The sequence below is a fragment of the Tangfeifania sp. genome (assembly GCF_055108615.1).
Genome location: NZ_JBSQIC010000020.1, coordinates 1 through 57,671 on the forward strand (window position 1 = coordinate 1; position 57,671 = coordinate 57,671).

The 57,671-nt window shown below is 42.5% G+C and carries 54 protein-coding genes and 1 pseudogene (1 of these 55 running past the window's edge); 12 read left to right on the top strand and 43 right to left on the bottom strand.

The annotated features are described in order from the left end of the window. The 4 genes from ACTCNA_RS06380 to ACTCNA_RS06395 all read right to left on the bottom strand — a co-directional run. Positions 1 to 588 (bottom strand): DNA methyltransferase (locus ACTCNA_RS06380; RefSeq protein ID WP_462947069.1); only part of this gene is annotated, 588 nt, incomplete at its 3' end. A gap of 25 nt (positions 589 to 613) precedes the next feature. Then, complete coding sequence (locus tag ACTCNA_RS06385) at positions 614 to 3,523, bottom strand: SNF2-related protein (RefSeq protein ID WP_462947070.1); 2,910 nt, start codon at positions 3,521 to 3,523, stop codon at positions 614 to 616. 151 nt (positions 3,524 to 3,674) lie between these two features. Beyond that, complete coding sequence (locus tag ACTCNA_RS06390) at positions 3,675 to 3,992, bottom strand: hypothetical protein (protein ID WP_462947071.1); 318 nt, start codon at positions 3,990 to 3,992, stop codon at positions 3,675 to 3,677. Positions 3,993 to 4,067: 75 nt separating this feature from the next. After that, positions 4,068 to 4,709 (bottom strand): hypothetical protein, encoded by a 642-nt coding sequence (locus ACTCNA_RS06395; protein ID WP_462947072.1) that lies wholly within the window; start codon positions 4,707 to 4,709, stop codon positions 4,068 to 4,070. A 562-nt stretch (positions 4,710 to 5,271) separates the two neighbouring features. Between ACTCNA_RS06395 and ACTCNA_RS06400 the strand changes: the two genes are divergently transcribed. The 4 genes from ACTCNA_RS06400 (at position 5,272) to ACTCNA_RS06415 (ending at position 8,081) form a co-directional block, all read left to right on the top strand. Continuing rightward, entirely contained in the window at positions 5,272 to 5,691 is a 420-nt protein-coding gene (locus tag ACTCNA_RS06400) for a MerR family transcriptional regulator (RefSeq protein WP_462947073.1), read from the top strand. A gap of 25 nt (positions 5,692 to 5,716) precedes the next feature. Further along, positions 5,717 to 6,814, top strand: coding sequence for a Nif3-like dinuclear metal center hexameric protein (locus ACTCNA_RS06405; RefSeq protein ID WP_462947074.1), 1,098 nt, complete (start codon positions 5,717 to 5,719; stop codon positions 6,812 to 6,814). Positions 6,815 to 6,846: 32 nt separating this feature from the next. Next, positions 6,847 to 7,617: a zinc ribbon domain-containing protein gene (locus ACTCNA_RS06410; protein WP_462947075.1), complete on the top strand. Its 771-nt coding sequence runs from the start codon at positions 6,847 to 6,849 to the stop codon at positions 7,615 to 7,617. Between the two features lie 167 nt (positions 7,618 to 7,784). Next, entirely contained in the window at positions 7,785 to 8,081 is a 297-nt protein-coding gene (locus ACTCNA_RS06415) for a hypothetical protein (protein WP_462947076.1), read from the top strand. A gap of 1 nt (position 8,082) precedes the next feature. Here the strand turns inward: ACTCNA_RS06415 and ACTCNA_RS06420 are convergent, their stop codons facing one another. The 3 genes from ACTCNA_RS06420 to ACTCNA_RS06430 form a co-directional block, all read right to left on the bottom strand. Continuing rightward, positions 8,083 to 8,877 carry a TPM domain-containing protein gene (locus tag ACTCNA_RS06420; RefSeq protein WP_462947077.1) on the bottom strand — a complete coding sequence of 265 codons (795 nt, stop codon included), beginning with the start codon at positions 8,875 to 8,877 and terminating at the stop codon, positions 8,083 to 8,085. Between the two features lie 172 nt (positions 8,878 to 9,049). Next, positions 9,050 to 9,484, bottom strand: coding sequence for a TPM domain-containing protein (locus tag ACTCNA_RS06425; protein ID WP_462947078.1), 435 nt, complete (start codon positions 9,482 to 9,484; stop codon positions 9,050 to 9,052). 12 nt (positions 9,485 to 9,496) lie between these two features. Then, complete coding sequence (locus tag ACTCNA_RS06430; protein ID WP_462947079.1) at positions 9,497 to 10,075, bottom strand: LemA family protein; 579 nt, start codon at positions 10,073 to 10,075, stop codon at positions 9,497 to 9,499. A gap of 129 nt (positions 10,076 to 10,204) precedes the next feature. On the opposite strand from ACTCNA_RS06430, the gene ACTCNA_RS06435 reads away from it, so the two are divergent. Next, positions 10,205 to 12,205: a urocanate hydratase gene (locus ACTCNA_RS06435; RefSeq protein ID WP_462947080.1), complete on the top strand. Its 2,001-nt coding sequence runs from the start codon at positions 10,205 to 10,207 to the stop codon at positions 12,203 to 12,205. A gap of 545 nt (positions 12,206 to 12,750) precedes the next feature. Here ACTCNA_RS06435 and ACTCNA_RS06440 read toward each other — a convergent pair. From ACTCNA_RS06440 to porU, 5 genes are all read right to left on the bottom strand, one after another. Then, positions 12,751 to 13,104 carry a thioredoxin family protein gene (locus ACTCNA_RS06440; protein WP_462947081.1) on the bottom strand — a complete coding sequence of 118 codons (354 nt, stop codon included), beginning with the start codon at positions 13,102 to 13,104 and terminating at the stop codon, positions 12,751 to 12,753. Between the two features lie 10 nt (positions 13,105 to 13,114). Beyond that, entirely contained in the window at positions 13,115 to 13,486 is a 372-nt protein-coding gene (locus ACTCNA_RS06445; RefSeq protein WP_462947082.1) for a CoA-binding protein, read from the bottom strand. Positions 13,487 to 13,494: 8 nt separating this feature from the next. Further along, a complete protein-coding gene (gene ispF, locus ACTCNA_RS06450; protein ID WP_462947083.1) occupies positions 13,495 to 13,974 on the bottom strand; it encodes a 2-C-methyl-D-erythritol 2,4-cyclodiphosphate synthase in 480 nt (159 codons plus the stop codon). Continuing rightward, the gene (gene porV, locus ACTCNA_RS06455) at positions 13,974 to 15,116 is read right to left on the bottom strand and encodes a type IX secretion system outer membrane channel protein PorV (protein ID WP_462947084.1); all 1,143 of its coding nucleotides are present in this window, start codon (positions 15,114 to 15,116) and stop codon (positions 13,974 to 13,976) included. Before porV ends, ispF begins: the two co-directional genes overlap by 1 nt. A gap of 158 nt (positions 15,117 to 15,274) precedes the next feature. Beyond that, a complete protein-coding gene (gene porU / locus ACTCNA_RS06460; protein WP_462947085.1) occupies positions 15,275 to 19,027 on the bottom strand; it encodes a type IX secretion system sortase PorU in 3,753 nt (1,250 codons plus the stop codon). A gap of 213 nt (positions 19,028 to 19,240) precedes the next feature. Between porU and ACTCNA_RS06465 the strand changes: the two genes are divergently transcribed. Both ACTCNA_RS06465 and ACTCNA_RS06470 read left to right on the top strand, forming a co-directional pair. After that, entirely contained in the window at positions 19,241 to 20,680 is a 1,440-nt protein-coding gene (locus tag ACTCNA_RS06465) for an SUMF1/EgtB/PvdO family nonheme iron enzyme (protein ID WP_462947086.1), read from the top strand. 66 nt (positions 20,681 to 20,746) lie between these two features. After that, complete coding sequence (locus ACTCNA_RS06470) at positions 20,747 to 22,036, top strand: UDP-N-acetylmuramoyl-tripeptide--D-alanyl-D-alanine ligase (RefSeq protein ID WP_462947087.1); 1,290 nt, start codon at positions 20,747 to 20,749, stop codon at positions 22,034 to 22,036. On the opposite strand, the gene trxA is transcribed toward ACTCNA_RS06470, so the two are convergent. Next, positions 22,033 to 22,401 carry a thioredoxin gene (gene trxA / locus ACTCNA_RS06475; RefSeq protein ID WP_462947088.1) on the bottom strand — a complete coding sequence of 123 codons (369 nt, stop codon included), beginning with the start codon at positions 22,399 to 22,401 and terminating at the stop codon, positions 22,033 to 22,035. The genes ACTCNA_RS06470 and trxA overlap by 4 nt on opposite strands. Before the next feature lie 185 nt (positions 22,402 to 22,586). Between trxA and ACTCNA_RS06480 the strand changes: the two genes are divergently transcribed. Next, entirely contained in the window at positions 22,587 to 23,996 is a 1,410-nt protein-coding gene (locus ACTCNA_RS06480; RefSeq protein ID WP_462947089.1) for a CCA tRNA nucleotidyltransferase, read from the top strand. Here the strand turns inward: ACTCNA_RS06480 and ACTCNA_RS06485 are convergent. From ACTCNA_RS06485 to amrS, 10 genes are all read right to left on the bottom strand, one after another. Further along, the gene (locus tag ACTCNA_RS06485) at positions 23,993 to 25,027 is read right to left on the bottom strand and encodes an endonuclease/exonuclease/phosphatase family protein (RefSeq protein ID WP_462947090.1); all 1,035 of its coding nucleotides are present in this window, start codon (positions 25,025 to 25,027) and stop codon (positions 23,993 to 23,995) included. The genes ACTCNA_RS06480 and ACTCNA_RS06485 overlap by 4 nt on opposite strands. Further along, the gene (locus tag ACTCNA_RS06490) at positions 25,017 to 26,468 is read right to left on the bottom strand and encodes a hypothetical protein (RefSeq protein WP_462947091.1); all 1,452 of its coding nucleotides are present in this window, start codon (positions 26,466 to 26,468) and stop codon (positions 25,017 to 25,019) included. The genes ACTCNA_RS06485 and ACTCNA_RS06490 overlap by 11 nt, the downstream gene beginning before the upstream one ends. A 107-nt stretch (positions 26,469 to 26,575) precedes the next feature. Further along, complete coding sequence (locus ACTCNA_RS06495) at positions 26,576 to 28,018, bottom strand: sodium:solute symporter (protein WP_462947092.1); 1,443 nt, start codon at positions 28,016 to 28,018, stop codon at positions 26,576 to 26,578. A gap of 8 nt (positions 28,019 to 28,026) precedes the next feature. Next, positions 28,027 to 29,196, bottom strand: a complete 1,170-nt coding sequence (locus tag ACTCNA_RS06500) for an exo-beta-N-acetylmuramidase NamZ family protein (protein WP_462947093.1) — start codon at positions 29,194 to 29,196, stop codon at positions 28,027 to 28,029. 118 nt (positions 29,197 to 29,314) lie between these two features. Continuing rightward, positions 29,315 to 29,458 carry a hypothetical protein gene (locus ACTCNA_RS06505; protein WP_462947094.1) on the bottom strand — a complete coding sequence of 48 codons (144 nt, stop codon included), beginning with the start codon at positions 29,456 to 29,458 and terminating at the stop codon, positions 29,315 to 29,317. Positions 29,459 to 29,481: 23 nt separating this feature from the next. Then, entirely contained in the window at positions 29,482 to 29,652 is a 171-nt protein-coding gene (locus tag ACTCNA_RS06510) for a hypothetical protein (RefSeq protein ID WP_462947095.1), read from the bottom strand. A gap of 92 nt (positions 29,653 to 29,744) precedes the next feature. Beyond that, a complete protein-coding gene (locus ACTCNA_RS06515) occupies positions 29,745 to 31,019 on the bottom strand; it encodes a DEAD/DEAH box helicase (protein ID WP_462947096.1) in 1,275 nt (424 codons plus the stop codon). Between the two features lie 105 nt (positions 31,020 to 31,124). Then, on the bottom strand, positions 31,125 to 31,427 hold the full coding sequence (locus ACTCNA_RS06520; RefSeq protein WP_462947097.1) for a hypothetical protein: 303 nt from the start codon (positions 31,425 to 31,427) through the stop codon (positions 31,125 to 31,127). A 106-nt stretch (positions 31,428 to 31,533) separates the two neighbouring features. Further along, positions 31,534 to 31,884, bottom strand: coding sequence for a hypothetical protein (locus ACTCNA_RS06525; protein ID WP_462947098.1), 351 nt, complete (start codon positions 31,882 to 31,884; stop codon positions 31,534 to 31,536). 130 nt (positions 31,885 to 32,014) lie between these two features. Next, positions 32,015 to 33,019 carry an AmmeMemoRadiSam system radical SAM enzyme gene (gene amrS / locus ACTCNA_RS06530; protein WP_462947099.1) on the bottom strand — a complete coding sequence of 335 codons (1,005 nt, stop codon included), beginning with the start codon at positions 33,017 to 33,019 and terminating at the stop codon, positions 32,015 to 32,017. 68 nt (positions 33,020 to 33,087) lie between these two features. Here amrS and ACTCNA_RS06535 point away from each other — a divergent pair, with 68 nt between their 5' ends. Further along, positions 33,088 to 33,288, top strand: coding sequence for a hypothetical protein (locus ACTCNA_RS06535; protein ID WP_462947100.1), 201 nt, complete (start codon positions 33,088 to 33,090; stop codon positions 33,286 to 33,288). A gap of 56 nt (positions 33,289 to 33,344) precedes the next feature. On the opposite strand, the gene ACTCNA_RS06540 is transcribed toward ACTCNA_RS06535, so the two are convergent. The 17 genes from ACTCNA_RS06540 to ACTCNA_RS06620 form a co-directional block, all read right to left on the bottom strand. Beyond that, on the bottom strand, positions 33,345 to 34,670 hold the full coding sequence (locus ACTCNA_RS06540; protein ID WP_462947101.1) for a glycosyltransferase: 1,326 nt from the start codon (positions 34,668 to 34,670) through the stop codon (positions 33,345 to 33,347). Between the two features lie 238 nt (positions 34,671 to 34,908). Continuing rightward, positions 34,909 to 35,526: a bifunctional phosphoribosyl-AMP cyclohydrolase/phosphoribosyl-ATP diphosphatase HisIE gene (gene hisIE / locus ACTCNA_RS06545; protein WP_462947102.1), complete on the bottom strand. Its 618-nt coding sequence runs from the start codon at positions 35,524 to 35,526 to the stop codon at positions 34,909 to 34,911. 37 nt (positions 35,527 to 35,563) lie between these two features. Then, on the bottom strand, positions 35,564 to 36,319 hold the full coding sequence (hisF, locus tag ACTCNA_RS06550; RefSeq protein WP_462947103.1) for an imidazole glycerol phosphate synthase subunit HisF: 756 nt from the start codon (positions 36,317 to 36,319) through the stop codon (positions 35,564 to 35,566). An 88-nt stretch (positions 36,320 to 36,407) separates the two neighbouring features. Further along, on the bottom strand, positions 36,408 to 37,172 hold the full coding sequence (gene hisA, locus ACTCNA_RS06555; protein ID WP_462947104.1) for a 1-(5-phosphoribosyl)-5-[(5-phosphoribosylamino)methylideneamino]imidazole-4-carboxamide isomerase: 765 nt from the start codon (positions 37,170 to 37,172) through the stop codon (positions 36,408 to 36,410). Positions 37,173 to 37,227: 55 nt separating this feature from the next. Beyond that, the gene (locus ACTCNA_RS06560) at positions 37,228 to 37,539 is read right to left on the bottom strand and encodes a nucleotidyltransferase domain-containing protein (RefSeq protein ID WP_462947105.1); all 312 of its coding nucleotides are present in this window, start codon (positions 37,537 to 37,539) and stop codon (positions 37,228 to 37,230) included. After that, the gene (locus ACTCNA_RS06565) at positions 37,518 to 37,916 is read right to left on the bottom strand and encodes a HEPN domain-containing protein (RefSeq protein WP_462947106.1); all 399 of its coding nucleotides are present in this window, start codon (positions 37,914 to 37,916) and stop codon (positions 37,518 to 37,520) included. Before ACTCNA_RS06565 ends, ACTCNA_RS06560 begins: the two co-directional genes overlap by 22 nt. A gap of 39 nt (positions 37,917 to 37,955) precedes the next feature. Then, positions 37,956 to 38,903: an N-acetylornithine carbamoyltransferase gene (locus ACTCNA_RS06570; protein WP_462947107.1), complete on the bottom strand. Its 948-nt coding sequence runs from the start codon at positions 38,901 to 38,903 to the stop codon at positions 37,956 to 37,958. 15 nt (positions 38,904 to 38,918) lie between these two features. Then, positions 38,919 to 39,308, bottom strand: coding sequence for a type II toxin-antitoxin system VapC family toxin (locus ACTCNA_RS06575; RefSeq protein ID WP_462947108.1), 390 nt, complete (start codon positions 39,306 to 39,308; stop codon positions 38,919 to 38,921). Next, on the bottom strand, positions 39,293 to 39,508 hold the full coding sequence (locus ACTCNA_RS06580; RefSeq protein ID WP_462947109.1) for a DUF2281 domain-containing protein: 216 nt from the start codon (positions 39,506 to 39,508) through the stop codon (positions 39,293 to 39,295). The genes ACTCNA_RS06575 and ACTCNA_RS06580 overlap by 16 nt, the downstream gene beginning before the upstream one ends. 38 nt (positions 39,509 to 39,546) lie before the next feature. Beyond that, a complete protein-coding gene (locus ACTCNA_RS06585; protein ID WP_462947110.1) occupies positions 39,547 to 40,797 on the bottom strand; it encodes a glutamate-5-semialdehyde dehydrogenase in 1,251 nt (416 codons plus the stop codon). A gap of 1 nt (position 40,798) precedes the next feature. Next, positions 40,799 to 41,896: a glutamate 5-kinase gene (gene proB, locus ACTCNA_RS06590; protein WP_462947111.1), complete on the bottom strand. Its 1,098-nt coding sequence runs from the start codon at positions 41,894 to 41,896 to the stop codon at positions 40,799 to 40,801. Positions 41,897 to 41,901: 5 nt separating this feature from the next. Continuing rightward, positions 41,902 to 42,705, bottom strand: coding sequence for a pyrroline-5-carboxylate reductase (gene proC, locus ACTCNA_RS06595; protein WP_462947112.1), 804 nt, complete (start codon positions 42,703 to 42,705; stop codon positions 41,902 to 41,904). A 1-nt stretch (position 42,706) separates the two neighbouring features. After that, positions 42,707 to 43,876, bottom strand: a complete 1,170-nt coding sequence (locus tag ACTCNA_RS06600) for an aspartate aminotransferase family protein (protein WP_462947113.1) — start codon at positions 43,874 to 43,876, stop codon at positions 42,707 to 42,709. A 130-nt stretch (positions 43,877 to 44,006) separates the two neighbouring features. Further along, complete coding sequence (gene argC / locus ACTCNA_RS06605) at positions 44,007 to 44,975, bottom strand: N-acetyl-gamma-glutamyl-phosphate reductase (protein ID WP_462947114.1); 969 nt, start codon at positions 44,973 to 44,975, stop codon at positions 44,007 to 44,009. Positions 44,976 to 44,978: 3 nt separating this feature from the next. Continuing rightward, complete coding sequence (locus ACTCNA_RS06610; protein ID WP_462947115.1) at positions 44,979 to 46,172, bottom strand: argininosuccinate synthase; 1,194 nt, start codon at positions 46,170 to 46,172, stop codon at positions 44,979 to 44,981. A 105-nt stretch (positions 46,173 to 46,277) separates the two neighbouring features. After that, positions 46,278 to 46,949: a GNAT family N-acetyltransferase gene (locus tag ACTCNA_RS06615; RefSeq protein ID WP_462947116.1), complete on the bottom strand. Its 672-nt coding sequence runs from the start codon at positions 46,947 to 46,949 to the stop codon at positions 46,278 to 46,280. Positions 46,950 to 46,951: 2 nt separating this feature from the next. After that, a complete protein-coding gene (locus ACTCNA_RS06620; RefSeq protein WP_462947117.1) occupies positions 46,952 to 47,431 on the bottom strand; it encodes an arginine repressor in 480 nt (159 codons plus the stop codon). 330 nt (positions 47,432 to 47,761) lie between these two features. Here ACTCNA_RS06620 and carA point away from each other — a divergent pair, with 330 nt between their 5' ends. Continuing rightward, positions 47,762 to 48,838: a glutamine-hydrolyzing carbamoyl-phosphate synthase small subunit gene (gene carA / locus ACTCNA_RS06625; protein ID WP_462947118.1), complete on the top strand. Its 1,077-nt coding sequence runs from the start codon at positions 47,762 to 47,764 to the stop codon at positions 48,836 to 48,838. A gap of 27 nt (positions 48,839 to 48,865) precedes the next feature. Beyond that, positions 48,866 to 52,052, top strand: a pseudogene (carB, locus tag ACTCNA_RS06630) (carbamoyl-phosphate synthase (glutamine-hydrolyzing) large subunit). A 488-nt stretch (positions 52,053 to 52,540) separates the two neighbouring features. Here carB and serA read toward each other — a convergent pair. Beyond that, on the bottom strand, positions 52,541 to 53,773 hold the full coding sequence (gene serA / locus ACTCNA_RS06635; RefSeq protein ID WP_462947119.1) for a phosphoglycerate dehydrogenase: 1,233 nt from the start codon (positions 53,771 to 53,773) through the stop codon (positions 52,541 to 52,543). A gap of 148 nt (positions 53,774 to 53,921) precedes the next feature. Here serA and ACTCNA_RS06640 point away from each other — a divergent pair, with 148 nt between their 5' ends. Further along, positions 53,922 to 54,566, top strand: coding sequence for a transposase (locus tag ACTCNA_RS06640; protein WP_462947120.1), 645 nt, complete (start codon positions 53,922 to 53,924; stop codon positions 54,564 to 54,566). 103 nt (positions 54,567 to 54,669) lie between these two features. Here the strand turns inward: ACTCNA_RS06640 and ACTCNA_RS06645 are convergent, their stop codons facing one another. After that, a complete protein-coding gene (locus ACTCNA_RS06645) occupies positions 54,670 to 54,963 on the bottom strand; it encodes a PG0541 family transporter-associated protein (RefSeq protein ID WP_462947121.1) in 294 nt (97 codons plus the stop codon). Positions 54,964 to 55,004: 41 nt separating this feature from the next. After that, positions 55,005 to 57,671 carry the 3' portion of an efflux RND transporter permease subunit gene (locus ACTCNA_RS06650; RefSeq protein ID WP_462947122.1) on the bottom strand. It continues 456 nt past the right edge of the window, so only the last 2,667 of its 3,123 coding nucleotides appear in the window; its start codon lies off the right edge, out of view; its stop codon occupies positions 55,005 to 55,007.

Below are 57,671 nucleotides of genomic sequence, written 5' to 3' on the forward strand. Positions count from 1 at the left end.
TTCAAGTTTTTTAACCGATAAAATAAATTTATCAAAATTTGCTGCAGATTGCTTCAGGTTAGGTTTTGCACCAAATTGTTTTCTGTAAATATGAATATGTTCAATTTCCTTATGAAAATTCATATCCTGTTTCAAAGTTTTATCTGGATATCTTACTCTAACATAAAATGTAGTTAAGTAATTTGAACGACCAAATACTTCATCCATAAGTACTTTTAAATAATGACCTTCACTATCATCTATATGAGCACATATAAACCCATCTTTGGCTAAAAGCCTATGTAAGAGAGTTAACCTTTGCTTCATTAAATCCAACCAGATAGAATGTTCTAAATTATCTTCGTAATGCTCAAATGCGGCTCCAGTATTGTAAGGTGGGTCGATATAAATACATTTCACTTTTCCTGCATATTCATGCTCCAACGCTTTTAATGCAAGTAAATTATCGCCATGTATCAGCATGTTTTCACTATTGGGGTCGCCGTAGCTGTATTCAGGATTTTCAATAAGGATTCGGGGTTCGAGTTTTGGTTCTTCGCCCTTACCAATCCAGGTGAGTTCTAATTTTTGCAGTTTATTTTTTGCCATTGTTTATATGCTGTTTGCGTGTAAATTAAATCATTCTCCATCGAATAGTAAATAGTTCAGAGATTCGAATATTTTGTTTTAAGCGTTGTTCTATTTCTGTTAACAGTACTTCCATTTTCTCGTCGATTGCGTCCTGAGCTTCAAAAAGATGCTGCCTTTTTTCGCTTCGCCTTTTTTCCAGTTCTTTGATTTCACGTTGTGCTTTTACTTTAGCTTCAAGGTTAAGCATTTTTTTTGCTTCCGACTTGCGTAATTTTATTTCAGCATCGAGGTCTTTTATTTCTTTATCGAGGCTTATTTTCATATCATCAGCCCACTGGTCGAGTTTGTCCATTTCGGTATCAAAAAATTCTTTGTTCCGGTCGGCATTGTTTTCTGTTACAGTTTGTTTTTCTGCAAAAAGAACTTCTTCGAGCCTTGAGGATAGTTCTTCCGGCACGTAACAGCTTTTTTCTTCATAAGCATTCAAAGAAAAAAAACGGTGTGCCAGTTCGTTCTCAATTTGTTGCCCATTATCTGTAAAACATGCTGCAATCAAATAATCTTCGTATTCAAAAGAATCAATTTCTAAATGGTTCACCTGCATCCATCCGGTTTTCCCAATGAATGGCTCTAATGCTGTAATTTTAGTAGGAGTATTGGTGTAATCAAAAACCAGTTCTTTGCAAGGTGTTTCAATTGTTTTACACGCTTCAAGTATGCGTTTTGCCAATTTATGTCCAACACGGTAAATGTTTGTATCTTCGGGAACATGTACATCAGATTTCCGTTGACCTTCTTCCGGTTTTAAAATCATGTAGGGTCCCTTGTGAATGATTTCTTTTGAGAAGGGATTTTTTTTCAGGTAGAACGAATAGCTTTTGTCATCGAATTGTGCGGTACTGTTCAGATAAAATTTTGTTGTTTTCCACAGGCGTTCTTCAAACCGGGTTAAATATTCCCGGCTGGTTTTTAGATTATTTCGTAATTTTTCGCGTACTTCTTCATCGAAATTTTCTAATAATACCTTTCGGGTGCCCTGCACTTTTTCAGAAATATCCGGTTTTAGTTCCTCCTGTAATTGGTCGAATGCTGTTTGTATTTCTTCAGTAGTACGGCAATTGTTGTAAATTCCAGCAATGCGCTTTTCAAAATCAACCCCGTTGCCAATACTGCCCAGCACTTCGTCGGAAGCCCCAAATACACCATCAAACAAACGGAATTTTTCATCTAACAATTGATAAACCCTGCGGTCGGCTGCATTTTTTTTATTTAAGAAATTAATAACTACCACGTCAAAATTTTGGCCATAGCGGTGGCAACGCCCAATTCGCTGTTCAATTCGTTGGGGGTTCCACGGTAAATCAAAATTAATAACTAACGAGCAGAATTGCAGGTTAATACCCTCGGCAGCTGCCTCGGTAGCAATCATTATCGTAGCCGAATCTTTAAAATATTCAACAATCGCAGCCCGTTTATCGGCAGTTAAAGAGCCGGTAAGCACATCCTTGTTTTTGTGTTTTTTCACGTATGCCTTGTATAATTCTTTCGATTTTGGGTCGTTGTTGCTGCCATTAAAACGAACTACATTGTTTTTATATCCACGCTGTTCCAGTAATTCAAAAAGAAAATCCTGAGTTCTTCTTGATTCAGTAAAAATTAACGCTTTTTGATTGGCACCCAGTTTGTTCAAGGCATCAAATCCCCGTTCGAGGGCAGTGAAAAGTTGTTCTGCTTTTGAGTTTTTACGTATGCCTCCTGCTAAATTCCGAAATATTTCTAAGTCTTCTTTCTCTTGTTTTATTAGTTCTATTTCTTCATCTGTGAATTCATCTTCATCAGTAAATTCTTCTTCCTCCTCATCATCACCAGCCCATTCTTCCTGGGTTTCTTCATAGGTCTCAAAATCCAAAGCAAGCTGATTGTCGTTATCGTAATGATGATTTTCAATAATGTTTTCAAGCTTTTTTACCAAGGCATCCAGCGTGCCATAAATTGCATAAGTTGATGAAGCCAACAATTTACGTAAAATGAGCGTCATCAATTGGCGCTGACTAAACGGGAGTGCATACAACCGGGGACGTTGAAGATATTCAGAAACCCAGCTATATAATGTCATTTCGTCTTCATTCGGAAAATACTCCTGAACCAATGGTATGCGTTGGGTATATCTTATATATTCCAAAACCTGCCGGCGTAAAGTTCTGCGACATATTGGCTGCAAACGTTGGCGAAGTATAGTAAAGTTTTCTTCTTCTATCAAACGACTGTACTGACTCTTAAAACTTTTTAAGTCGCCAAAAGTATAAGGGTCTATTAAACTAACCAATCCATATAATTCAAGAATTGAGTTTTGGAGAGGTGTTGCTGTTAACAAAACCTTCTTGCAATGTTCCAAAGCCTCCTTAATTGCATTTCCAATTTTATTACTCGGTTTGTAAACATTGCGAAGCCGGTGAGCTTCATCAATGATAACCAAATCCCAGTTTATATTCTGTAAATATGATGCTTTGTTTTTTGCAAAATGAAATGAGCAAATAACAATATTGTCTTGCTGCCTGAAAGGGTTAAGATTACCTTCTTTAATCAGATTATTAAACGACTTGCTTTCAAGAATTGAGGAAGGTAAATAAAACTTGTCGGCTAACTCGCTATTCCATTGTTTACGTAAGTTAGAGGGGCAAATTATTAACAGGTTTCTTTTGCGTTCAGCCCATTGTTGTGATAGTATTATCCCGGCTTCGATTGTTTTTCCTAATCCCACTTCATCTGCAAGAACGGCCCCTTTAGATAAAGGAGATTTAAATGCAAATAAAGCAGCCTCCACCTGGTGCGGATTTAAATCAACTTGTGCATCCTGCAACGATGCCGTTAATTTACCCACATCGTTTGCCGGGAGTTGCCGTGTTAACTCGTGTGCAAAAAATTTGGCATGGTATGGTGTAATTTCTTTCAAATCTTTGATTCATTTTTGTTAAATGATTTCTCGCTAAATTATAAATGAATCCCAAATAATAAGATAAAAATATGAAGTTATTATAGGGTGGGTTAGCGTTTTGTTGTTTCTTACTTTTATTCTTTTCCATTCTCATAAATGTATTCAAAAATCAAAGAATTTCACCGGGCAAATTTTTAAAATTAAAATTATTGCTGTAACTCCCTGATTGGATGTTATTTGAATTGCACACGGAGTGCTTTTCACGCCATCCGGAGTTGTTTTCATTACTGCCGGACTTAATTTCAGACCTGCCCGGCATCTTTTCACTACCCGTGAGGTTCTTTTCAATCGTTGCCGGGTTGTTTTCATTACTCCCGGAGATGTTTTCACTGCCCGCCCGGTTCATTTCACTGGCTGTCAACTGCTTTTCAGGGTTCATCATTCTAAATTCAGCACTTTTCAACTGGTTTTCACGGTTCGCCGCCATTGTTTAACAACTTTTGGAATAAATTACCCATTGCCGGGCAAAATTCCGGCAATGGGTAAAATGAAAGGCATCAGGTTAATCTACGATTGTCCGGGCCCGCTCGTATTTGCTGTAGAATTCGGTGTCGGAATACTTAAAACGGATCATCAGCGGGTCGAGCCGGTTTTTGAGCAGGTCGTTGGCCGTATCGAACAGTTCCTCGAGCAGGTTCATTGCGGCAAATGCCTGGTTGCGGATGGTGCGCGGCTGGCCAATGAGCGCCTTAAAGTCGTCGAGCGAGGTTTCCACTTCGGTAATCATCGCTTCGGCAACCCCGTAATCGGCCAGGTTCTCCAGCTCTGCGCGGGCATGGCGGATAACCGGTGCCACCAGCGCTTCTACATCGGTTTCGCGGGCCCGGTCGAAATCCGATTTCACCAGTTTTACTTCCCCGGCCAGTTTCGCGTTCCCGGTAATTGCCGCATAAGCCTGCAATGCGCCAGCCAGCGATACCGCCTTTTGCGCCAAGGCTTTCAGCACCGTGGCCTTGCTGGCGGTTACGGCCTTGCTTGCCGGCTGCGTTTTTTCATTGGTCTCTTCAATGCGCTGAATCAGCTCATCAAAATTGTTTTTTACATCCAGTAAAACGGGAATTCCGTTCCACAATGTAGTGTTCTCATCCAGGATTTCCTGAGTGTTCAGGAACATCCGCATGTGATTTGTCTGCGTTTTGTTCATGATAAATTGATTTTAATGAATAATGTGCCCCGGGTTTGGGACGTGAATTTTTGCAGGGTTATTTTTATTGTTTGCACTGTCTGGTTTGCCGGGGGCATGGTTTGCAATTGCGGCGAAGGAACAATGTATCTGAAGCATTTTCACTGTTTTGATAAAAGATTAAAAATTTAATGGTAAGCAAGTTACGAAAACATAAATAAAAATACCAGTAAAATGCTGAAAAACATAAAGTGAGTGCTGTAAGATATTTTACCCCCTGGCCGGGTAAATCCGTCCTCGTCCCACTCGGACCTCTCTGTCCAATCCTCCCACATTCCTTACGCAGGACATCTCTCCTGAAGGAGAGAAGAAATGGTATAAATTGGTTAATGGGACAATCGCTCTGATGAACGTTGCTGAGTCCACTTGAATTATCCGTCGAAAGCTGGTGAGCCGCATGCATTTCCCTGCCAGTCGGCGGGGAAAGAATAAGGTATAAATGGATTTAACAGTCCAAAAAATCTTCCGTAGCATTATCGGGTATCTGAAAATCTCTTTATCTTGGCGGGAATAAAAACGAGCAATGCCAGCTAAAAAATCCAACATAGAAAAAGTGTATTACACCATTGGCGAAGTGGCCGAAATGATTGATGTCACCCCCTCGTCAATTCGTTACTGGGAAAGCAATTTCAAGGAACTTGCCCCGCGAACAAATGCCAAAGGCACCCGTTATTTCACCAAAGAGGATATTGAAACGGTCAAGCTGATAAACTACCTGGTGAAAGAACGCGGCCTGACCATTAAAGGCGCGCAGCAAAAACTGGCCGACAACAAAGCGGAAACCCAAAACAACTGGGAAATTGTGAAACGGCTGCAGGAGCTAAAAAAAGAACTGACCAGCATACGCGATGAGATGGAAGAAAAGGGCCCCTCTCGGTCTCCCCAAGGGGGAAGCCCCTCTCAATCTCCCCAAAGGGGAGAGGTTAAGAAGGAGGAAGAATAAATTCTTTAACGGAAAAAATAATTGAATGGTTAAGATAAAAGAGATAACAAATTACCTTGAAAGTTTTGCCCCACCGGCACTGCAGGAATCGTACGACAATGCCGGCCTGATTGTGGGCAATCCGGATGCTGAAGTTTCCAAAGCACTGGTAACTGTTGATGTAACTGAAGAAGTGGTAGAAGAAGCCATTCAGCAAAATGCCGGCTTGATTGTGGCGCATCATCCCATCATATTTTCGGGGTTGAAAAAAATTACCGGGAAAAACTACGTGGAACGCACGGTGCTGAAAGCCATTAAAAACGACATCGCCCTATTTGCAGCCCACACCAACCTCGATGCCGTTCGGGGCGGGGTGAATTCCAAAATTTGTGAACTATTGGGCCTGGAAAACTGCCGTGTGTTGCAACCCGCAACCGGTCAACTCAAAAAGCTGGTGACTTTTATACCACACGAAGCAGCCGACAAGGTGCGCGAAGCTATTTTTACAGCCGGTGCCGGAAATATTGGCGAATACGACTTTTGCGGGTACAACCTCGAAGGCACCGGGAGTTTCAGGGCAGGCGAGGAAACCAACCCTTATGTGGGCGAAAAAGGCGAAATTCACTACGAAAAAGAAATTCGTTTTGAAACCATCTTCCCGGCGTGGCTGCAGGGAAATATTTTAAGCGCGCTGTTTAACGCCCATCCTTACGAAGAAGTGGCTTACGATATTTACCCGCTCGACAACACATACGAAAAAGCGGGAATGGGAATGACAGGAACGTTGCCCCAACCGGTGGAAGAAAAAGAGTTCCTCGCAACGCTGAAAAAAACATTCGGTGCCGGAGTGATAAAACACACCGCCCTTAAAGGAAAACCAGTGCAGAAAGTGGCAGTTTGCGGGGGTGCCGGCTCCTTTCTGCTGGGCAAAGCCATTGCGGCCGGAGCCGACTTTTTCGTTTCAGGAGATTTTAAATACCACCAGTTTTTTGATGCCGATAAAAAAATCGTAATTGCCGATGTGGGGCACTACGAAAGTGAGCAGTTCACTAAAGAACTTTTTTATGAACTACTTACAAAAAAATTCCCTAAATTTGCAGTCCGGTTTTCGGAAATAAAAACCAACCCGGTATTTTATTTTTGACAAGTAATTTTGAATTTAAAGATTGACAAACGATGAATGCATCAATTCCAAAGCAAGAAGAAAAAGATATTTCAATTGAAGAAAAACTACGCGCGCTGTATGAATTGCAAAGTGTAGTTTCAGAAATCGATAAAATTAAAACACTGCGCGGCGAACTTCCGCTCGAGGTTCAGGATTTGGAAGACGAAATAGCCGGTTTGAAAACCAGGCTCACCAACCTTGAGGATGAGATTAAAAACCTCGACACGGCTATTAACAACAAAAAAATTGCCATAAAGGATTCTCAGGCGCTTATTGAAAAATATACCGAACAGCAAAACAACGTCAGGAACAACCGCGAATTTGATTCGCTCTCGAAAGAGATAGAATTCCAGACCCTCGAAATTGAGCTTTCGGAAAAAAGAATCAAGGAATTCAGCACTGAAATGGCTGAGAAAAAAGAGGCTGTTGAAACTTCGAAAACACTGCTAAAAGAACGTGAAGAAGACCTCGAAAGGAAGAAAAACGAGCTGAACGAAATTACCGAAGAAACCAAAATTGAAGAGGAAAAACTGAAAGCCAAGGCTGAAAAAATTGAATCATTTATTGAGCCACGGCTGCTCACAGCATTTAAACGCATTCGCAAAAATGCACGCAATGGCCTCTCTGTTGTTACCATTCAGCGCGATGCCTGCGGTGGTTGCTTCAACAAAATCCCGCCACAGCGGCAAATGGACATCGCCAACCATAAAAAAATTATCGTGTGCGAATATTGCGGTCGCATTTTGGTTGACAAAGACATTAACAAAGTAGCAGCGGAATAAATCCAACGCTTAAAATATTCTCAAAAGCGCGGCAATTTTTGCAGCGCTTTTTTGTTTTATCCACAAACAAATGATTATCCGCCGGCTGGCGGATGCGAGCCCGCCTGACCAGCAAGTCGGGCAGGTTCCCACATAGTGATACCTTATAAATAAACAATTCTAATAGTATGAAGACAACATCAATATTTATTCTCCTAATTATCCTGGCGACGGGGATTTTTGCCCAGGAACCACAAGACACAACCTACTGGGATGTTTCAAATTACCTGGACCAGCCCGAAAATATTGATGTGAACTGGGACCTGGCTTTAAACATGAAAATCAACGATTTCCTTTCTGCTAATTTTCAATCCACATTAATTTACGATCATGACATTCTGGTTCCGGTTGACAACGAAGGAACCAAAGGCCGCAGGATTCAGCTAAAACAGCTGCTGGGGATAGGCCTGAGCTATAACTTTTAATCTACCAGCTGCCGCCGGCACCTCCGCCACCGAAGCTGCCGCCGCCAAAACCACCAAATCCGCCGCCGCCGAAGCCTCCCCCACCAGAGGAGAAATTACTGAACGATCCACCGTGTGATCTTCCGCCTCCCGACAAGAGGCCGAGGGCGAGCCAAAACGGAAGACTTTTCCCCGGTGAATAAACACCTCTTCTTCGCCTGCTTAAAATAGGAGCGATTACAAAGAAAATGAAGAAAATAATAATCACAGGAAGAATACCACCACCCTGGTTGGCATAATTTTCACGGTAATATTCTGCAGTGTATTCTCCTTGTGTGATATCCATAATAACACTTATGCCACTGGCCAATCCCTGGTAATAATTATTTTCCCTGAAATGGGGAATCATTTCGGTATCGATAATATCGCCGTTAACAATGGCATCAGGCAATACGCCTTCCAGCCCGTAGCCGGTGGCAATAAAAACCTGACCGCGCTCATTTCCCTTTTTGGGCTTTACCAAAATAACCAGCCCGTTGTCTTTGCCCTGCTGGCCAATTCCCCACTGTTCACCCAACCGGAAAGCATAATCGCCAGGGTCGTATCCCTGAAGGTCGTCAACAGTTACCACCACAATCCGGGTAGAAGTTTCCCGGGCAAACTGTTCGAGGGTAGCTTCCAGGTTGTTGTTCTCACCGGGTTGCAAAACACCTGCAAAATCGTTCACCAACCGTGGTGGAGAAGGTCGCTCGGGAATTTGAGCATTACTAATTACGAATCCAAACAATAAAACTGTTAAAACAAAAAACTTCCTCATTTTTACTCCTTTTCTCCAAATGAAACGAGCCCCGGTTTACCCGGACGAGTTACATATGGGGCATTATAAATAAACAATTTTAACCATATGAAACGAGCATGTAAAATATTTACACCAAAATGAATGATTGAAGTATATGCGAGTTCCATATGATACCTTAAAAACAAACAATTTAATCATATGAAATTTCATCTGATAGTTCATTCACGTCATCTTCCTGGTACGGGAAATGGGCTTTTAATTGTTCGCCGGCCATCCGTATTCCCTGTGAAAGTCCTTCGGCAAACAAGCCTTCTTTAAATTTTTCGGCCATCTTTTCCTTAATTTCTTCCCAAAAATCATCAGGAACTTCCTGGTTAATTCCGGCATCGCCCAAAATTGCGAATTTACGATCATCTACTGCGAGATAAAACAGAACGCCGTTGCGCAGTTCCGTTTTATGCATTTCCAGCTTTTTGAAAATATAAGCTGCCCGATCGAGCACATCCTCGCGGCAATGTTTTTCGATGTGTACCCTCACTTCGCCCGAAGTATTCAGTTCGGCAGCCCGAATCGCGTTCTTAATCTGTAATTTATCCTTTTCTGAAAAATACTTTCGTACACTCATGCTTCCTCCTCTTTAAAACTCTACTTCAGGTGCCTGGTCTGCTCCCTGCTGCGACTCGAAATAATCTTTTTTCTCAAAACCGAACCACCCGGAATAAATCACCTGCGGAAATTTTCGGATATACGCATTGTATGCCTGGGTAGTTTGGTTAAACTTTCTTCGCTCCACAGCAATCCGGTTTTCAGTGCCTTCCAGCTGCGCCTGTAAATCGAGGAAATTCTGGTTGGCTTTCAAATCGGGGTAGCGTTCCACTACCACCATCAACCGGCTGAGTGCCGAGGTCAATCCTTCCTGCGCCTGGTTAAATTGCTCGATGGATTGTTCCGACAGGTTTTCCGGATTTACATTTACAGAAGTTGCTTTCGAACGGGCTTCAATTACGCCTTCGAGAGTTTCCTGTTCATGTGCAGCATAACCTTTCACGGTGTTAACAAGATTGGGAATGAGGTCGGCACGACGCTGGTACACATTTTCCACCTGCGACCACTGCGAGGTGACCTGTTCTTCCAGGTCAACCATTTTATTATAGCCACAACCGGTAAATAAAAACCCGGCAACCACAGCCATTGTTATAACAATTAATTTTCTCATAATTCCTTCATTTTTTTTATAATCTGACAAATATCCTCAAAATGTGTGAAAAATCATCTCAAAATTCGGGGAAAGACGCTAATTTGCCGCTGTATTCCATCTATCAAAAGATAAACCAAAATAAGTATTATGAATCAGGAAGAATTCAAAAAAGCAATACTGGAAGGAATACCCGATCAACTTCCTTCGGCCAAACCTTACGAAACCGGTGTCAGTCACGCCCCAAAAAGAAAAGATGTACTTACCCGGGAAGAAAAAAAGCTGGCAATAAAAAATGCACTTCGCTATTTCCCTGAAAAATTTCACGCCATTTTGGCACCCGAATTTCTTGAAGAGCTGGAAAAATACGGGCGGATTTACATGTACCGGTTCCGGCCCGATTATGAAATGGTTGCACGCCCCATTGATGAATATCCCTCCAAATCGAAACAGGCGGCATCCATCATGTTAATGATTCAGAACAATTTGGATCATGCAGTGGCACAACACCCACATGAGCTGATAACTTACGGCGGAAACGGCGCTGTTTTTCAAAACTGGGCGCAGTACCGGCTCACCATGAAATACCTGGCCGAAATGACCGACAACCAAACGTTGGTGATGTATTCGGGCCATCCACTGGGGTTGTTCCCCTCCCACCCCGATGCGCCGAGAGTTGTTGTTACCAACGGGATGATGGTTCCCAACTATTCATCGCGCGACGAATACGAAAAATTCAACGCGCTGGGCGTGACGCAATACGGGCAAATGACTGCCGGTTCGTACATGTACATCGGGCCGCAGGGAATCGTGCACGGCACCACTATTACATTGCTGAACGCCGCACGGCTCCACTCCCAGGGCGGAATCGCGGGTCAACTTTTCGTTTCGAGCGGAATGGGCGGCATGTCGGGCGCGCAAACCAAAGCGGCCGTGATTGCCGGGCTGGTGGCCGTGGTGGCCGAAATCAATCCCCAGGCACTTAAAAAACGCCACCAACAAGGTTGGGTGGACGAAGTGTATTCCGATTTGAATGAACTAATTCAACGAATTCAGCAGGCACAAAAAAACAAGGAAGCCGTTTCGATGGGTTACCAGGGAAACATTGTGGATTTGTGGGAAAAGCTGGCCCAGGAAAATATAAAAGTCGATTTGGGGTCCGACCAGACCTCGCTGCACAATCCGTTTGCCGGTGGGTATTACCCGGCAGGATTATCGCTGGAAGAATCGAACAAGTTGATGGCAACAAATCCTGAACTTTTCAAGAAAAAAGTGCATGAATCGCTGAAACGCCAGGTAGCTGCCATCAACCAACTCACCAAAAAAGGCATGTATTTCTGGGATTATGGCAATGCCTTTTTACTGGAAGCGAGCCGGGCCGGTGCCGAAATTTTAGCACCCGGTGGAGAATTCCGTTATCCGTCGTATGTGCAGGATATTATGGGACCGCTCTTTTTCGATTACGGCTTTGGGCCTTTCCGGTGGGTGTGCACATCCGGGAAAGCCGAGGATTTGCAAAAGACAGACGAAATTGCAGCTATGGTTTTGAAAGAATTGGCCGACGCTGCACCGGCAGAAATTCAGCAGCAAATGAACGACAATGTGCACTGGATTCGCGAAGCCGAAAAAAATAAACTGGTGGTAGGCTCGCAGGCACGCATCCTGTATGCCGACTGCAACGGACGGACGCTGATTGCCAAAGCATTTAACGATGCTATCCGGAAAGGGGAAATTTCGGCGCCGATGGTTCTGGGCCGCGATCATCATGATGTTTCAGGAACCGATTCGCCTTACCGCGAAACATCGAATATTTACGACGGCTCGGCACTGACTGCCGACATGGCGGTGCAAAATTTTGCGGGCGACAGTTTTCGGGGCGCCACCTGGGTATCGCTGCACAATGGCGGCGGTGTGGGCTGGGGCGAAGTGATTAACGGCGGTTTCGGACTTACCATCGACGGCAGCGCAGATGCCGAACGCCGGCTGACCAACATGCTCCACTGGGATGTAAACAACGGTATTGCCCGCCGCAGCTGGGCACGGAACAAACCGGCGCGGTTTGCCATCGAGCGGGCCATGCAGGTGAACCCGGAGCTAAAGGTAACACTGGCCAATGAGGCGGATGAAGATTTACTGGAAAAACTTTTTTAAGACGCTTTGAAAAACTTTTCTGCTTAAGTAAATGTAGATATTGACGTAATTATCACCCGGAATTGTAAAAATTATAAAAATAGCGCATTAGGAGTTATGAACCGGGCAATTATTTAAAAATAAACTCATATCCGCTGCAATTTTAAATCTCAGTAGTTTTGTTGTATTTTGAATCAACGATGGATAAAATACTATTACGTTAGGCGTAAATTTGTCGCACGAAAATTACGGCTTGCGCAATACGGACTGAATTTGTATATTTACACGTATTGAAAATATTTAATTATGGATGCAAAATTGACATTAAAAAAAGATTTTAAAGAATCTGATATTCCTGTTTTATCACCAGATGAATATTTAAATAGCTTGAAAACGAAATAAAATATACCCCTAATCGACTAGCCGGCTGACGGACTAAAAGTTTGTCAGTACACCTCTCACCACCTTATGCCACTAATATTTGTAAGTAAATTTGTCTATAAAATGGTATTACATGAGGAATCCTTTTATAAGCAACCAAATAGCTAAATCAATAATTCCTTAAATCACGGACTTGGAAAGTCCGTGTCCCTAAAAATCATCGAATAGGGGCGATCGATTTCGCGGCGGAGTTCATCAAGGCCGATATTGCGGCTTTTGCGGATGTACTCCCGCCCATCGAAAAATACCAGGATTGTTGGCGCTGCAAATACCTGGTGCTGCCCAGCCACATCAGGCAAAACATCTGATTTTACGTAAACCATCTTCAGTTTCGGGAATTCACTTTGAACTAATTCATCCACTTTAGGTTTCAGCACTTTGCACACATTGCAGGAATCGGTTGAAAAGTAAGCCAGCAAGGCCGGTTCCTCATCTTTCATCCGGTTAAATTCTTCCAGTGATTGTAGTTCTGCAAACATTTTCTGAAAATTAAAATTGATTGGTGCGCAGCATGACCAGCGTGCAGTTTTCAACGGTTTCAATACCTGCCGATTCAAGCTTTTCTTTTAATTCAGGGTTTTCAGCCCCCGGGTTAAAAATTACCCGCTCCGGTTTCAGGTTAATTAAATGCTCATAATATTCGGGTTGCCGTTTGGCGCCCAAATACATCGTTACCGTGTGAATATCATCGTCGAAAGGAAATTCGGTCTGGATGGATACGTCATCAACCTGACCTGCACGTTTTGCCAGCGCAACCACTTCATGATTATATTCCCGCAGCATTTGGATGGCTTTGTTGGAATAACGTTCGGGTTTGGTGCTTGCCCCAATTACCAGGGTCTTTTTATTATCTTTCTCCATAGTAGTTTTTACTTTTCCTGAAGCAGTACCACCGCAAGTGCCGAAATACCTTCTTCCCGGCCTTCGAATCCAAGTTTTTCAGTAGTGGTTGCTTTAACCGAAATTTGTCCGGGTTCAACCCCTGCCACTTTTGCCATCGTACTCACCATATCAGGAATGTACGGTTTGAGCTTGGGTTGCTGAGCACTAACGGTTGAATCAATATTGACAATTTCGAACCCTTTTTGTTTTACAAGTTGCCGGGTTTTTTTCAGCAAAATTTTACTGTCAATATTTTTATATTCCTGTGAATTATCAGGAAAATGAACGCCAATATCGCCCAGGTTAACGGCTCCTAAAAGCGCATCGCAAATGGCATGAATTAACACATCGCCATCGGAATGTGCAACTGTTCCTTTGCTGTGCGGGATCAAAACTCCTCCCAGCCACAAGCTTTCACCTTCGGCCAGGCGATGCACATCAAATCCCTGTCCTATTCTGAAACTCATCAGTTTTGACTGTCGAATGCGTCCACATCGAAAGAGAGGGTAAACCTCAGTGTATTGGCCAGCGGATGGTTTTGCTGGGTGGGCAACAGGTACGAAAAGTCGAGGGCAAACACGTTCATCCGCAACCCGGCGCCGGCAGTTAAAAATTTGCGGTTCCCTTTGTTTTCGTGTTCATAGAAATAACCGGCACGCAGGGCAAACTGCTTGTTGTACCAGTATTCTACGCCTAATGCTATATTTATTTCCTGTAACTCTTCTTGAAGGCCACCCGGAGCATCTGAGAAAGATGAAAAAATTCCTGCAATAACTGATTTATCAGAAGAAAAATAATCAACTCCAATTGGCTGGTCATCATCTTCCTCATCATTAGGATTACCTTTGGGTGGAGTTGGTATTAAGAGTTTGTCAGCTTCAACGGCAAACGAAAAACTATTATAAGAATCCAACTCTGTTGTATAATTAGCACCTATCCTCATCATTGTGGGAATAAAAAATTTATCTGCGCCATCATCACCTCCTGTGTATGAAATTTTTGCACCAATATTCTGAATATTTATTCCTGCTGAAAAAATATTGTCCTTACGATTTGATCTAAATTCATTATAATAATAAAAAGCAACATCTGCTGCATAAGTATTTCCTGCGTATGTTTGAGTTCCATTCACCATTTGTCCTGAATAAATATCGGAACGTATATAACGAACCGCAACTGATCCTGAAAAGACATCTGAAAGCTGGCGAGTATATCCCAAATCGACAGCAAATTCGTTCGGGCTTTGCTGCCCCATAAACTCACCGAGTTCGCTGGTAAAAACAATATCGCCCAGTGCGAAATAGCGCAACGAGCTGCTTATCGTTTGCATTTCGTCAATTTTTTTGTAGCCCACCAGGTATGCCAAATTAATGTCATCAACCAAGTTACGTAGCCAGGGAGAATACGATAAACTCACGCCCATCTCGCTCTCCATAAAAGCATATTTTGCCGGGTTCCAGTGCTGCGAACTCAGGTCGGGAGTAGTCCCCACACCGGCATCGCCCATTCCACCAGCCCTCGAATCGGGTGTAATAGATAAGAAAGGAACGGCGGTTGTAATGGTATTGGCTCCCGACGTGGAAGTCTGTGCGTTCGCCTTACCAGCCATAAAAACAATGAATGTAATAACTAAGAAAATTCGAATATTTTTGATCATATTGTTTAAAAAATTGAGCGTTGCAAATATATAAATTGTAGCTGATGCAACAATTAAACTAAAGTTAGAGAACGGACAATTTTCTCAAAAAGTACATTCCGCTGAAAAAATTAATGGCCAATAACCATTTTGCCTGACCGGGAAGCAATTACACCGTCGTTGTTTTGTGCAGTAACTTTCAAAATGTAAATCCCGGTTTGCAAGCTGAGCCCTGTTTCATTCAAATCCCACCTGACCGGGTTGGTGTTGGTACCGTTTGAGCCAACCTGAGTAGTGTAATAATCCACCCGGCGACCGTTCTGGTCGAATATTTCGAAAACTGCTTCGAGCGTTGCTCCTGCCTGGTTGTGTTCAAATGTAAAATAGGTATAATCGGAAACCGGGTTCGGATAATTGGACACTTCAGAAATAACAAAATTACCGGAGACATAAAAATCAATCTCTGCCTCTGAGGAGTTATTGGCCACATCCCAGGCTTTCAGTGTCAGTGTATGTTCTCCAACCGAAAGGTTTCGCAAGCCATAAGTAACCGTCCCGCTGGTATGATCTCCGGGATTGGTTTGATAAAAACTATTCAGTACAATGGCATTGGAATGATCGTTATCGATTACTGCAGTAATATCGTGCCCAATTCCTGTGCCTGCAGTGTTAATCCCGTTTTCGTCGGAAAGTTGGGCGAAAAGCGTGGGGTTTTTACTCACTTTATCGCCCGGTTCAAAGTCAGGCGAATCGAGATACAACTTAATTTCCGGGCCTTCGTTATCTGTAATCTGAGACCCCGGACCGCCAATATAAAAATTTTCAAAAGCCCCGTGGGCATCCACTTCATTGTTGTGCGCGTAATAAATAATTTTGCCTTCGCCCAGGTTGTAAGAAATATCTTTGGGAATAACAAAACTAAACGTGAATTCGCCGTTCTGCACTTCCGTCAATCCTCTGTAAATAACATTCTCCTGCACTTTAAATTCCATTGGTGTTTCACCGGCATTGCCCAGGGTTTCCATAACAACTTCTTTATCGAAGACAGTGGGAACAATTTCACCGGAGAAATCCTCGAATTTATTTCCTGATTTGTCGGCTATGTAACCGGTAATTGTAACATTTTGAAGGGCTCCCAGCGTGTCGGCTTCAATGGATGATGCTTCGTGTCCGTTAATGGTTGAAGTAACCACTTTGTATTTTGGGAAAGAGAGTTTCAGGGCAGGGTCGGCCAGCAAACTGAAATTTCGTTTGTTGGTGGTGTTAATGGTATTAATTTTTGCCAGGCGCATAATATCACCCATGCGGTAATGCTCGCCGTTTTCATCCTTTTCAAAAACATGATTGTAAAAACTGCGGCTCAGTAAAAAATTGGAATAGGCAAATACCAGCCGTGTAGTTGAAAAAAGTCCGATTCCGCCGCCGTTCGGATTCAACAATACATATTCACCCGCCGATGTTTCATCGGAATCGAACCGGCTGAACTCGCAGGTGGCTGTTACAAAAATAGGCAGCGTATTGGCGTTCGACCAGGAATTGATATGACTGATATCCAGCACTTTTTCATCGGCCATAAAACGTTCGTTGGCATGGCCCACATAATTGAGTACAAGCACCCCGTTTTTTACCCGCTCGTTAATGGCTTCGGTAACCCTGGGGTAACTTTCACCGCCAGGCCCTGTAACCTGTGGGTAGGCATCGAAATACACTTTATCGGTAATGAATTCCCTGTGTTTTTCATTAATTATATCGGCCAGTTTTTCAGAATCTGACATGTGGAGAGAACCGTCCTCATCGTCGGCAATAAAGCAAACTACATTGCGCCAGCTGCCAAGTGCCGCAGAAGAATAGTAATTGTAAATTTTATTCATAACGAGCTGTGCCTGGTAGTTTGTGGACGCGGGAATCCGGCCGATTCCCAAATCAACAGCCCCGTTATAAACCGTTTCGTCATCGTCGAGAATCACAAAATAGTCGTCGGTTACAAATGAGGCAACCGGACTAAGCGAGTTTTCTGATTGAAATGTGGGTATAAAATTATTACTACTGCCTTTAATATTTCGGTTATCGTAACTGCCGTCGCCAAACAGCAGAACGTATTTCAGGCCTTCATTCCGGTCGTAAAACATTTTTATGAAATTGCGAATCCCCGTGGCGCTTTTGTTTCCCGAACTAAATTCATTGTAAATTTTATCGGAAGAAACTACTTCCACACTCATTTCATCGTAACTCCGGTGAAAATCGGCCAGTTCGGTGGCAGTGTTTAAAAATGCCGGATGCGAAACAATTAAAAACTCCGGTGTTTCCAGCCCGTGCAGGTTTTGATTTTCCACTTCGCCTACCAACTCAGGTTCCGGCAACGTGCCATCAGGATCAAAAGCAGCAAACTCATGTAGTTTATCAATCCCTGTTTTTCCGGTTGCTTTATTGTTACTCACCTGAAGTGGTATTTCTTTCACATTGAAAATATCGGTTACATCCCAAACTTTCAAATTCGGTGTATCAGTTTCAATTTTAAATGCAAGCACATTGCCATTGCCTGCAGAAGCAAGGTCACGAAAGAACAGCACATTATCATTGAACTTTAGTTTTTGCCGGTAATTGATTTCTATGAAATCGAGCCAGGCCTCCGCATTGGAGGCGTTTCCGAAATATTTCACCGTAGTGTTGAGCTGGTCACCATTCGGTGCGGGAAAACTGTACCTTTCTTCACGCTGATTGGCATAAACCGAAGTGGCATCGGAAGTAATTACCCTCGAAAAACTGAGCTCACCTAAATCCGACTGGATTACCGAAACCGGCATTTCAGATGTAGCTGAGGAACGGGCTGCTGCAATTATCCGCATTCTAACTTCGGCTGATTGGTCTAAATTGTTCAACCCAAAAGAAATATTTTTGGTGGTGCCGTTAATAAATTTATCGCCGAACCATTGCTTTCCCGAGCCACCACTCAGCAGGTTATACTTTTCAAGTTCGTACAAATCATAGCCGTCGAAAGATGTGATGCTATGCGTAATTTCTCCTACGGGCGGCGTTTGCGATTCAATATTTTTTGGTGTGCCGGCCGATTCTGTTAAAAAGAAATATCCCCGGTTTGAATAATGGTTTATTTCGTGAATAAATCGTGCGTTTTGTTCATCGGGCAGCCATTTTGTAGTACCGGGCGCAAAAAAGAAAAGGCAGTCGGTGCCATTGTTTTGTCCATGCCAAACGGCCACCTGCGGAAGATCGTCGTAAGTAATATTGCCCGGATTTTCAGAAAGAATGGTACCTCCGGCACCAAAAACTTTCACCTGTCCCGGATTGGGAAAGCCCCATTCATTGAGTTTTGCGTAAGGAATGGTGTAAATACCTTTTCCCGAAGTGCTTATTTTTAGCCACGTCCCGCTATGCAAAACCGATTGATCTTTCCAGTTGAACGTTACTTTTGCAGCGGCCGATTTCAATTTAACCGGTATTTTTTTTAACTGGAATTCTTTCAGCAATAAAACCTTTCCCTCTCGCTTAATTGCAGCCGGAACCTGAATTTCAACCCTGTACGAATCTCCCGATTTTAGTTTTGAAGTGCTAATCACCAGCTCATCCGGAAATGGAATTGATGATGGTAAATTCTCACTTTTTATTTCTCTGAAAACAGGATTTTCAATAACAAACCGGAAATCCTGACCTGCACCGGGGAGTGGATAAGAACGCGTGAAAACCGGCAGCATATTCTGCGGTGCATCAGGATAAGCAGCATTTTCAAAAGTAAAATCCACGCCCGCTGCTTCATTTAATTCAGGATCATTAATAATTTGCCAGTTAAGTGTAATAATTTCAACCCGGACATCGTTTGAAGTAAAACCGAGAGTAATTATTAACAGCAAAAAGAAAACTTTTTTCATTGTACGGCAATTTTGTATTTAAAAAACGCTGCCTGAAAATAAATATTGCAAGCTGCAACATTTACAATAAAACAATTATTTTTGTAAAATGAACGGTAAAGATAGACAGATGTTCTATGTTACATGCAATTTTATAATCAGAGAAAGCAATAAGAAATAAGCAAATCAGTTATATTTGTGACAATCAGAGGAAAAATGAAAAACACTAATTTAATGAAGCTAAAAACAATTTTCTTGCTGTTTTTAGCCGCATTCGTTTCAGGATGTGGGTTGTTTGGCAACGGAGGCGGTGAAACATCGCGTACTACCGGATGGGAATACAATTCAGAAGAAACGGGCAATATCCCCTATCTTTCAGGTTACGAACAGGAAGCCGGCCCGGGGCTGGTTTTTATCCAGGGCGGTACATTTACCATGGGCCGTGTTGAAGAAGACGTAATGTACAAGTGGGACAACCACCCGCGCAGGGTTACCGTTGCCTCTTTTTATATGGATGAAACTGAAGTGTCGAACCAGGATTACAGGGAATATGTACACTGGTTAAACCGCGTTTACCCCGGCGACCGCGAGAAAGTTAATTCTGCATTGCCCGACAGTACTGTATGGAGAGAGGAACTGGCTTACAATGAACCCTACGTGAACAATTATTTCAGGCATCCCGCTTACAGCGATTACCCGGTTGTTGGTGTTACCTGGGAACAGGCAGATGCATACTGCTCGTGGAGGACCGACCGAGTGAACGAAAAAATCCTGGTTGAACGCGGTATCCTGCAACACGACAATAGCCAGACTGGACAAAACATTTTTACAACCGACGCTTATCTTGCCGGTTTGTACGAAGGAACTGCCGGAGAGAACCCAGAAGAATTGCCTGATGGAACCACCCGCAGGGTAAAATGGGAAGATGGCATTATGCTTCCCAATTACCGATTACCCAGCGAAGCCGAATGGGAATATGCTGCCTACGGTTTAATTGGTAATGTGGATGACGAAATACTTACCGACAGGAAAATATACCCGTGGAATGGTGCTTACCTCAGAGAAGATACCCGAAAAAACAAAGGCCGCTTAAAAGCAAACTTCGTTAGAGGCCGTGGTGACCTCATGGGTATGGCCGGTGCACTAAACGATAATGCTGACATTACCGCACCCGTTTTCTCCTACCAACCGAATGATTACGGCTTGTACTGCATGTCAGGAAATGTAAACGAATGGGTAGCCGATGTTTACCGGCCATTGTCGTTCCTTGATGTTGAAGAATTCCAGCCGTTCCGTGGTAATGTAATTACTGAACCCAGGCGTGATGCAAACGGCAATCTGATGCGCGACGAATACGGCAAAATTGTCAGAGACACAGTGGCCGACTACCGCAATTTTAAAGATGGTAATACAAATTCGCAAATTGTGGAATCTGGAGACTGGAATGCTGCCGAAAACAGGGGAACCGATGATATGTATTTTAAAGATGACCGCCCCGGTTATTTCTCTTCACTTATCGATGATGATGTGCGGGTTTACAAAGGAGGATCGTGGAAAGACAGACCCTACTGGCTGGTTCCCGGAACAAGACGTTACCTTGAACAGACCAGGGCGCAAAGTGATATTGGTTTTCGATGTGCTATGACAAGAGTAGGAAGTCCTGAAGGATTTTAAATGATATTTACAGAAACTTACCCGAAAACCTCATTTTAACGAATGAGGTTTTTTTATTTTTGAAAAATGAATACAGACGGGCTATATCAACTTTTTAAAAATCATCCGCTTGTTGTAACCGACAGCAGAACAATCAAAAAAGGTTCTCTTTTCTTCGCACTAAAAGGCGAAAATTTTAACGGAAATAAATTTGCAGCCGAAGCACTTGAAAAAGGTGCAGCTTATGCCATTATCGACGAAGAAAAATACCAGGCCGGCAACAGAACAATTCTGGTTGAAAATGTGCTCGGAGCATTGCAAAAACTGGCCGGAAGGCACAAAAAAGAACTGGGTATTCCGGTTCTTGGCATTACAGGGTCAAACGGAAAAACCACTACCAAAGAGCTGATTGCTGCTGTTTTATCTGAAAAATTCAGGATTAGTTTCACGCAGGGAAACCTGAACAACCATATTGGAGTGCCGCTTACTCTTTTAAATATGGACAAGTCAACGGAATTTGGTATTGTGGAAATGGGTGCCAACCACCCGGGCGAGATTGCACAGCTTTGCGCCATTGCCGCCCCTAATTACGGGATTATCACCAATATTGGCCGGGCACACCTTGAAGGATTTGGCTCTTTTGAAGCCATAAAAAAAACCAAGGCTGAATTATACGACTACTTAAAAAAGAAAAACGGAACTATTTTCTACAATCGTGATAATTCCATTCTTTCAGAACTCACAAAACCCATCCGGCATAAAATAAGCTACGGCAGCAAAAATGTTGATCTGTCGGGCCATCCGGTATTTTCACCGCCATTTATCCATGCCGAAGTTCATTTTCCCAATGAAAACTTATATTTAAACTCAAAACTGACCGGCGATTATAATTTTGAAAATATTATGGCAGCGGCCTGCATCGGGCACTATTTTGGAGTAGATCCCCCGGACATTCAAAAAGCTATTGAAAATTACACTCCCGGAAACAACCGTTCGCAACTGATTGAAAAAAACAATCTGAAAATAATTATGGATGCTTACAATGCCAATCCAACCAGCATGCAGGCATCCATCGATAGTTTTGTGTCCAGTTTCAGCAACCCAAGATATTTAATCCTTGGCGACATGCTCGAACTTGGAGGTGAAGAACTGAACGACCACATTTCAATACTCGAAAAAACAAAAAAGCACTCCTTTTCAGAAGTGCTTCTTGTAGGTAATGCATTTACCCGGGCGGCAAAAAGCTATTCCGTTAAATCTTTTATTAATACCAAAAGGTTATGCCACTACCTTGCTGAAAACCCTATTAAAGAAGGAGCCGTTTTAATCAAAGGCTCACGCGGGATTCAGCTTGAAAAAGTGCTCGATGTCCTTTAAGCTTCCGGTTTTTCAACTTTCAGCACATCGGAAATTGCTTTTTCGAAAGTAGCTTTTGGCAATGCTCCCATTGCCATTTGCGGCTGACCTTCGGTAGGTACAAACAATAACGATGGAATACTCTGGATTCCAAACATGCCTGCCAGTTCCTGTTCCTGTTCGGTGTCAATTTTATAAATTACAATCTTGTCACCATATTCTTCCTGCAGCTCTTCCAAAACAGGAGCAACCATTTTACACGGACCGCACCAGTCGGCATAAAAATCAATCAGTGCAGGCGTGTCGCCTTCATACTTCCATTCTTTATTCTCTTCAAAATTGAATACTTTCTCTTTAAATGACTCTTTGGTTAAAAATTCCAACATATCAAAAAATTTAATTTAAACTATTTATATATTTATATTTGTACATATTTTTTGTAGTCAAAGATAATGCCATAAGACCTCATTAAAATATTAACCCGGACTTTAGATAAATAATTGTAATTTTGTCACAATTTTTTTCTGAAATGACAGAAAAAATTAAAAATCAGTTTAATATTGGCAGAAAAATGAACAAACATATAAAAAACAAAATATTTAAGACAATTGCAAATGCAGCTGCCGAATTAAATCAGGATACCTATGTTATAGGCGGTTACGTGCGCGATTTTTATTTGCAACGTGCTTCAAAAGACATAGACATAGTAACCCTTGGCAGCGGAATTCAACTTGCTGAGAAGGTGGCCAATAAATTAAAGCCGCACCCCAAGGTTGCCATTTTTAAAAATTTTGGCACGGCTCAGTTAAAATTCAAGAAATATGAGATCGAATTTGTGGGGGCCCGCAAAGAGTCGTACCGCGCAGATTCACGCAAACCTTTGATAGAAACCGGCACACTCGAAGATGATCAAAACCGCAGGGATTTTACCATTAATGCGCTGGCCCTGGGATTAAATAAACACAACTACGGTGAATTAATTGACCCGTTCAACGGCATTAATGACCTGAAACAAAAAATTATACGCACTCCGCTCGACCCCTCCGTTACTTTCTCTGATGATCCGCTGCGAATGATGCGCGCCATACGGTTTTCAACACAACTGGGCTTTGAAATTGAAGCCAAAACCCTGCAGGCAATAGCCAAAAATAAGGACCGCATAAAAATAGTTTCTGCCGAGCGCATTTCAGATGAGCTCAACAAAATCATGCTGTCGCCCAAACCCTCGGTGGGATTTAATCTGCTTGAAGAAACAGGTTTGCTGAAAATTGTTTTACCTGAACTTGAGCAAATGAAAGGAGTGGATATTGTCAACGGAATAGGACACAAAGACAATTTTTACCACACGCTGGAAGTGCTCGACCGGATTGCACCAAACACCAACAACCTTTGGCTCCGGTGGTCGGCGCTGTTGCACGATATTGCCAAACCAGCCACAAAAAAATTTACCGGGGAGCAGGGCTGGACATTCTACTCTCACAATTTTGTGGGTGTAAAAATGATTCCAAAAATTTTCAGGAAATTGAAGCTTCCACTCAACGAAAAAATGAAGTACGTACAAAAAATGGTAAAACTGCACATGCGCCCAATTGTACTCTCGGAAGAGGAAGTTACCGACTCAGCTGTCCGGCGGCTGCTTTTCGAGGCGGGCGACGATATTGACGACCTGATGACCCTTTGCGAGGCAGATATTACTTCAAAAAATCAGGAAAAGGTGAAACGCTACATGAAAAACTTCAAAGTTGTGCGGCGCAAACTAAAAGAGATTGAAGAAAAAGATGCCATCCGGAATTTTCAGCCTCCGGTTTCAGGGGAGTTAATAATGGAAACCTTTGGCTTGTCGCCCAGCCGCGAAGTTGGAGTTATTAAAGAAGCCATAAAAGAAGCCATTCTCGATGGAGAAATCAGAAACGATTTTGAAGAGGCTTATAATTTCATGTTAAAAAAAGCAGCGGAATTAGGCCTTGAAAAAAAAGCTTAACGGTTGGATTTTAACCGCAGCAAAACCGGGAGATGATCGCTAAAACCTCCATTATAACTGTATCCAACATAAGTACGGTTAATTTTCCGTCCGCCATAACGCTCATCAGTTTCCAGCAAAAATGGCAGGTTTATCATTTCTGCCAAATCAGGCCGGGTAACTATTCCATCCCTGTTTTTTAAAAGTGTTCCGGAAACCATTATCTGATCAAAAACCGACCACTGCGAACGGTATTTTATTGTCCCCCACCCTGTTTCCCCCCAGTTCACAGACAAATTTACAATATCCTCATCTGTAACATTTTCAGAATAATCAACAGCTTTTAAATGCTCAGCAATACTTTCATCGCCGGGTTGATCGTTAAAATCGCCCATTATAATGATTTTTGCATTTCTGTTATCCTGCAGTTTTTGGCTGCACAACCTGCGTAACGTTTTAGCTGCCAGATTTCTCAGCGACTGCGTTTCCAACAATCCACCATACCTCGATGGCCAGTGATTGATAAAAAAATGCAGTGTGTCTTTTTCATCCACAATGCCCGATACATAAAGGATCTCCCTTGTTTCCAAAACAGAATCCTGAACGGTTTTTAAAGGATAGTACTGGTATTCGAGCGGATAAAATATTTCATCGTTATACAGAAAAGCCACGTCAATTCCGCGTTCGTCGGGCGATTCTTTATGAATGATTTTATAGGGATGATTTTTCAGCGGTGTGCCTGCCAGCAACCGTTCAAGCACAAAGCGGTTTTCTACTTCACAAAGGCCAATCATTTGCGGGGGTTCCCAACCGGCAGCATTTAAAATCACCTTCGAAATATTCAGTAATTTTTGGTTGAACCGATTGTAAGTCCAGTGCCGGTCCCCTTCGGGCGTAAATTCTTCATCCTGTGTTTCCGGATCATTTTCCACATCGAATAAATTTTCAACATTGTAAAATAACACGGAATATTTTTCTGTCCGGTTTTGGGAGTAGGACTGAACCGAAATACTTAGAAATAGGAATAATACGATAACACGGTTACTCTTCATCTTTTTTCTCGATTCGCTCGAATGCACCAAGATCGGGACCTTCATCAGCTGTCCGGTCCATGTTCATTATATCCAGCGGATACTGTTTGGCGAAGTCCGGATTTCCGATATCTTTCGCTGCCGAAAGGGTGTCGAGAGAATAATCATACTCATCAAACGGGTCAACAAATTTCGGGTTGTTGTCTTTTCCCTTCCAAACATTTCTGAAGTGGTCTTTGTCCGAAATATCAAAAGTATCGGGAACTTGAATTATGCAATGGTCAAACTCGTAATTGAAAGCATTCTCCTCACTGTCGCCCAGTTCAATTTCATTCTGGTTATTGCCGAAAATAATACTGTTCCCGAAAAATGCATTTTCCAAATCACCGGTATATGTTACTTTGGAGCCGTCGGGTTGTTCAACCACCAGCAGGTTGGAAAGAACCAGGGAAGCTGTTGAACGTGCACGGCTGGAATAATTCCCCCAATAATTGGCAATGGTAGTATGATAAAATTCGTAATCACCCCCAACAAGCAATGCAACTGCATAAAATCCGCAGTTGGCAATTAAATTGTTATAGCCGGTTACTTTCGATTTGAGGGCAAAAAGGCCGGCGTAGGCCATATTTTCAATTTTTGAATTGGAAAGCCGAAGCGATGCAAACCCATCATCTTCAATATTTCCGGCCTGCAAACCGATATTGGCATTTTTAATGGTAGTATAATTAAAGATATTGTCATGGCTTCCTGAAAAAAGAATTATTCCATTCCATTGGTCAGGAATATCCTGGTAACTTTCTTCTAACCGATCGGATAAAAAACGAATTGGATTTTGAAACGTCCCCTCGGCTTTAATGGTTCCTTTCACGTAGAGCCCGGCCCCTTTGTGAAAATGGATGCGTGTGCCGGGTTCTATGGTAAGTGTTGAAGTACTGTCAACATAAGCGTAATCGTAAACCAGGTAGGGTTTTTCAGCAGTCCAGGTTGTGGTTTCAATATTTTCACCTTTAATGAGTTTAAAATCCTGCCCGTAGGCCACCAGGTTTATATCCTGAACATTAGCATTAGTGGTAAATTCTATGGAATCCTGAACAACCATGGGCAGGTTTTGTCCATTGGGATCGATAGTTACCTCAACAAAAATAAAGATGCTGTCGCGGGCTGGTACCTCCACCTCGTAGGCCTCGTTGGTAGTTTGCCCGTTAACGTTTAGCCTGAAATTGGAAAAATCGCCACCAGCAACACGAATTCTCGAAATGAGAACATTTTCGTCGTATGGATTATAAATTTTAAGGTGCCGGGTGGTTGAACCTATGGTAGTAAAAATTGTATCGAACATTACCGTATCAACAGAAAACTGAAGTTTTGCATCGGGGGAACTCATATATCCCTCATCCTCACATGAAAAAAGTGAAATGAATATTGCAACTGCAATTAATATTTTAAGCAGATATTTGACCAAGTTCCCAGTTTTTATTTGTAATAACGGATTTCCTTCGCTTTATATTACTACAAATATAAAAATTCAATTTACAATTTTTAACATTTATTTACAACTATTGGCAATATTTAAAATTTATTTTTTGAAATCAGCCATAACCCCAGTATGGTGATAAGGCCATTGAGGATTAATAATTCAAAACCAAAAGTATATCCGTTAAAAAGTTGTTCTGAATAGGTAGAAATAAAAAAGCAAATAACCGGGGAAGTAATTCCGACCAAAGGCACCCACTTGTCTTTCACTTTCTTTTTGGTGTACATACCAAACACAAATAATCCCAAAATTGGTCCGTAGGTGTAACCGGCAACTGTAAATACCGCAACCACTATACTTTCGTTGCTGATTGCCCTGAAAACCAGTATTACTACTATTAACAGCACTGAAAACATAATGTGAGTGCGTTTTTTAATGCTTCTTCTTTTTTGCTCTTCGTAGTTGCCTATTTTCATGAAATCTACACTGAAAGCAGTTGTCAGGGCAGTAAGTGCCGAGTCTGCACTGGAATAGGCAGCAGCAGTAATTCCCAGTAAAAAAGCAATTCCTGCCGGTAAACTCAGGTGGTTAAGGGCAATAAGCGGATAAAGTTCGTCGGTGGTTTCGGGAATCGTTATACCTGCCTGTTCGGCAAAGATATAGAGCAGCACACCCAGGCACAAAAAAAGAAAAACCGCTGCCAGAAATGACAAGCTAAAAACGATCATGTTCTTTTGAGCCTCTTTTTTATTCTTGCACGTTAGGTTTTTTTGCATCATATCCTGGTCCATTCCTACCATTACAATGGTAATAAACATGCCGGCAAAAAATTGCTTGAAAAAATTATCACCGCTGCGCCAGTCCCAAAAGAATATTTGTGAATTGGGGTGAGAAGAAATGCGTTGCGCAAGCTCGGGAAAATCAAAATTCAGTGACCGGCTAATGGCAATAATGGTAAAAATAACTGCACTTACCAGAAAGAATGTTTGCAGGGTATCGGTCCATACAATAGTTTTTATACCTCCTTTAAATGTATATACCCAAATCAGTGCAATTGTAACAATTACGGTTACTGTAAACGGAATATCAAAAGCATCGAAAAATGCAATTTGCAACACGGTGGCCACAAGGTATAGCCGGAAAGCGGCACCTACAAGTTTTGATATTAAAAAGAAAAATGAACCGGTTTTATAGGAGGAATTTCCAAAACGCTGATCAAGAAAAGTGTAAATGGAAACCAGGTTGAGCCGGTAGTAAAGTGGCAGCAAAATACCTGCTACGAGCCAGTATCCCACAATGTTTCCAAAAACAAACTGCAGGTATGAAAAGGCGGTGTTACCCACCTCTCCGGGCACCGAAATAAAAGTAACACCGGAAAGCGTGGCCCCCACCATACCAAAGGCAACCAAAAACCAGGGGGATTTACGATTGGCTGTGAAAAATGCCTGTGTATCGGCGTTGCGGGAGGTTAACCACGAAATACCAACCAAAACAACAAAGTAACCTAAAACCAGACTTAGAACGAGGAATGGACTCATAAAACTGTTTATTCAAAATCGGGGTACAACAAATATTTTTTTCTCAGGGCTTTAAATTCATTCAACTCAGGCTGCCAGCTTTCTGTAATTTCTTTTTCATTTAAACCGTCTCTTATTTGCCGGATTAACTCATCAGTACCTGCCAGCAAATTGAGCCAGCGTTCGCGCGTCAGAAAATCCTCTTCATTTTCGTAACTGTTGTAAAAATCCAAAAAATATTTCAGCGTGAATTGCGGTACTTCATCCAGCTCCCTGAGGTCAACACCATAACACTTTTCACCTTCATTCAGTGGATTTACAGCCACTCCCGGAATACTTCGCGGGGTAAATGTAAAATCGCCCAGTTCGGGTTTGGGGCCTCCAATCACCTGAAACGGGAAATCAGTTCCGCGGCCAATACTCACACTGGTTGCTTCGAAAAAACAGAGCGAGGGATAAAGCCGTACAGCCAAATCGGTGGGTAAGTTTGGCGACGGCTGAACCGGCAATGAATACCGCATGCTGTGCGAATAATTTTCAACAGGAATAACTGTCAGTTCACATTTTTGCGGGGCATCGTGCCAGCGTTCTCTATTTATCATTTGTGCCAGTTCACCAACAGTGCAGCCATGCACCAGCGGGATCGGGTCCATACCTACAAACGATTCAAAACCGGGTTCTCTCATTGGCCCGGCAATGTAATCGCCGTTTGGGTTGGGGCGATCGAGCACAAGCATGGGCTTTTCATTTTCGGCACAGGCTTCCATAACCAGATGCATGGTAGAAATGTAGGTGTAAAAACGACACCCAACATCCTGAATATCAAAGACTACAATATCGAGTCCTTCAAGGTGTTCCGGTTTTGGTTTGCGGTTTTCGCCATAAAGCGAAATGACCTGAATCCCGGTCTGTTCATCCACACCATCTTTAATGGTTTCACCAGCCGATGCATCGCCCCTGAAACCATGTTCGGGTGCAAATATCTTTTCTACTTTAATTCCTTCCTTCAGCAGGAAATCCACCAAATGTAAATTTTCTTTTAACGAAGTATGGTTAACCACAATTCCAACCTTTTTCCCATCCAAAAGAGGTAAATACTTTTCAGGTTGTTCGGCTCCTGTTTTCAAGCCAGAAGGAGTTGATGCAGAACATGAAAAAGCAAGCAGAACCCAAAAAAGAAATCCCGTTATTTTTGCCATAGGTAAAAGTTTACAATTAAAATGCTAAAATACCATTTGATTCTCCGAAAAAGAAACCAGAACCAAAAATTTGGAGGTAATCATAGTTAAAATTTAAAATTTTCAGCAATAAACAGAATTACTGGTCCATTACTTTACCAAAAGGAACGGTGAACCCAAGCCATGGAATACCAATAAAACCAATACCTGACTGAACCGGTACCACCAATCCGAAATCAAGGGCAGCTTTTTTAATAATCCAGCGGCCGCCAAGTGTCAGCAATCCAAACCCTTCACCATTGGTATTTACGTAATAATTTTCTCTGAATTTTCGGAAATAATCTTTCCAACAAACTCATTTCCATCGCGTGTTTCTATCCTGAAAACAACGGTATCCTTCTCGATGGGCTGGGCAAATGCAAAGGTGTTAAGGATTATAACAAAAAATAGTGCCAGGGTAAAATTTGCTGCTTTCATAATGGCTTATTTTCGTTAATAAAACGGAAAATTTATAAGAAAGGTACGCAAAATCTTCGTCTGTGGCAACATCATTTTTTCAACCAAAATAATTACCGTTTTGGTGGCTTACCCTGATTTTTATTTTTTTCATTCTTATTCGAAAACTTTTTCGACGATGGTTTTCCCTTTCCTTTTTGTTTGAATTTTTTGCCCCCTTTGTACCTGCCCGGGGCGTAATTCTTCCATTCCGGCCCTTTGCCCATTCCTTCAGGGAGCGGCAGTTTTATGACTTCACGCTCAATCAGTTTTTCAATTTGCGAGAACTGCCCCATCTCCTTGTCGTTTACCAGCGTTAATGCCACGCCGGTAGCATCAGCACGGGCAGTTCGCCCCACGCGGTGAACATAATCTTCAGCATCGTGCGGCACGTCAAAATTAATAATCAGGTTAATTTCCTTAATGTCAATTCCGCGACTTAGCACATCGGTAGCAACCAGGATGCGTGTACGCCGCGCTTTAAAGGCCTGGAGGACTTTTTCGCGGTCGGATTGTTCCAAATCGGAAGAAATTGGTTCGGCTGAAAATTTATTTTTCTTCAGCGAAGCGGCGAGTTCGGTAACTTTTCTTTTCGTGGAACAAAAAATCAGGATGCTGTTATATTCCGGATTTTCAGAAATGAGATGGTTGATGAGATCAATTTTCTGATTATCGTAACAAAGATAAACCGCCTGCAAAACACCTTCGGCCGGTTTCGACATTGAAATGTTTATTTCATCCGGATCAACCAGGATTTTGGATGCGAGTGTTCTGATTTTTGGTGCCATCGTTGCGCTAAACATGAGCGTTTGCCGCTCTTTGGGCAGGTACGAAATTATTTTTATAATATCTTCGTAAAAACCAATATCCAGCATACGGTCGGCTTCGTCGAGAATAAGGTATTTTATAGTTTCAAACTTCACATACCCCATGTTTAGGTGGGCGATGAGCTTTCCCGGAGTTGCAATTACAATATCGGCTCCCTGTGTGAGCGCCTTTTTTTGCTGGCCCCAGTCATCGCCATCGCTGCCGCCGTATATTGCAATTGAATGTATTCCCAGGCCATAGGCGATTCCCTGCACCTGCTGGTCGATTTGCACGGCCAGTTCGCGAGTGGGGACTAAAATGAGAGTTGAAGTTTCGCCTGAAGGATGATCCAGAATCAAATCGAGAACCGGAATTATAAAAGCAGCCGTTTTGCCGGTGCCTGTTTGCGCACAGGCAATTAAATCTTTTTGGTTTAAAATTTTGGGTATGGCCTGTTCCTGTATCGGGGTGGTTTTTTCGAACCCCATATACGAAATGGCATCGAGTATATCGTTGTGTACTCCTAATTCAGAAAATTTCATTGTTATAGTGCATTTTTACGTAATTCACCGGCCGTTAAAAAACCGGTTACTTTTCGGGTTTCAAAGTAAACGAAAATTATTGATTTAGCGATATTTAAAAATAGGTCAATATTTTTTCAATAATTTCCATCCCTGCCCTTTCGCCTTTAAGGGGTGCAGAAAATTACCCTTTTCATTGGTTAAAATAATTTCAATTTCCAGCGATTTATTTGTGAATGCAAGTTTTTTAATGAATTCGAGTCCTTTTTTGGCCCCAAGCAAGAATAGTTTCTTTTTCTTTTGGTCGCTCATTTTAAAATTGAGCCAGTTAAAATCTTTGTCGGCATCAATAAAGCAAATCAGTTTTTCAAAGTCGGGGTTTTGGATTAAAAATTCATTGTCGGCAACGTGGCGCATTGTACTAATCATGGCACCGGCAAAACTCCCAAAATCATCTACCTCTGCATACTCCTGAAGGTGCGAACCACATTTTTTTTTATGGGAGTGCCGTCAATTACTTTTTGCATAATTCCTTTCAGCCCCGGATCGCCGTCCACAAATTCAAAAAGGTCTTGTTTGGCAAGTACGTCGAGCACCTGTTGCGATTTACTTTTTCAATGGAGTCGGTTCCCGCCAGCACGAGCGTGTTACTAGCACCTGCCGATGCCCCGGCCCGGTTAAAAAAACGAATCCCTGCCGTTTCCAGAATGTAGGTGTACCCTACCAGTGCAATCCCCAGAACACCACCGCCTTCCTGCACCAAATCAACATACTGCCGACCTTCGCTGTCAATTACATCTGAAAAAACTTTGCCCTTCAGCTTCTCTGCCTCTTTCAGCATTTCCTGAAATTCAGGCTGGCCTGTAAAATCTTCATAAGTCATCATTAGGGAAAAATTTAATGATTTTGTTTTTCAGATAAAAAGATACGGAAATTTAGTCTAAATACATAACACTGAACAGGATAAATTTTAAGCACTGAAAATTCAGGTAAATTATTTCTGCAACTGATTGCGTTCAGCTAACAACATTAACCAAAGTGCCACATTCCGGACATCTGTCTTTGAAACCGGGCTCAACAATCGTAGTATAGTAATTTCTTCGAATCAGCAGTTTACCGCATTTCGGGCAAAAAGTTGAAGAGCGCATTTCATCACTTATGTTTCCGAGATAAACGTGGTTCAGGTATTTTTTGGCCAAATCATAGAAGCTTCTCAGTTTTTCAACGGAAGTTGGTGGCGCATTCAACTTATAATTTGGGAAATATCGCGAAAGATGAAGTGGCGTATCCTTTCCTGCATTTTCGGCAATCCATTTAAGCATTGCTTCAAATTCTTCTTCATCGTCGTTCAGGCCCGTAATTACCAGGTTGGTAATTTCAAGATGACTCCCACTTTGAGCAATCATTTTAATGGTTTGCAAAACCGAATCCAGTTTTGCCTTTGCATATTTTTTGTAGAAACTATTGTTAAAACCTTTCAAATCAACATTGAATGCATTGAGGGAAGGAAGTGCCTGCCTCAAAGGTTCCGGATTAATGTACCCGTTGGTAACCACCACATTTTTCAAACCGTTATTTTGCGAAAGCCGGGCGGTGTCGAGCATGAATTCATAAAAAGTGAAAGGCTCGTTGTAAGTGTAGGCAATGCCAATATTTTGCCAGGTCTTCAGCGCTTCGTTTACAATTTGTTCAGGACTGATAGTATGAAACCCGTTGAAGTCAGTTGCACGACACTGGGAGATTTGGTGGTTCTGACAAAAACTGCAATGCATATTGCAGCCCACTTCACCAATTGAAAGTATATTTTTACCCGGGTAAAAATGATATAACGGTTTTTTCTCAACCGGATCAGTTCCCAGGGCTGCCACTTTATTGTACACGTGAGTAATTAGTTGCCCGTTTACATTTTCGCGAACTTTACAAACACCTGTTTGCCCCGGTTTTAAGTGACAATACCACGGGCAAAGCGTACATTTTACTTCGTTATTTTCAAGCTTCTCGTAAAAAAGTGCCTCGTGCATAACTCAGTTCCGTTTTTCTCAAATGTACGAAAATGTTAAGACTCAGTTCCAAATGATGTATGGTATTTATGAGACAGAAAATTGCGGCTTTCATGAAAATAATCCATAACGAATTACCAGCTGCCCTGAGATCGGATTTGCCACCTGAAAACCTGAAAAAAATGTTGCTGCCCGGGAGTACTTCAAAGCGCAAAAAAGCACAGGACACACAGCTTAGTTTGTTTGCGAATTACCAGCCCGCTTTGGGTACTGTGCAGTTGCAGCACTAAGATTTGTATTACAATTTTTGACCAGAAACTACCTGGATAATTTGGCATTAAAATTTCTAACTGATTTTAAAATGAGGCGGAACACTATCAATTCCCATATAATAACGCATCAACAACAGGTATTTTTCGAGCAGTGAAGTGAGCAGGAAATTTTCGCGTACATGTTCCACTGCCTGCTGCCCAATTACATCGCTTTGTTCAGGATGCAACAACAGGAATTTCATTTGTTGTTTAATGTTTTCTATGTCGAAAGGATCAACCAAAAATCCGGTTTTGTGGTCAACAACCTGCTGGGGAATTCCTCCCACTTTACTGCCAATAACCGGAGTTCCCTGCCACAATGCTTCGGTCACTACCAGGCCAAACCCTTCTTTAGTTGAAATGTGTACAAACTGATTGGCAACACGCATTAACGCGCCAATATTTTCGTCGTTGTTTTCAATGTTCATTAGCAAAAACACATCAGTGTCATTTTCTCGCTCTTCCTCCATCTGCCCGTACATGGTCAGCCCGTCAGGGTCATCAGATGCTGTATTGCCAACCATCACCAGAATTGGTTTTTTACGGCTTACCGCTTTGTCATTTTTAATAGCCTTAAAAGCTTTAATAATGGTAGCCTGGTTTTTATGAATATCGTAACGCGAAACGGCAAGCACAATTGGCCTGTCTCCATCGATGTTATGTTTCTCGAAAAGTGGTTGTAAAATCCGAAGTGCTTCCGTTTTTGAAAGTTGCCGGTTTTTGGGGCTGAGTGGATCGATGGAGGGTGCAATTTTGTACACCGGCTTTTTAATTCCCTGCTTCACGAAATTTTCATCGGTAAAAATTGCCCCGTCGTAATGGTTGATAAACGGCAGGAAAAAATTCCAAATCAGTTTATTGGCTGAAGTGGTGTCGATATGGCAACGCCACAGTTTGGGTCCCTTGTAGTTTCCAAAAACCGATGTGGCACAGGGTTGCGGATCGTGAACGATGATAAAATCTGCCTCAACCGAATAATTTTCAAAATTCTTCAGGGAGTTATCGATGTAAACCCCATGCAATTCTTCTGTACTGAATGGCTGCTCCACTCCCTGAATCAGGTCATGAAACTTTTTGGTTACATAGAAAAAATCTTCAGAATGTGCCTCCATGCAATGCCACTGCGCATTTATTCCCAATCCTTTGGCAAGCGGAATTAAACCTTTAAGCATTTCGGCAACTCCTCCTCCTTCGTAGGTTGAATTTACATGAGCCCACACTTTATTTTCAAGCGGAAGTGCCAGCTGTTTTAATTTTTCGAGCTTCTCTGCTCCAACAGAATCCTTGTAATAACTCAAATCCATTGCAACATAGGGTGGTAATTTCCGCTCTAAATATTGTTCAGACTGGTCATGAAACATAGTATAAAAGTTTATGGTTCGTAAAATTAATCCCGAAAAATAGGCATTTATCAAACAAATACAACACTTTTTCACAATTTATAAAGTGTCTGAATTACAGCATGTTTAAACATTCAAAAAGAATTTTGAACAAATGAGTCAAATATTCATTTCTCGAAAAAAATGAATTAATTGTTTAAAATTGCACCATGTTGATATTTGTTTACGATAATACATTGGCAGAAAGATTATTTCAAAATCAGGAATGCCGCTTTTTTAATTCGTCAACCACATCATCAATGCGATAACCCTTGTGCGATAACAGAACAATAAGGTGGTACACCAAATCGCCGGCTTCGTAAATGAAATTTTCATCGTCGTTGGCCATGGCACCAATAATGGTTTCAACAGCTTCCTCCCCCACTTTTTGCGAAATTTTAGAAGTTCCTTCTTTAAAAAGTGAAGTGGTGTACGAACCTTCGGGCATTTCCTGTTTGCGCTTATCAATAAAATCCTGCAGGTAACTTAGAAACTGAATGTCCGCATGTTTATTCGTTTCAAAAAAACAGGTATCGGCACCGGTATGGCAAACCGGACCAACGGGATTCGCTTTAATCAGCAGTGTATCATTATCGCAGTCAACCAACATGGAAACTACGTTCAGAAAATTCCCTGACTCTTCTCCTTTGGTCCACAACCGGTTTTTGGTGCGGCTGAAAAAAGTTACTTTTCCGGTTTCCTGAGTTTTTTCAAGGGCCTCTTTGTTCATAAAGCCCACCATCAAAACTTTTTGTGTTGAATTATCCTGAATAACTGCCGGAACCAGTCCGTTCAGCTTGTGAAAGTCGATTTGTTCATTTCCTGAAAATGGATTCATTTGTATAAATTTTGCCGCGAATTTAACGATTCTAATTTTACCGCACCACAATTCCTTTTTCTCTTAGGTAGTTTTTCAGCTCGGGAATTGGAATTTCGTTGTAATGAAAAATACTGGCCGCCAACCCGGCATCAGCTTTTCCTTTGGTAAAAACATCCAAAAAGTGCTCTTTGGCACCGGCCCCGCCCGAGGCGATGATGGGAATTTTCAATGAATCGGCCAGTTGGGAAAGTTGTTCGCTGGCAAAACCGTTTTTGGTGCCGTCGTGGTTCATGGAAGTAAACAAAATTTCGCCGGCACCGCGATCTTCTGCTTCTTTCGCCCACGAAAACAGTTCTTTATCGGTAGGAATACGTCCACCGTTTACGGTTACCGTCCAGTGGTTATTTTCATCCCCGCGTGCATCAATGGCCACCACCACAAACTGGCTGCCGAAACTTTTGGCCAGATTGTCTATCAGTTGCGGATTTCGAACTGCCGATGAATTGATGGAAATTTTATCCGCGCCTGCACTGAGCAGCTTGTCGGCATCGCTCAACTCGCTAATTCCGCCGCCCACGGTGAACGGAATGTTCAAATGCGCCGCGATGCGTTTCACCAGTTCCACAAAGGTTTTACGGCCTTCGTGCGTAGCAGTAATGTCGAGAAAAACCAGCTCATCGGCACCATCGGCGGCATATTTGGCACCCAGTTCCACCGGGTCGCCCACCTCTTTAATATCCACAAAATTTATCCCCTTAACGGTTTGCCCGTTACGGATATCGAGACACGGTATAATTCGTTTTGCAAGCATAAATAAACATTTACAAAACCCCCTCTAACTCCCCCAAGGGGGAGAATTAATAGAAGCTTTTAATTTGATGCCCTACTTTTTGCCCGGACTACTCTCCCCTTTTGGGGGAGCCGGAAGGGGCTGTTATATATTTTTCAATCTCCTTCAGGTTGATTTTTCCCTCATAAATGGCTTTACCGGTAATGACACCCGGCACTTCCATTTCAGCCAGTTTGCAAATGTCGTCCATGGAAGAAATGCCGCCGCTGGCAATAATTTCAACAGCAGGTAAAGTTTCCATTATTTCTGAATATAATTCAAAAGCAGGCCCGGTGAGCATTCCGTCGCGGCTGATGTCGGTAGAAATAACTTTGGAAATTCCTTTTTTGTAAAATTCAGAAATAAATTCAATTACTGATAATTCAGTACTCTCCTGCCAACCGTTTACGGCAACTTTCCCGTCTTTGGCATCGGCACCGAGAATGATTTTTTCGCTGCCGAATTTTTCGAGCCAGCTTAAAAACAGTTCCGGCTCTTTTACGGCAATACTTCCTCCGGTGACCATTGCAGCTCCCGATTCAAAAACAATTTTCAGATCATCGTCCGATTTCAGCCCACCGCCAAAATCGATAATTAAATTTGTTTTGGAAGCAATCTGCTCCAGCACTTTATAGTTCACGATATGTTTGGCTTTGGCACCATCCAAATCCACGAGGTGCAGCCTGCGAATTCCGGCATCCTCAAACATGCGGGCCACTTCCAGCGGATTTTCGTTGTAAACGGTTTTGCGATTGTAGTCGCCCTGTGAAAGCCGCACACACTTTCCGCCGATGATATCGATGGCGGGGATTATTTCGATTTTGTTGCTCATCATTTTTCAAATTTTCACAGAAGTGAATAAAGTAATTCTTCTTTGTTAAGAATACAATCTATGCGACCTGAAGATTTATGCCATATTTTAAAATTTCATCAACAACCGGATTGTTTAAATTAAAATCTTCATCATTAAAAGGATGGGGTTCAATTCGCAAATCTATTTTGCGTCTCAGCTTCATAAATTCAATATGGGTATCGATTATGTCATCTGCGTGTGTCAACACAATAGCGATATCTATATCACTATCCGGATGTTGGGTACCTTTGGCATAACTGCCGAATAAAATTGCATTTTTTATAGTGTACTTATCCTTTAATAACTCAACATATTTGTTGGCTACGTTTAGGGCTTCAGCTTTATCCATGAGTACAATTCTTTAACCTTTGATATCCAAAATTCTGAAAAATCGGGAGTACACTTTTTATAAAAGGCCTGTTTATAACTATCGTACCTGGCATTTAAATTAAAAGTTGTTATTGTATCAAGCCAATCTAATTGTTCCTCAGAAAAATCCAATCCGGAGAGAGTCGCAAGCTTTGTGAGGTCATGGGAAAAAGGAGCATGTTTCCCTGATTTTTCTACCACCCTTGCCTTTAAAACTTTTTCAAGCACGATATGACCAATAAACAAAGACCAGCTATAATCTTTGGAGTCAAACAGATGATTCATTGTTACAAAATCTTTTTCAGCGCTATCAATCCAGTGCGTAACGACTTTATTTACATCAATGTTTTTCTCCATTTTGTAACTTTTATGACAAAATTACGATTAATTTCTCGCTTATTTCCCTTCCAAAATCATTTTCAAAACAGCTTGTGCTGTTATTTCGCGGTTGGCAGCCTGTTCGATGACTATGGAAGAAGAGCTGTCAAGAACCCCATCGGAAACCACCACATTGCGGCGCACCGGAAGGCAGTGCATAAATTTGGCATTATTGGTCAAAGCCATTTTCTCTTCGTTCACCGTCCAGCCAAAATCTTTCGAAAGAATTTGTCCGTAACTTGTGTAGGATGCCCAGTTTTTGGCATAAATAAAATCGGCATTTTCAAACGCCTTTTTCTGGTCGTATTCCACTTTTATATCTCCCATAAACTCAGGTGCCAGTTCATACCCTTCAGGATGGGTAACCACCAGTTCGTAATCGGTTTCGCGCATCCACTCCACAAACGAATTGGCCACCGCCTGTGGCAAAGCTCTTGGATGCGGTGCCCAGGTAAGCACGACCTTGGGGCGTTCCTTTGTTTTGAACTCCTCGATGGTCACCAAATCGGCATAACTTTGCAGCGGGTGGCGGGTGGCACCTTCCATACTTACAACGGGCACACCGGCATAATCAATAAACTGATTCAGGATTTTCTCGGCGTAATCATCCTCTTTTCTCTGAAATTTGGCAAAAGCACGAACGCCAATCACATCACAGTATTTGCCGATAACCGGAATAGCTTCCTTCAGGTGTTCGGGTTTGTCGCTGTCCATAACAACACCCAGTTCCGATTCGAGCTGCCAGCCGTCTTCGCTAACGTTCAACACCATGACATTCATGCCCAAATTAATGGCCGCCTTTTGAGTACTAAGGCGCGTGCGCAAGCTCGGGTTAAAAAATATCAACACCATGGTTTTGTTTTTACCCAAATGTTGGTAACCAAACCGGTTCTTTTTAATATCGAGGGCAGTTTCAACCGCCTTTTTTAAATCGGGAATATCCTTTACTGAAGTGAAGTGTTTCATGAAAATGTTACGTTATCAATTTAAAGATTTAATTTTTATGTGTTTTTTTATCCGCTCAAAGTCTTTATCCATTGTCACAATCGTCAGATTAAGTTCTTCTGATAGTACCTCCTGAAATGAATCATCAAAATCAAGATTAAACTGAACTGCAAATTCTCTTAATCTGGAATACCCGCTTTTTTCAATGGATGCAACCTTAATGTTGGGAATAACATCATTAATGAAAGAATTATATAAACTATATTTTTGATTTCTGAATAAGATAACACCAATGGAATGCAGGGAGAAATCAGAAAGGACAATTTCACCATAATTTTTAACCAAAAAAGATTTACACTTTTCTTTATTCTCCTGTTCCAGTAGAATTTCAAGGAAAATATTGGTATCAATCAGATATTTTTCCATTGATTTGCTTTGTGTTGCAATTCCACAGAACTTTCTTCTAAATTTTTCAGTCCACCTTCCCATTCGAAAGAAAAACCTTTCTTTTTCTGGGGTTCTGCTTTTTTATACCTGGAGGTCAAGAAATCAAGAAAATCCATCAACTCTTTTTTCGCGTTTTGAGGTAAATTCTGAAACTTGCTTATTAAAATTTCTGCTTCCATAGCGTTGTTTTTTAAACAAATATACAATTTCTGTCTGACTATTTCGGCCTCACCTGCCCGTCGCCTTCAATAATCCATTTGTAGCTGGTGAGTTCTTCCAGCGCCATGGGGCCGCGGGCGTGCAATTTTTGGGTGCTGATCCCGATTTCGGCTCCCAACCCAAACTGCGCACCGTCGGTAAACGCGGTGGAAACGTTGGAGTAAACCGAAGATGCATCAACCAGTTTTCGAAAAGTTTCAATACGCTCCGGGTTTTCAGAAATAATAGCTTCGCTGTGCTTCGAGCTGTTCTTGTTGATTTGTTCAAGCGCCTCGTCGAACGATTCAACCGTTTTAACAGCCATCTTCAGCGAAAGAAATTCGGTACCAAACGACTCTTCATTAGCCGGGAACAACAGATTTGCCGGGTAATTCCCTTTCAATTTTTCGTAAGCTTTTTCATCAGCGTAAATAATTACATCTGACTCAGCCAAACGTTGGCCAAATGCCGGAAGTTCGTCCAACCGACTCTGATGAATAACAAGACAGTCGAGTGCGTTGCAAACTGATGGCCTGCGGGTTTTGGCGTTGAAAATGATTTCGCGGCCTTTTTCGGCATCGCCAAACTCATCGAAATAGGTGTGGCAAATTCCTGCGCCGGTTTCAATCACCGGGATGGTAGCATTTTCGCGCACAAAGTTGATGAGTCCCTGGCTGCCGCGCGGAATGATTAAATCGATATACCCGTGCGCGCGCAACATTTCATTGGTTTCCTCCCGTCCGGCAGGCAAAAGTGCCACTGTATTTTCGTCGAGGTTATTATTATTCAATACTTTTTGAATAATGGAAACAATGGCTGTATTGGAATAAATGGCATCGCTTCCGCCTTTTAAAACGCAGGCATTCCCCGATTTCAGGCAAAGCGAAAATACATCGAATGTGACGTTTGGCCGCGCTTCATAAATAATACCGATTACTCCAAACGGAACGGTCACTTTCTCAATTTTAAGTCCGTTTGGCCGAACGGTTTGTTTCAGCACCTTTCCCACCGGACTTTCCAACCCAGCCACATTGCGGATATCCGAAGCAATCCCTTCGAGCCGTTCTTTGGTGAGTTTCAACCGGTCGTATTTTGGATCTTCCGGGTTCATCCGATCCAAATCTTTTTGATTTTCAACCAGAATAATATTCGTATTTTTTTCTGCCTCATCAGCCAGTTCAAGCAAAACCTTGTTAATCGTTTCATTTTCCACCAGGTTCAGTTTTCGTGAAGCAGCCAAAACCTGATGCAGTTGTTTTTCAATCTTCATGCTAATGGTTTGTTGTTTCTATGTACAAATAATCGTAGTGTACCAGCGCCTTCTGCTTTTCCGATTGTTTTTCAGTTTCAACCTTGTCGAAGCCGTACTGCGCTTTCCCCAATCCAATTGTATCTCCTGATTCTTCCACAATTCGAATCAGGTCGCCTTTTTTGAACTCGTTTTCAATAGTAACAATTCCAACCGGCAAAAGGCTCACAGCTTTTTCCGATTTCAAAGCAGCAGCTGCGCCCTTGTTCACCACCACACTTCCTTTGGTAAACCCGTCGGAATAGGCAATCCATTTTTTTATGCCACTTGAACTTTTGTCACTGGGTTCAAAAAAAGTATGTGCTGAAATTTCGTCACCGCTTAAAATTTCAGTCAAAATATTTTCTTTTAACCCATTGGCGAGATAAACACCAATACCTGCTTTGGCCAGTTTTTTGGCAATCCGAAACTTGGTGCGCATTCCGCCTCTTCCAAACTCCGAGTGGTTTTCCGAAATCGCATTTTCCGGTTCATCATCGTTTATGCCCACTTTCTGAATCAGTTCGGCATTTTCATTTTCAGGGTGCGCTGTATAAACACCGTCCACATTGCTCAGTATAATTAATGCCTCCGAATTTACCATTGAAGCAATCAGGCCCGAAAGCTCATCATTGTCAGTAAACATCAGTTCGGTTACCGAAATAGTATCGTTTTCGTTTACTATGGGAATGACCTTGTTTTCGAGCAAAGTGGTCATGCAGTTTTTCATGTTCAGGTAATGGCCGCGGCTCGAAAAATTCTCTTTTGTAGTTAAAACCTGTGCGCAGGTTAACCCGTGTTCACCGAAAAAATCGGAATACCTCCCAATAAGTTTGACTTGCCCGAGTGCGGCCCAAAGTTGTCGTTTCGAAACGGCATCGGTTTTGCGCGAGGGTTCGAGCACAGCACGTCCGGCGGCTACTGCACCAGATGAAACCAGAATTACCTCCACCCCGTTTTTATGGAGAAAAGCAATCTGGTCAACCAAATGGGCAATGCGCGAAACGTTTAATGTACCATTTGGTTTTGTGAGCACATTACTGCCAATTTTTACGGTTATTTTGCTGTACCTGAATTCCATTTAATTTACTTTAAATTTTTTTCAATTTTATTATAGGATGCCAGAATGCCCTGTATCAGCGAAGAACTGAATCCTTTATGCTCCATTTCATTCAGCCCGGTAATTGTGACTCCGCGTGGTGTAGTAACTTTATCGATTTCGCGCTCGGGGTGGTGGCCGGTTTGCAGCACCAGCTCTGTAGCACCTTTAACTGTTTGTGCAGTAATAAATTGTGCCAGTTCCGCACTGAAGCCTATTTCAATGCCGCCCTGCATTGCTGCCCTGATGTAGCGCAGGGCAAATGCAATGCCGCAGGAAGAAAGCGCTGTTGCAGCAGCCATCAGTTCTTCCTGAATTTCAACAGTTTCGCCCAGCTGGTTGAATAAGTTCATAACGTATTCTTTATGTGCGTGGGTATTTCCGTTTGCTGAAACACAAGTAAGCGATTCCTGTAAAGCAATAGCTGTGTTTGGCATCACCCTGAAAATCGGGATTTCTTTTCCTGCCATCGCCTCCAACTCATCAATTCCTACCCCGGCAACAATTGAAATCAGGATTTTTTCTTCATTCAGCTCCGACTTTATTTCTGACAAAACACCCTCGATATGATAGGGTTTTACCGCGGTGATAACCACATCAGCATTTCGGGTGGCTTCACCATTATTTTGTGCAATAGTTACACCGCGGGCTTTCATCTCTTCCAGAATGTGCTCCCTTCGGTCGGAAACAAAAATATTTGTGGCTTTTACAAAACCTGATTTCAGCAGCCCAACTATAATGGCTCCTCCCATATTTCCGGCACCGATTATGGCAATTTTCTTATTTTCCATTTTACTTTTTGTTTGTTGTTTCTTCATAATTCCCGATGTTTTTGTAATCTGAAAAAGCTTCGGCAAAAGCCTTGATGAATTCATCGGACTGTTCTGCATTAATCTTCAGCGGAGGCAATAACCGAATCATGTTTGTACCGGAAACACCCGTAAAAATCTTGTGCTTAAACAGAAGACTTTTCCTCAGCTCCTGCACAGGAAAAGGAAATTCCAGGCCAATCATCAAACCCTTACCGCGAATTTTAACATCTAAATTTAATGCGTTTAATTCATTTATGAAATATTTTCCAACGGTTTCCGCATTTTGAACCAGTTTTTCATTATTAATTATATCGAGCACTGCTATACCCGCGGCACAGGCCAGGTGGTTACCGCCAAAAGTAGTGCCCAGCATTCCCGGCCACGGCTTTATTCCGGGTTGAATGAGTACCCCGCCAACGGGAAAACCATTTCCCATTCCTTTTGCAACCGTGATGATATCGGGTTTGACTTCAGCATACTGATGCGCAAAAAAACGTCCGCTGCGCCCGTAACCCGACTGAATTTCATCGATAATAAAAAGTGTCCCGTATTTTCGGGTTAGGTCGGCCAGGCCTTCCATAAAGCGGTTATCCGGAATATTCACCCCACCAATTCCCTGTATACCTTCGATTATAACTCCTGCAACCTCACCGGTTTTCAGAACTTCTTCGGTGGCTTCCAAATCGTTCAACGGCAGAATAACTGCATTTTCTGTTTCATTTACAGGAGCAGTAATTTTGGGGTTGTCGGTTAAAGCCACGGCAGCTGAGGTACGCCCGTGAAATGCTTTTTGATAGCTAATGAATTTTTTCCGGCCGGTAACAAACGATGCCAGTTTAATGGCATTCTCGTTAGCTTCTGCGCCCGAGTTGCACAAGAAAAGCTGGTAATCGTCGTAACCGGAAATTTCGCCCAGTTTATCGGCCAGTTCCTGCTGTAGCGGGTTTTGAATGGAGTTGCTGTAAAAACCTATTTTCCTAATCTGCTCAGAAATGAACGAAACATAGTGCGGGTGGCTGTGCCCGATTGAAATAACGGCGTGGCCTCCGTACAGATCGAGGTAGCGGTTGCCCACCGAATCCCAAACATAGCAGCCGCGGGCTTTTACCGGGGTAATGTTAAAAAGCGGATATACGTCAAAAAGTTTCATGTTTTAAGAAGTTGGAAGTTGGAAGATGGAAGCACGAAGTTCATGCAAACATTCTATCCATTCTTCATTTATTTTCAATTTTATATCATCTCCACAAATTATAAATCTGTGAATCTGTGGCTATTTATTCTTAAAATGCAACCGGCTTTAAATTCAATCCGGCTTTTTCATCCAAACCAAACATCAAATTCATATTTTGCACCGCCTGTCCCGAAGCGCCTTTTATGAGGTTGTCGGTCAGACTGATAACCACCAGCTTATCTTTATGTTTTTCAAGATACAGGATGGCTTTATTGGTGTTCACTACCTGTTTGAGTGAGGGATTTTTTTCTGACAAAACCACAAAATGGTGACCTTTGTAAAATGCCTGGTACAATTCATTTGCTTCTTTCAGCGTACCTTCAAATTTGGTGTAGGCCGAAACAAAAATGCCTCGTGTATGGTTTCCGCGGACAGGAACAAAATTGAAACCGTTGGAAAATCCGGGCTGCAACTGGCCGAGGCTTTGCAAAATTTCACCCTGGTGTTGATGTTCGAAAATTTTATAGGCCGAAAGGTTGCTGTTTCGCCAACTGAAATGCGAAGTTTCAGTAGGTTTTTGGCCAGCGCCGGTAGAACCGGTTATGGCCTGGACATGCACTTCGTCAACCAATAAATTTCCGGCAGCCAGGGGCAGCAAAGCCAGTTGAATTCCGGTAGCAAAACAACCGGGATTGGCAATTTTTGAAGCCTTCTTAATTGCTTCGCGGTTTAGCTCAGGCAATCCGTAAATAAATGCATTACCTTCCCGTTTCAGCCGGAAATCGTGGCTCAAATCCACTACTTTCAACCTGCCTGGTAATTCATTCTTTTCAATGAACTCTTTCGATTTCCCATGCCCCATGCAAAGAAAAATCACATCCACATCGTTTAACGGAAGAGTATCGGTGAACTTCAAATCTGTATCTCCCAGTAAATCTACATGGACATCGGAAACCAGGTTTCCGGCATTGCTCGAGCTATGCACAAAAATAATTTCAGCCTGCGGATGATAAAACAAAATCCGCAGCAACTCTCCTGCTGTATAACCTGCACCTCCTATGATTCCAACTTTAACCATTTATCAGATTTTGTTGTTGACCTTGCGGTAAATTTTCAGCGAGTTGGCCAAAATATTTGTAAAACCTTTTACATCTTCGGCCGACCATTCTTTCACGGTTTCACCATAATCACCAAAACCGGATTTCATCAAGTCGTGTTCAGATTCAATTCCCTGCAATTCAAAACGGTAAGGCAACAATTTCACGAACACTTTCCCGGTCACATTTTCCTGGGTAGCCTCAAGGAACGTTTCAATATTCCGCATTACTGGTTCCTGGTACATGGCCTCGTGCAGAAACATGCCGTACCAGTTGGCCAGTTGTTCTTTCCAGTAAGCCTGCCACTTGGTGAGGGTATGTTTTTCGAGCAGGTGGTGCGCTTTAATAATGATAAGCGGTGCCGCGGCTTCAAATCCTACCCGGCCTTTAATGCCAATAATGGTGTCGCCCACATGGATATCGCGGCCTATGGCGTATTCCGAAGCGATCTCTTCCAGAGCCTGAATGGTGGCTGGACCGCTGTCAAACAACTTGCCGTCGATGGTTTTCAGTTCGCCCTTTTCAAAACCCAGCTCAATATTTTTTTCTGCTTCAGTTTTCAGTTGACTTGGAAAAGCCTCGTTGGGCAACCCTTTATCGGAAGTAAGCGTTTCCTTGCCACCCACGCTGGTTCCCCAGATTCCCTGGTTGATGGAATACTGCATTTTTTCAAAATCATCTTCCACCCCATGTTTTTTCAGAAAGTCGATTTCCTCCTGGCGGCTGAGCATCAGGTCGCGAATGGGTGTAATAATTTCAATTTCGGGTGCCAGCACCTGAAAAGTGAGGTCGAACCGCACCTGGTCGTTGCCCGCACCAGTGCTGCCGTGGGCAATGTACCCGGCACCAATTTTTTTGGCGTATTCAATGGTGGCAATGGCCTGAAAAACCCGCTCAGAACTTACCGAAATGGGATAGGTGTTGTTTCGTAAAACATTGCCATAAACCATGTAGCGAATGCATTTTTTGTAGTACTCGCCGGTAACATCAAGCGTTACGTGTTCTTTGGCTCCGAGCCGGTACGCTTTTTCTTCAATAATTTTTAACTCGTCATCAGAAAAACCACCTGTGTTTGCAATGGCGGTATAAACTTCAAATCCTTTTTCTTCTTTTAAATACTTGACACAAAACGAAGTGTCAAGACCACCACTAAATGCCAAAACTAATTTCCTGCCCATAACATATTTTTTAAAAAAGAGTGACAGAAGTGCCAATTCCATCTTTAAAACTATCCATTTACGGAGTGATTATTAATTACTGTTTAATTATCAATTGACAATCCGTCACTCTTTAGTTTTTCCTTCTTTTACTGATTCTGATTTTTGCTTCTTAAAACCGTTTTTGGGTTTTAATTTTTGAACAATATCTAAAAGACTACGCTTACGAATGCTACCATTCTTTTTGCCAGTTTTTTCCCAGGCCGGATCATATAACATACCGGTACATAAACACTTGGTCCGGTCCATCCGCTCCAGGATATCGTAATTCACACACCCTTTGCAGCCATTCCAAAACTGGTCGTCGGTTGTTAATTCTGAAAATGTAACGGGCCGGTAACCCAGCTCATGGTTAATTTTCATCACGGCCAGTCCGGTTGTAAGGCCAAAAATTTTAGCCTCAGGATATTTTTTTCTTGAAAGCTGAAATGCCTTCCGTTTAATTTCTTTGGCAAGTCCGTAACCGCGGTACTCAGGCACCACTATTAAACCTGAATTGGCCACAAAACCTTTGTTTCCCCAGGATTCGATGTAACAAAACCCTGCAAATTTATCATCGTGCAATGCAATTACAGCCTTTCCATCAGTTATTTTCGATGCAAGGTATTCAAATGTTCTGCGTGCGATACCGGTTCCTCTTTGTTTCGATGCCTCATCGATGGCATCGTTAATTTCATCTACATATTTAACATGTTCCTCTCCGGCTACCAACACTTTTATGTTTTTTATCTCTTTCATCCCTACAATTTGTTTTTCAGTTTTGGCATAATCGATACCAGTGCATTAATCAAATCGTTTTTTGTAGTTCCCTCGCGCTGAATAATTAAAATTGTATCGTCGCCTGCAACGGTAGCTAAAATCTCCCATTTCCTCGCGCTGTCGATTACAACTGCCAAGCTGCTTGCGTATCCGGGCAGGGTTTTCATAACAGCCAGGTTGCCGGAAAACTGCAAACTCATAAAGCCGTCGGCAAGGTAATTTTCCCGAATCTGTCTTTTTCTGCTTTCGTTCTGACCATTTTCCGGGATTTCGTAAACATATCCCCTTACCGGATGTGGCACTTTTGCCACCTGCAAAAATTTCAGGTCGCGCGACAAAGTAGCCTGGGTTAAATCATATCCTCTGTGTTTTAAAGCGGCAAGCAACTCCTCCTGGCCATGTACTTTCCCCTTCGAAATTATTTTTCTGATTTCAAGCTGCCGCTGAACCCGGTTTTTCATTTCCAATAGTTGTTCCTTTTTAATTTAACCTGATCTAATTCAATGCATCGGTTAAACTTTCAACACAAAAAAATAATGTCATCTGTTTATTTAACTGTAACCATTTATTTTGCATTGAATAATTATACATTTTAGTTGCAAAATTATGCATTATTTTCAAAAAACAAACGAAAAATCAAGAAATATTATTAATTTTGTCGCGGTTATGAATGTGAATCCATCATATTAAACCTTTATGGGAAAGTTAAAAAGTATAATTTACAGGTAATACATTAAAATGCGTTTGAACCGTTTCGGGGCAAGCGCATTTTTTTAAACAGAGCGGTTAAAATGTTAAAAGTAAAACAAGCAAAACTCATTCTTGAAAACGGAACTGTCTTCACCGGGAAATCATTTGGAAGTAAAAAATCGATTGCCGGCGAAGTGGTTTTCTACACAGCCATGACGGGTTATCCCGAAAGTTTGACAGACCCGTCGTACACGGGCCAGATTCTGGTTTCAACCTATCCGATGATTGGCAATTACGGAGTGCCTCATGGCCACAAGGAAAATGGTATTCATAAATATTACGAGTCGAACAAGTTACACATCAGCGGGCTAGTAATTTCCGATTACTCTTTTGAATTCAGCCACTGGAATGCCGAAAAAAGCCTTTCCGACTGGCTGAAGGAATACAATGTTCCCGGCCTGTTCGATATCGACACCAGGGCATTGACAAAAATTTTACGCGACAAAGGTTCAATGCTTGGTAAAATTGAGTTTGAGGGGGAAGAAACTGATTTTTACGATCCCAACAAGGAAAACCTGGTGGCACGGGCAAGCTGCACTGAACGGGAGGTTTACGGTAACGGAGAAAAAAGAGTGGTTTTGATTGACTGCGGTGTAAAAAACAACATTATCCGCTGCCTGCTGAAAAGAGGAACAACCGTGATTCGCGTTCCGTGGAACTATGATTTCTCGAACGAAGATTACGATGGTGTATTTATTTCCAACGGACCGGGCGACCCGGCCATGTGCGAAGAAACAGTGCAAAATGTGCAAAAAGCCATTGGGAGCGAAAAACCGGTAATGGGCATTTGCCTGGGCAACCAGTTACTGGCACGAGCCGCCGGAGCCGATACCTACAAACTGAAATTCGGACACCGCAGCCACAACCAGCCGGTAATTCTCCAGGGAACCGACAGGTGTTTTATCACTTCGCAAAACCACGGGTTTGCAGTTGCCACCGAAACACTACCCAACGACTGGCAACCTTTATTTACCAATGCCAACGACAATACCAACGAAGGGATAAAACACAAAACGAAACCGTTTTTCTCGACACAATTTCACCCTGAAGCCTCAAGCGGGCCAACCGACACAGAGTTTTTATTTGATGATTTTATTGACAGCATCAAAAAAGATTAATCAATATTCGAAATTCAGACAACTATCATGATAAATAAAAAGATAAAAAAAGCAATTATCCTCGGGTCAGGAGCACTTAAAATCGGCGAAGCCGGGGAATTTGACTACTCGGGATCGCAGGCATTAAAAGCGCTGAAAGAAGAAGGAGTTGAAACCGTTCTAATCAATCCAAACATTGCCACCATTCAAACCTCGAAAGAGATTGCCGACAAAATTTATTTCCTTCCGGTTACTCCCTTTTTTGTGGAAGAAATTATTAAGAAAGAAAAGCCCCAGGGGATTTTACTCGCGTTTGGTGGACAAACTGCCCTCAACTGCGGGGTAAAATTATTCGAAGCCGGAGTGCTGAAAAAATACAATGTCGAAGTGGTGGGGACACCGGTACAATCGATTATTGACACCGAAGACCGCGATATTTTCCGACAAATGCTCGGCGAAATCAACGTAAAAACCCCGCAAAGCATTGCCGCTTCCAATATGGAAGAAGCCCATGCTGCCGCACAAAAAGTAGGGTTCCCTATTATTGTAAGGGCAGCATATACTCTCGGAGGCTTGGGCAGTGGTTTTTGCGAAAACGAAAAGGAGCTGGAAAACCTGGCCTCAAAAGCTTTTTCATATTCACCCCAAATTCTTATTGAAGAATCGATTAAAGGTTGGAAAGAGGTCGAATATGAGGTTGTGCGCGACCAGTTCGACAACTGCATTACGGTTTGCAACATGGAAAATTTCGACCCGCTGGGTATTCACACGGGCGAGAGTATTGTAGTGGCTCCGTCGCAAACACTCAACAATTCAGAATACCACAAGCTGCGGGAAATTTCAATCAAAATCATTCGTCGTGTAGGCGTTATTGGCGAATGTAACGTGCAATTCGCGCTCGACCCGCACTCCGAAGATTACCGTGTAATTGAAGTCAATGCACGCCTCTCCCGCTCTTCGGCACTGGCATCGAAAGCAACCGGTTATCCGCTGGCATTTGTTGCTGCCAAACTGGGACTTGGTTACGGATTGCACCAGCTCAGAAATTCGGTAACCAAAGTGACCACCGCCGCTTTTGAGCCGGCACTGGATTACTGCGTGGTTAAAATTCCACGCTGGGATCTCAACAAATTCATCGGCGTTTCCAAAAACATTGGGAGTTCCATGAAAAGTGTGGGCGAAATTATGGCCATCGGCCGTACATTTGAAGAAGCCATTCAAAAAGGCATTCGCATGGTGGGCCTCGGAATGCATGGGTTTGTAGCCAACAAAGAAGAAATTAATATTGAAGAAATTGAATCGGAACTTGCCTACCCGACCGACCGCCGGATTTTTGCCATTGCAGAAGCTTTCAACAAAGGTTATTCAATAGATGAACTTTGCGAAAAAACCAAAATCGACCGCTGGTTTTTATACCGCCTCAAAAACATTTTCAAGATAAAGAATGAACTTGAAAAAATTAACCGACTCGGGGTATTCCGACTTCCAGCTTGCCCGTCTGGTATTTGAAAGCCCCAATGAAAAAATCCAGGAAGATTTGCTGAAAGTGAGGGCATACCGCAAAACGAAAGGCATTGTACCGGTGGTGAAACAAATTGACACACTTGCCGGTGAATATCCTGCACTGACCAATTACCTTTATCTCACATACAACGGAGAGGAAAATGACATCGAATTTTTCAACGACAATAAATCGGTGATTGTGCTGGGATCGGGAGCATACAGAATTGGCAGTTCGGTAGAATTCGACTGGTGCAGCGTAAATGCAATCAATTCCATAAAAAAAGAAAACTACCGCTCGGTGATGATCAATTACAACCCCGAAACGGTAAGTACCGACTACGACACCTGCGACCGGCTCTATTTCGACGAGCTCACTTTTGAACGGGTGATGGACATTATCGACCTGGAGAATCCTTACGGGGTAATTATTTCGATGGGCGGCCAAATACCTAACAACCTGGCCATGAAATTGCACAGCCAGGAGGTTCCGGTACTGGGAACTTCACCAATAAAAATCGACAATGCCGAGGATCGTGAAAAATTCTCTTCACTGCTCGATAAATTAAAAATCGACCAACCCCGCTGGGCAAAGCTTTCCACCTTCGATGAAATTTACAAGTTTACCGATGAAGTTGGCTACCCTGTGCTCATTCGCCCCTCTTATGTTCTTTCCGGTGCGGCCATGAATGTGGTTTCGAACCCTGAACAACTGGAGCATTTGCTCCAGATGGCTGCCAATGTTTCGAAAGAACACCCGGTGGTGGTAAGCGAATTTATTGAGGAGGCCAAAGAAATTGAAATCGATGCCGTGGCCCGCGAAGGAGAAATTATTGCTTATGCCATTTCGGAACACGTGGAGTTTGCCGGTGTTCACTCGGGCGATGCAACCATCGTTTTCCCGCCACAGAAACTGTACATTGAAACCATCAGGCGGGTGAAAAAAATTGCACGACAAATCGCCCAGGGACTGGAAATAACGGGGCCGTTCAATATGCAGTTTCTTGCAAAAGACAACGATATAAAAGTTATTGAGTGCAACCTGAGGGCATCGCGCAGTTTCCCGTTCGTGTCGAAAGTAATGAAATTGAACCTCATTGAAATAGCTACAAAAGTAATGTTGGGCGTACCAGTTGCAAAGCCGGACAAATCGCTTTTTGAACTTGATTATGTAGGCGTAAAAGCACCGCAGTTTTCATTTTCGCGATTGCTGAATGCCGACCCGGTGTTGGGCGTGGATATGGCTTCAACAGGCGAAGTGGCCTGCATTGGAGAAACCTACTACGAAGCCATTCTTAAGTCGATGCTTTCGGTAGGTTACAACATTCCGATAAAAAATATACTCATCTCATCAGGTCCGTCACGTTCAAAAGTGGAACTACTGAAAAGTGCGCAGATGTTGACGCAGAGAGGATACAACCTTTTTGCTACTGAGGGAACCCACAAGTTTTTCATGGACAACGGCATCAACAACACACTGCTCAACTGGCCCGACGAAGAAGACCGGTATCCGAATACCATTGAATACATTAAGAAGAAAAAAATCGATTTGGTAATAAATATTCCGAAAAACTATACCAAACGCGAGTTGAAAAACGGATACCAGATTCGAAGAAATGCAATTGATTTCAACATTCCGTTAATTACAAACGCCCGGGTTGCCAGTGCATTTATATACGGAATCTGTAAATATGAACTGAAGGATATTTCGATAAAAAGCTGGGATGAGTATTAAACTCAGGATTATAATCAATTGAGTAACACCTTCAACTGTACGGGTTTTTCATTGGGCAAAAAGTGATGTCCGTTTTCATCGTAAGACAGGAAGGTAATTTTTACTTTCCAATGGTTTCAAAGAACAATAACAAAAATAATCGTATTTTATTTAGAATTAATGATTTTTCGGGAACTACATGCGTAATTAAAAATAATAAAACACTATATATCAATTATTTATGTTATATAGAATCAATATAAATAAATATTTGTGCTGATTATCAGTGTTTTAGTTATGGAGTTAAAATTAGCTATTCGTGCATTTTTCTCAACTTGGGTTAAGCATTAGTATATTTGAAAAGGTGCCTGTAAATCAATTATTTGAAAATGAAAGTTACAAAAATAACCTGTACTCCGATTACAATCAACTGAAAATGTTTGACTTATAACCGGGCAGTAGTGATCTTATTTAGTTAATTGGATAAATTCCGGTTTTTTACCTGCGGTTCAATACAGCATCCTCGCCTTAATCGTGTGTGGAATTTTTTTGAGTTCCCGAAGTATGGTTTTGCTCATGTCGCTTTCGGTGTCCACAATCACGTAACCGATGTCGGCATCGGTTTGCAAATACTGCGAGGCAATGTTGATGCCTTTGGTGGTAAACACATCGTTGATGTCTTTCAGCAAGCCCGGCACATTTTTATGAATGTGCAGGAACCGTTGTTTTTCGCGGTTGGAAAGCAGTGATATTTGCGGGAAGTTTACCGCGCCGATGGTGGAACCGTTATCGCTGTAACGAATGAGTTTCTCGGCCACTTCCTTCCCGATGTTTTCCTGCGCTTCCGTGGTGCTTCCTCCAATGTGCGGCGTAAGAATGACGTTGTCGAATTGCTGCAGTTCGGAATGAAATTTTTCGTTGTTCGAGGCCGGTTCTTCCGGGAAAACATCGGCGGCTGCACCGGCCAGGTGTCCGCTGCGGAGCGCTTCGGCCAGCGCCGGGTAATCCACTACTGTACCGCGCGAAGCATTAATCAGAAGCGCACCTTTCTTCATTTTTGAAAGCTGATCTTTGGAAATCATTTTGCGCGTGCTTTCCGTATCCGGAACGTGCAGCGTAACCACGTCCGAAATTTTCAGCAAATCGTCGAGCGAATTGCAGGGATGTGCTTTTCCCAGGCAAAGTTTCTTCTCGATATCGTAAAAATAAACATTCATCCCCAGCGATTCGGCCAGGATGGAAACCTGCGAACCAATGTGTCCGTAGCCAATAATCCCGATGTTTTTATCCCGGACCTCAAAAGAATTTTTGGCCGATTTCAGCCATTCGCCCCGGTGCGCTGCTGCGTTTTTTGAAGGTACTCCGCGTATCAGCAAAATGGTTTCGGCAAGTACCAGTTCGGCCACCGAGCGGGTGTTGGAAAAAGGAGCGTTAAAAACTGGAACTCCCTTTTGTTTGGCAGCTTTCAGATCCACCTGGTTGGTACCGATGCTGAAACAACCCACGGTAAAAAGTTTCCTTGCTTTTTTCAGCACCTTTTCCGTGAGCTGCGTTCGCGAGCGGATGCCAATCATGTGCACATCTTTTATTTTTTCTTCCAGTTCTGCTTCATCAAGCGCCGTTTTCAGGTATTCCACATTGTTGTAACCCGCTGCATTCAGGCTTTCAACCGATGAAAGGTGGATGCCTTCGAGCAATAAAATTTTAATGAATTTTTTGTCAAGCGAAAATTTTTTAGCCATAGTTTCCGGTTTTTTTTCAAAAATACAATTGATGTTGGATAAATAACTGCCTTCCTCGGATTTTTTATGGCAGGTTTTGTTAAATTAGCAAATCGTCGGCGTCGCTCTGAGCGACACCGACGATGACTCGTTCAAAACAATTATTACCATGCAATTTGAAAAGGAACACATTTACCATATTTACAACCAGGGCAACAACCGCCAGAAAATTTTCTTCGACCGCGAAAATTACCTGTACTTTTTAAGAAAAGTAAAGACTTACATTTTGCCCTATACCGATATAATTGCGTGGTGTTTGATGCCCAATCATTTTCATTTAATGGTGTTGGTAAATTATGAAGAATTACCTATTGACAACGAGGGGCATTCCCAAACCGACGGCGTCGCTTCGAGCGACACCGTCGGTGAGGAAATGCGAAAAATGCGAACTTTTAATGATTCGATAGGTATAATGCTACGTTCCTATACAAATGCAATCAACAAAATGCATAACAGGAGCGGAAAACTTTTCAGAGAAGGCACCAAAGCTGAATGCATTACCTGCTCCGATGGGATTACTCCTTCATTTTACAACACAAGCTCAGGCACGCAAATCAATATTACCGATTCTGAAAAGCAATACCCGGAATTGTGTTTTCATTACATTCATCAGAATCCGGTAAAAGCGGGTTTGGTGCAGAAAACAACTGACTGGGAGTTTTCTTCAGCACGTGATTATGCCGGTTTTAGAAACGGGAAGTTGGTGAATAAAGAAGTGGCCCGGAAATATATCATCAATATAAATTTTGCCTAAAAAAAGCGAGGGCTTCGCTTGTTGCGAAACCCTCGCTCGTTGTTGGCTGACCGACGGCGTCGCTTCGAGCGACACCGTCGGTTTTTCGGTTTTTACAAAAGTGTTATACCGTTTTTTCAATATTCCATACAAATGCACGAACCCCGACTTCCTTATTAATTTCGTCGAGCTTTTTTACTGCTTCCAGTAAAGTGTCCACTTTTTCATCGGGAATCATTGTAAGAGCGGCCGAATTCATTTCGGGCCAGGTGTGGGTGCCCATACGCGGTTCGCCGGTATTGGTCCCCTTTCCCTTTACTTCACTAAACCAGGTGTATCCTCTTATGCCCAGGTGATCGAACATATAATCCACACGGTCGGTATTGGTTTGGTTGAATACTATCATTACTGCTTTCATTTATTTATATTTTTAATTTAACAGTTCAACAACAGGAAAAACTATTCCAAAAACTTGATGTGTTTGTATACTTCCTGTTTTTTATTTCTTTCCCCGTGACGCGACAAAACGGCATAAATAGCAGGGATAAGCACCAGGGTTACCATCGTAGAGAAAAATAAACCGCCTACTACGCTTATACCAAGAGGGCTCCATATTTCGGAACCTTCGCCTCTGCTTAACGCCATGGGTAACATACCCAGCATGGTAGTCATAGCCGTCATCAGTACCGGGCGCAAACGCGATTTCCCTGAAACCACAATAGCTTCATTAAGCTCAAGGCCCCTGTCGCGCATTAGATTAATAAAATCTACCATTACAATCCCGTTTTTAACTACAATACCGATGAGCAAAACGGCCCCCATACCTGCGATAATGCTTAAGGTAGTTTCGGTCAAAAACAAAGCCAGGAATACCCCTGTAAAAGAAAATGGAATAGCAAACATGATAATGAATGGCTCTAAGAACGATTCAAACTGGGAGGCCATGGCAATAAAAACCAGGACAATACCCAGAAGTAAAAGAAGGCCGAGATCACTGAAAGATTCCTGTTGGTCTTCATACGCACCTCCAACGTACGTCATAACACCCGGAGGGATTGAAATGCTTTCCATTTCGGTTTTTACACTCTCGGCCAGTTGCCCCAGCGGAACCCTGTCAGGTGTTAAAGAGACAGTTACCATACGTTGCCTGCGTTTGTGTTCAATATTTGGCGGCGACCAGTATTCCTTAATCTCTCCCAATTCTGCAAGCATGATTTCATTGCCGGCAGGCGAAACAATGGTGAGTTCTTCGATTTTTGACACAGAACTGCGGAACTCTTCTTTTAACCGGATACGAATATCATATTCTTCCCCTTCTTCTTTAAATTGTGAAGCTATCAATCCACTGACGCGATTACGAAGGAACATAGCTACCTGGGTGGAAGTCAACCCGTGTAATGCCAGTTTTTCCCTGTCCATAACAAACTGTAACTCGGGTTTTTCCGGTTTCCGGCTGATTTGAACGTTGGCGGCTCCCGGTATGGCCGAAACCTTTTGCTTGATATCTTCTGCCAAAGCAGTGGTAACATCGAAATCGTACCCGTAAATTTCAATATCTATCGTATTCTCGGTAAGTGCTGACCCAGCTCCTCCTGAGGTACTAACCGTAGCTGTGATCACTTCCGGTATCAAGGCAAGTTCTTCACGCAAAACGCGTGCAAGTTCCCACACATCCCGTTCTCGTTCACTTCCGGGTTTCAACCGCATAGTAATATCTATTATATTGCTGGCGGCCTCCGAAAACATAGAGCTTATCCCTCCTTCTTCGTCTGCCCCTGAAGAAGTAGAGACCAGCGTTGCTTCCGGTATCTTTTCGGCAATTATTCCTTCCACGTATCTGGCCACTTTCATGGTTTCTTCTACCCGTAGCCCGGTTTGCAGTTCTATGGTTGCAGTGAGCTGGTCCTGGTCGCTTTCGGGCATAAACTCGGTATCAATATAATTTAACAAAAATAATGATAAAACAAAAACGGCCAGCGAGGTTAGAATTGTAAAGGCTTTATGCCTTAAAATCCATCGTAGCGTTTTGGAATAAATATCATCAATTTTATTCAAAATCTTTTCACTGATATTGCTTAAAGTGAACCGGCGGGTTGAATTACCTGAAGACCTTAAACGAAGCATCAAGGAAGAAAGCAGGGGGGTTAACGTTATAGCGGCAATTGTTGAAGTAACAACCGTAATAGTAACTATCCAGCCCAACTGGTTAAAGAAAATGCCTGTAAGTCCCGAAACCAGGGTAAGTGGGAAAAAAACCGCCACAATAACCAGCGTAGTGGCAATAATAGCCAGCCAAACTTCATTAGTAGCATAAATAGCTGCATCACGGGGGGCAGTTCCCCTTTCAATATGGCGTGTAATATTTTCCAAAACCACGATGGCATCATCTACTACCATTCCAATCGCTATTGCAAGAGAAGAAAGCGCAATGATGTTAATGGAATTACCAGTAATGAAAAGGTAAATAAAAGCAACGACGAGTGAAATAGGTATGATAATGGCGACAATGAAGGTAGCTCTCCACCTTCCGAGAAAAAACAGGATAACCAGCACAATAGCCAGTAATGCCCACAATAATGTTTGTGTAAGGTTGGAAATTGACCTTTGAATGAAATCTGATGAGTCAACAATTACTTCCATTTTAATATCTGGAGGAAGGTCGTTTTGAAGAGTTTTAATCATTTCTTTCACTTCGCTGGCCACTTTGACGGTATTGGCTCCCGACTGCTTCATAACGAACATTCTTACACCTTGTTTCCCATTTATTCGTTGGACGAGAGATACGTCACGAAGCGAATCCCTGACAGTAGCAACATCCCTTATATAAACAGGTTTACCAGCCATGTTGCCGACAACCAGGTTTTCTATCATTTCACTCGTTGAAAATTCACCCCTCACCTGCAACTGGTAGTCAATATCTCCCATTTTTACACTCCCCGAAGGAAGGTTACTATTTTCGGCGGCAATAACATTTCCTAACTGCTCCACAGTCAGATTGTATGCGTCGAGCAATTTAGGATCGGACTCTACATAGACAATCCTCTGTGGACTACCGGCAAGGCCAACTGTGCCCACTCCCTCAATCCGGTTCAATGGATTAATAATTTTCTCGTCCAGTATTTTTTC

Bases quoted from the DNA above. Each gene is read 5' to 3' on its own strand.
- ACTCNA_RS06390 (WP_462947071.1), bottom strand. From the start codon at position 3,992: ATGGCGGCGAACCGTGAAAACCAGTTGAAAAGTGCTGAATTTAGAATG.
- ACTCNA_RS06395 (WP_462947072.1), bottom strand. From the start codon at position 4,709: ATGAACAAAACGCAGACAAATCACATGCGGATGTTCCTGAACACTCAG.
- ACTCNA_RS06400 (WP_462947073.1), top strand. From the start codon at position 5,272: ATGCCAGCTAAAAAATCCAACATAGAAAAAGTGTATTACACCATTGGC.
- ACTCNA_RS06405 (WP_462947074.1), top strand. From the start codon at position 5,717: ATGGTTAAGATAAAAGAGATAACAAATTACCTTGAAAGTTTTGCCCCA.
- ACTCNA_RS06410 (WP_462947075.1), top strand. From the start codon at position 6,847: ATGAATGCATCAATTCCAAAGCAAGAAGAAAAAGATATTTCAATTGAA.
- ACTCNA_RS06415 (WP_462947076.1), top strand. From the start codon at position 7,785: ATGAAGACAACATCAATATTTATTCTCCTAATTATCCTGGCGACGGGG.
- ACTCNA_RS06420 (WP_462947077.1), bottom strand. From the start codon at position 8,877: ATGAGGAAGTTTTTTGTTTTAACAGTTTTATTGTTTGGATTCGTAATT.
- ACTCNA_RS06425 (WP_462947078.1), bottom strand. From the start codon at position 9,484: ATGAGTGTACGAAAGTATTTTTCAGAAAAGGATAAATTACAGATTAAG.
- ACTCNA_RS06430 (WP_462947079.1), bottom strand. From the start codon at position 10,075: ATGAGAAAATTAATTGTTATAACAATGGCTGTGGTTGCCGGGTTTTTA.
- ACTCNA_RS06435 (WP_462947080.1), top strand. From the start codon at position 10,205: ATGAATCAGGAAGAATTCAAAAAAGCAATACTGGAAGGAATACCCGAT.
- ACTCNA_RS06440 (WP_462947081.1), bottom strand. From the start codon at position 13,104: ATGTTTGCAGAACTACAATCACTGGAAGAATTTAACCGGATGAAAGAT.
- ACTCNA_RS06445 (WP_462947082.1), bottom strand. From the start codon at position 13,486: ATGGAGAAAGATAATAAAAAGACCCTGGTAATTGGGGCAAGCACCAAA.
- ispF (WP_462947083.1), bottom strand. From the start codon at position 13,974: ATGAGTTTCAGAATAGGACAGGGATTTGATGTGCATCGCCTGGCCGAA.
- porV (WP_462947084.1), bottom strand. From the start codon at position 15,116: ATGGCTGGTAAGGCGAACGCACAGACTTCCACGTCGGGAGCCAATACC.
- porU (WP_462947085.1), bottom strand. From the start codon at position 19,027: ATGAAAAAAGTTTTCTTTTTGCTGTTAATAATTACTCTCGGTTTTACT.
- ACTCNA_RS06465 (WP_462947086.1), top strand. From the start codon at position 19,241: ATGAAGCTAAAAACAATTTTCTTGCTGTTTTTAGCCGCATTCGTTTCA.
- ACTCNA_RS06470 (WP_462947087.1), top strand. From the start codon at position 20,747: ATGAATACAGACGGGCTATATCAACTTTTTAAAAATCATCCGCTTGTT.
- trxA (WP_462947088.1), bottom strand. From the start codon at position 22,401: ATGTTGGAATTTTTAACCAAAGAGTCATTTAAAGAGAAAGTATTCAAT.
- ACTCNA_RS06480 (WP_462947089.1), top strand. From the start codon at position 22,587: ATGAACAAACATATAAAAAACAAAATATTTAAGACAATTGCAAATGCA.
- ACTCNA_RS06485 (WP_462947090.1), bottom strand. From the start codon at position 25,027: ATGAAGAGTAACCGTGTTATCGTATTATTCCTATTTCTAAGTATTTCG.
- ACTCNA_RS06495 (WP_462947092.1), bottom strand. From the start codon at position 28,018: ATGAGTCCATTCCTCGTTCTAAGTCTGGTTTTAGGTTACTTTGTTGTT.
- ACTCNA_RS06500 (WP_462947093.1), bottom strand. From the start codon at position 29,196: ATGGCAAAAATAACGGGATTTCTTTTTTGGGTTCTGCTTGCTTTTTCA.
- ACTCNA_RS06510 (WP_462947095.1), bottom strand. From the start codon at position 29,652: ATGAAAGCAGCAAATTTTACCCTGGCACTATTTTTTGTTATAATCCTT.
- ACTCNA_RS06515 (WP_462947096.1), bottom strand. From the start codon at position 31,019: ATGAAATTTTCTGAATTAGGAGTACACAACGATATACTCGATGCCATT.
- ACTCNA_RS06520 (WP_462947097.1), bottom strand. From the start codon at position 31,427: ATGATTAGTACAATGCGCCACGTTGCCGACAATGAATTTTTAATCCAA.
- ACTCNA_RS06525 (WP_462947098.1), bottom strand. From the start codon at position 31,884: ATGATGACTTATGAAGATTTTACAGGCCAGCCTGAATTTCAGGAAATG.
- amrS (WP_462947099.1), bottom strand. From the start codon at position 33,019: ATGCACGAGGCACTTTTTTACGAGAAGCTTGAAAATAACGAAGTAAAA.
- ACTCNA_RS06535 (WP_462947100.1), top strand. From the start codon at position 33,088: ATGAGACAGAAAATTGCGGCTTTCATGAAAATAATCCATAACGAATTA.
- ACTCNA_RS06540 (WP_462947101.1), bottom strand. From the start codon at position 34,670: ATGTTTCATGACCAGTCTGAACAATATTTAGAGCGGAAATTACCACCC.
- hisIE (WP_462947102.1), bottom strand. From the start codon at position 35,526: ATGAATCCATTTTCAGGAAATGAACAAATCGACTTTCACAAGCTGAAC.
- hisF (WP_462947103.1), bottom strand. From the start codon at position 36,319: ATGCTTGCAAAACGAATTATACCGTGTCTCGATATCCGTAACGGGCAA.
- hisA (WP_462947104.1), bottom strand. From the start codon at position 37,172: ATGATGAGCAACAAAATCGAAATAATCCCCGCCATCGATATCATCGGC.
- ACTCNA_RS06560 (WP_462947105.1), bottom strand. From the start codon at position 37,539: ATGGATAAAGCTGAAGCCCTAAACGTAGCCAACAAATATGTTGAGTTA.
- ACTCNA_RS06565 (WP_462947106.1), bottom strand. From the start codon at position 37,916: ATGGAGAAAAACATTGATGTAAATAAAGTCGTTACGCACTGGATTGAT.
- ACTCNA_RS06570 (WP_462947107.1), bottom strand. From the start codon at position 38,903: ATGAAACACTTCACTTCAGTAAAGGATATTCCCGATTTAAAAAAGGCG.
- ACTCNA_RS06575 (WP_462947108.1), bottom strand. From the start codon at position 39,308: ATGGAAAAATATCTGATTGATACCAATATTTTCCTTGAAATTCTACTG.
- ACTCNA_RS06580 (WP_462947109.1), bottom strand. From the start codon at position 39,508: ATGGAAGCAGAAATTTTAATAAGCAAGTTTCAGAATTTACCTCAAAAC.
- ACTCNA_RS06585 (WP_462947110.1), bottom strand. From the start codon at position 40,797: ATGAAGATTGAAAAACAACTGCATCAGGTTTTGGCTGCTTCACGAAAA.
- proB (WP_462947111.1), bottom strand. From the start codon at position 41,896: ATGGAATTCAGGTACAGCAAAATAACCGTAAAAATTGGCAGTAATGTG.
- proC (WP_462947112.1), bottom strand. From the start codon at position 42,705: ATGGAAAATAAGAAAATTGCCATAATCGGTGCCGGAAATATGGGAGGA.
- ACTCNA_RS06600 (WP_462947113.1), bottom strand. From the start codon at position 43,876: ATGAAACTTTTTGACGTATATCCGCTTTTTAACATTACCCCGGTAAAA.
- argC (WP_462947114.1), bottom strand. From the start codon at position 44,975: ATGGTTAAAGTTGGAATCATAGGAGGTGCAGGTTATACAGCAGGAGAG.
- ACTCNA_RS06610 (WP_462947115.1), bottom strand. From the start codon at position 46,172: ATGGGCAGGAAATTAGTTTTGGCATTTAGTGGTGGTCTTGACACTTCG.
- ACTCNA_RS06615 (WP_462947116.1), bottom strand. From the start codon at position 46,949: ATGAAAGAGATAAAAAACATAAAAGTGTTGGTAGCCGGAGAGGAACAT.
- ACTCNA_RS06620 (WP_462947117.1), bottom strand. From the start codon at position 47,431: ATGAAAAACCGGGTTCAGCGGCAGCTTGAAATCAGAAAAATAATTTCG.
- carA (WP_462947118.1), top strand. From the start codon at position 47,762: ATGTTAAAAGTAAAACAAGCAAAACTCATTCTTGAAAACGGAACTGTC.
- serA (WP_462947119.1), bottom strand. From the start codon at position 53,773: ATGGCTAAAAAATTTTCGCTTGACAAAAAATTCATTAAAATTTTATTG.
- ACTCNA_RS06640 (WP_462947120.1), top strand. From the start codon at position 53,922: ATGCAATTTGAAAAGGAACACATTTACCATATTTACAACCAGGGCAAC.
- ACTCNA_RS06645 (WP_462947121.1), bottom strand. From the start codon at position 54,963: ATGAAAGCAGTAATGATAGTATTCAACCAAACCAATACCGACCGTGTG.